At 42.4% G+C, this 57,671-nt stretch carries 43 protein-coding genes, 2 tRNA genes, 1 pseudogene, 1 CRISPR repeat array and 1 riboswitch (1 of these 48 only partly in view); of the genes and pseudogenes, 15 read left to right on the top strand and 31 right to left on the bottom strand.

Annotated features, from left to right (window positions below):
* From B7P33_RS06875 to B7P33_RS06860, 4 genes are all read right to left on the bottom strand, one after another.
* On the bottom strand, positions 1 to 985 hold the 5' portion of the coding sequence (locus B7P33_RS06875; RefSeq protein WP_097441224.1) for a hypothetical protein. 347 nt of this gene lie to the left of the window's left edge; only the first 985 of its 1,332 coding nucleotides appear in the window; its start codon is at positions 983 to 985; its stop codon lies beyond the left edge, outside the window.
* 196 nt (positions 986 to 1,181) lie between these two features.
* A riboswitch (cobalamin riboswitch) is annotated at positions 1,182 to 1,377 on the bottom strand.
* Positions 1,378 to 1,996: 619 nt separating this feature from the next.
* Entirely contained in the window at positions 1,997 to 3,172 is a 1,176-nt protein-coding gene (locus B7P33_RS06870; protein ID WP_097441223.1) for a serine hydrolase domain-containing protein, read from the bottom strand.
* A 90-nt stretch (positions 3,173 to 3,262) separates the two neighbouring features.
* Positions 3,263 to 4,393, bottom strand: coding sequence for a helix-turn-helix domain-containing protein (locus tag B7P33_RS06865; protein WP_097441222.1), 1,131 nt, complete (start codon positions 4,391 to 4,393; stop codon positions 3,263 to 3,265).
* 345 nt (positions 4,394 to 4,738) lie between these two features.
* On the bottom strand, positions 4,739 to 5,962 hold the full coding sequence (locus B7P33_RS06860; RefSeq protein WP_097441221.1) for a site-specific integrase: 1,224 nt from the start codon (positions 5,960 to 5,962) through the stop codon (positions 4,739 to 4,741).
* A gap of 413 nt (positions 5,963 to 6,375) precedes the next feature.
* On the opposite strand from B7P33_RS06860, the gene B7P33_RS06855 reads away from it, so the two are divergent.
* Positions 6,376 to 7,599 carry a site-specific integrase gene (locus tag B7P33_RS06855; RefSeq protein WP_097441220.1) on the top strand — a complete coding sequence of 408 codons (1,224 nt, stop codon included), beginning with the start codon at positions 6,376 to 6,378 and terminating at the stop codon, positions 7,597 to 7,599.
* 610 nt (positions 7,600 to 8,209) lie between these two features.
* Positions 8,210 to 9,389: a CRISPR direct-repeat array (repeat unit 46 nt; unit sequence GTTGTGAATTGCTTTCAGTTCTATAATTTTATGGATGATTCACAGG).
* Positions 9,390 to 9,498: 109 nt separating this feature from the next.
* Here the strand turns inward: B7P33_RS06855 and cas2 are convergent.
* The 5 genes from cas2 to B7P33_RS06830 all read right to left on the bottom strand — a co-directional run bounded on the left by cas2 (position 9,499) and on the right by B7P33_RS06830 (position 18,000).
* A complete protein-coding gene (gene cas2 / locus B7P33_RS06850; RefSeq protein ID WP_097441256.1) occupies positions 9,499 to 9,804 on the bottom strand; it encodes a CRISPR-associated endonuclease Cas2 in 306 nt (101 codons plus the stop codon).
* A gap of 53 nt (positions 9,805 to 9,857) precedes the next feature.
* Positions 9,858 to 10,757 carry a type II CRISPR-associated endonuclease Cas1 gene (gene cas1 / locus B7P33_RS06845; RefSeq protein WP_097441219.1) on the bottom strand — a complete coding sequence of 300 codons (900 nt, stop codon included), beginning with the start codon at positions 10,755 to 10,757 and terminating at the stop codon, positions 9,858 to 9,860.
* The gene (gene cas9, locus B7P33_RS06840) at positions 10,754 to 15,376 is read right to left on the bottom strand and encodes a type II CRISPR RNA-guided endonuclease Cas9 (protein ID WP_097441218.1); all 4,623 of its coding nucleotides are present in this window, start codon (positions 15,374 to 15,376) and stop codon (positions 10,754 to 10,756) included. Before cas9 ends, cas1 begins: the two co-directional genes overlap by 4 nt.
* Positions 15,377 to 16,375: 999 nt before the next feature.
* Entirely contained in the window at positions 16,376 to 16,723 is a 348-nt protein-coding gene (locus tag B7P33_RS06835; RefSeq protein WP_097441217.1) for a hypothetical protein, read from the bottom strand.
* 44 nt (positions 16,724 to 16,767) lie between these two features.
* Positions 16,768 to 18,000 (bottom strand): hypothetical protein, encoded by a 1,233-nt coding sequence (locus B7P33_RS06830; RefSeq protein ID WP_097441216.1) that lies wholly within the window; start codon positions 17,998 to 18,000, stop codon positions 16,768 to 16,770.
* Between the two features lie 121 nt (positions 18,001 to 18,121).
* On the opposite strand from B7P33_RS06830, the gene B7P33_RS06825 reads away from it, so the two are divergent.
* Positions 18,122 to 18,334 (top strand): helix-turn-helix domain-containing protein, encoded by a 213-nt coding sequence (locus B7P33_RS06825; protein ID WP_097441255.1) that lies wholly within the window; start codon positions 18,122 to 18,124, stop codon positions 18,332 to 18,334.
* A gap of 470 nt (positions 18,335 to 18,804) precedes the next feature.
* Here the strand turns inward: B7P33_RS06825 and B7P33_RS06820 are convergent, their stop codons facing one another.
* The 8 genes and pseudogenes from B7P33_RS06820 to B7P33_RS06795 form a co-directional block, all read right to left on the bottom strand.
* Entirely contained in the window at positions 18,805 to 19,905 is a 1,101-nt protein-coding gene (locus B7P33_RS06820) for a slipin family protein (protein ID WP_097441215.1), read from the bottom strand.
* Between the two features lie 706 nt (positions 19,906 to 20,611).
* Positions 20,612 to 20,698 (bottom strand) — tRNA-Ser (locus tag B7P33_RS19345).
* 14 nt (positions 20,699 to 20,712) lie between these two features.
* A tRNA-Tyr gene (locus B7P33_RS06815) sits at positions 20,713 to 20,798 on the bottom strand.
* A gap of 15 nt (positions 20,799 to 20,813) precedes the next feature.
* A complete protein-coding gene (locus B7P33_RS19340; protein WP_172435874.1) occupies positions 20,814 to 20,963 on the bottom strand; it encodes a hypothetical protein in 150 nt (49 codons plus the stop codon).
* A gap of 170 nt (positions 20,964 to 21,133) precedes the next feature.
* A pseudogene (locus B7P33_RS19820) lies at positions 21,134 to 21,253 on the bottom strand (hypothetical protein); the annotation flags it as partial.
* 992 nt (positions 21,254 to 22,245) lie between these two features.
* Positions 22,246 to 22,950, bottom strand: coding sequence for a peptide chain release factor H (gene prfH / locus B7P33_RS06805; RefSeq protein ID WP_097441214.1), 705 nt, complete (start codon positions 22,948 to 22,950; stop codon positions 22,246 to 22,248).
* Between the two features lie 55 nt (positions 22,951 to 23,005).
* Entirely contained in the window at positions 23,006 to 24,397 is a 1,392-nt protein-coding gene (locus B7P33_RS06800; RefSeq protein WP_097441213.1) for an RtcB family protein, read from the bottom strand.
* Between the two features lie 49 nt (positions 24,398 to 24,446).
* A complete protein-coding gene (locus B7P33_RS06795; RefSeq protein WP_097441212.1) occupies positions 24,447 to 25,787 on the bottom strand; it encodes a PcfJ domain-containing protein in 1,341 nt (446 codons plus the stop codon).
* 814 nt (positions 25,788 to 26,601) lie between these two features.
* On the opposite strand from B7P33_RS06795, the gene B7P33_RS06790 reads away from it, so the two are divergent.
* Positions 26,602 to 30,048, top strand: coding sequence for a VIT domain-containing protein (locus B7P33_RS06790; protein ID WP_097441211.1), 3,447 nt, complete (start codon positions 26,602 to 26,604; stop codon positions 30,046 to 30,048).
* Positions 30,049 to 30,087: 39 nt separating this feature from the next.
* Here B7P33_RS06790 and B7P33_RS06785 read toward each other — a convergent pair whose 3' ends face one another.
* Both B7P33_RS06785 and B7P33_RS06780 read right to left on the bottom strand, forming a co-directional pair.
* Entirely contained in the window at positions 30,088 to 31,320 is a 1,233-nt protein-coding gene (locus tag B7P33_RS06785) for a metallophosphoesterase (protein WP_097441210.1), read from the bottom strand.
* A 10-nt stretch (positions 31,321 to 31,330) separates the two neighbouring features.
* On the bottom strand, positions 31,331 to 32,449 hold the full coding sequence (locus tag B7P33_RS06780; protein WP_097441209.1) for an NAD(P)/FAD-dependent oxidoreductase: 1,119 nt from the start codon (positions 32,447 to 32,449) through the stop codon (positions 31,331 to 31,333).
* A gap of 289 nt (positions 32,450 to 32,738) precedes the next feature.
* On the opposite strand from B7P33_RS06780, the gene B7P33_RS06775 reads away from it, so the two are divergent.
* From B7P33_RS06775 to B7P33_RS06740, 8 genes are all read left to right on the top strand, one after another.
* The gene (locus tag B7P33_RS06775) at positions 32,739 to 34,487 is read left to right on the top strand and encodes a YVTN family beta-propeller repeat-containing protein (RefSeq protein ID WP_141402406.1); all 1,749 of its coding nucleotides are present in this window, start codon (positions 32,739 to 32,741) and stop codon (positions 34,485 to 34,487) included.
* A 1-nt stretch (position 34,488) separates the two neighbouring features.
* A complete protein-coding gene (locus tag B7P33_RS06770; protein ID WP_097441207.1) occupies positions 34,489 to 35,673 on the top strand; it encodes a chorismate transformation FkbO/Hyg5 family protein in 1,185 nt (394 codons plus the stop codon).
* Positions 35,612 to 36,283, top strand: coding sequence for a cupin domain-containing protein (locus tag B7P33_RS06765; RefSeq protein WP_216359362.1), 672 nt, complete (start codon positions 35,612 to 35,614; stop codon positions 36,281 to 36,283). Before B7P33_RS06770 ends, B7P33_RS06765 begins: the two co-directional genes overlap by 62 nt.
* Positions 36,284 to 36,293: 10 nt before the next feature.
* On the top strand, positions 36,294 to 36,614 hold the full coding sequence (locus tag B7P33_RS06760) for a VOC family protein (RefSeq protein ID WP_097441206.1): 321 nt from the start codon (positions 36,294 to 36,296) through the stop codon (positions 36,612 to 36,614).
* A gap of 3 nt (positions 36,615 to 36,617) precedes the next feature.
* Positions 36,618 to 37,631 carry a dihydroxyacetone kinase subunit DhaK gene (locus B7P33_RS06755; RefSeq protein ID WP_097441205.1) on the top strand — a complete coding sequence of 338 codons (1,014 nt, stop codon included), beginning with the start codon at positions 36,618 to 36,620 and terminating at the stop codon, positions 37,629 to 37,631.
* A 3-nt stretch (positions 37,632 to 37,634) separates the two neighbouring features.
* Positions 37,635 to 38,249 (top strand): DAK2 domain-containing protein, encoded by a 615-nt coding sequence (locus B7P33_RS06750; RefSeq protein ID WP_097441204.1) that lies wholly within the window; start codon positions 37,635 to 37,637, stop codon positions 38,247 to 38,249.
* A gap of 14 nt (positions 38,250 to 38,263) precedes the next feature.
* A complete protein-coding gene (lsrF, locus tag B7P33_RS06745) occupies positions 38,264 to 39,151 on the top strand; it encodes a 3-hydroxy-5-phosphonooxypentane-2,4-dione thiolase (RefSeq protein WP_097441203.1) in 888 nt (295 codons plus the stop codon).
* Between the two features lie 79 nt (positions 39,152 to 39,230).
* Positions 39,231 to 43,295, top strand: coding sequence for an HzsA-related protein (locus B7P33_RS06740; RefSeq protein WP_097441202.1), 4,065 nt, complete (start codon positions 39,231 to 39,233; stop codon positions 43,293 to 43,295).
* A gap of 60 nt (positions 43,296 to 43,355) precedes the next feature.
* On the opposite strand, the gene accC is transcribed toward B7P33_RS06740, so the two are convergent.
* The 7 genes from accC to pdxA form a co-directional block, all read right to left on the bottom strand.
* Positions 43,356 to 44,705 (bottom strand): acetyl-CoA carboxylase biotin carboxylase subunit, encoded by a 1,350-nt coding sequence (accC, locus tag B7P33_RS06735; RefSeq protein ID WP_097441201.1) that lies wholly within the window; start codon positions 44,703 to 44,705, stop codon positions 43,356 to 43,358.
* A 69-nt stretch (positions 44,706 to 44,774) separates the two neighbouring features.
* On the bottom strand, positions 44,775 to 45,266 hold the full coding sequence (accB, locus tag B7P33_RS06730) for an acetyl-CoA carboxylase biotin carboxyl carrier protein (protein WP_097441200.1): 492 nt from the start codon (positions 45,264 to 45,266) through the stop codon (positions 44,775 to 44,777).
* 48 nt (positions 45,267 to 45,314) lie between these two features.
* Positions 45,315 to 46,313 (bottom strand): beta-ketoacyl-ACP synthase III, encoded by a 999-nt coding sequence (locus B7P33_RS06725; protein ID WP_097441199.1) that lies wholly within the window; start codon positions 46,311 to 46,313, stop codon positions 45,315 to 45,317.
* 177 nt (positions 46,314 to 46,490) lie between these two features.
* Positions 46,491 to 46,688 (bottom strand): 50S ribosomal protein L32, encoded by a 198-nt coding sequence (gene rpmF, locus B7P33_RS06720; RefSeq protein WP_097441198.1) that lies wholly within the window; start codon positions 46,686 to 46,688, stop codon positions 46,491 to 46,493.
* Between the two features lie 6 nt (positions 46,689 to 46,694).
* The gene (locus tag B7P33_RS06715; RefSeq protein ID WP_097441197.1) at positions 46,695 to 47,225 is read right to left on the bottom strand and encodes a YceD family protein; all 531 of its coding nucleotides are present in this window, start codon (positions 47,223 to 47,225) and stop codon (positions 46,695 to 46,697) included.
* Between the two features lie 125 nt (positions 47,226 to 47,350).
* Positions 47,351 to 48,490: a hypothetical protein gene (locus B7P33_RS06710; protein ID WP_097441196.1), complete on the bottom strand. Its 1,140-nt coding sequence runs from the start codon at positions 48,488 to 48,490 to the stop codon at positions 47,351 to 47,353.
* A gap of 44 nt (positions 48,491 to 48,534) precedes the next feature.
* Positions 48,535 to 49,581 carry a 4-hydroxythreonine-4-phosphate dehydrogenase PdxA gene (pdxA, locus tag B7P33_RS06705; protein ID WP_097441195.1) on the bottom strand — a complete coding sequence of 349 codons (1,047 nt, stop codon included), beginning with the start codon at positions 49,579 to 49,581 and terminating at the stop codon, positions 48,535 to 48,537.
* A gap of 49 nt (positions 49,582 to 49,630) precedes the next feature.
* Here pdxA and B7P33_RS06700 point away from each other — a divergent pair, with 49 nt between their 5' ends.
* The 4 genes from B7P33_RS06700 to B7P33_RS06685 all read left to right on the top strand — a co-directional run bounded on the left by B7P33_RS06700 (position 49,631) and on the right by B7P33_RS06685 (position 52,315).
* Positions 49,631 to 50,221 (top strand): riboflavin synthase, encoded by a 591-nt coding sequence (locus tag B7P33_RS06700; RefSeq protein ID WP_097441194.1) that lies wholly within the window; start codon positions 49,631 to 49,633, stop codon positions 50,219 to 50,221.
* A gap of 210 nt (positions 50,222 to 50,431) precedes the next feature.
* Positions 50,432 to 51,073: a hypothetical protein gene (locus B7P33_RS06695; RefSeq protein WP_141402405.1), complete on the top strand. Its 642-nt coding sequence runs from the start codon at positions 50,432 to 50,434 to the stop codon at positions 51,071 to 51,073.
* Between the two features lie 60 nt (positions 51,074 to 51,133).
* Positions 51,134 to 51,583 carry a GreA/GreB family elongation factor gene (locus tag B7P33_RS06690; RefSeq protein WP_097441192.1) on the top strand — a complete coding sequence of 150 codons (450 nt, stop codon included), beginning with the start codon at positions 51,134 to 51,136 and terminating at the stop codon, positions 51,581 to 51,583.
* A gap of 3 nt (positions 51,584 to 51,586) precedes the next feature.
* Entirely contained in the window at positions 51,587 to 52,315 is a 729-nt protein-coding gene (locus B7P33_RS06685; protein WP_097441191.1) for an SGNH/GDSL hydrolase family protein, read from the top strand.
* Here B7P33_RS06685 and B7P33_RS06680 read toward each other — a convergent pair whose 3' ends face one another.
* The 5 genes from B7P33_RS06680 to B7P33_RS06660 form a co-directional block, all read right to left on the bottom strand.
* Positions 52,316 to 52,903 (bottom strand): DinB family protein, encoded by a 588-nt coding sequence (locus tag B7P33_RS06680; protein WP_097441190.1) that lies wholly within the window; start codon positions 52,901 to 52,903, stop codon positions 52,316 to 52,318. It lies immediately after the preceding gene.
* Between the two features lie 28 nt (positions 52,904 to 52,931).
* Positions 52,932 to 53,339, bottom strand: a complete 408-nt coding sequence (gene arfB / locus B7P33_RS06675) for an alternative ribosome rescue aminoacyl-tRNA hydrolase ArfB (RefSeq protein WP_097441189.1) — start codon at positions 53,337 to 53,339, stop codon at positions 52,932 to 52,934.
* 3 nt (positions 53,340 to 53,342) lie between these two features.
* Positions 53,343 to 54,332, bottom strand: a complete 990-nt coding sequence (locus tag B7P33_RS06670; RefSeq protein ID WP_097441188.1) for an ABC transporter ATP-binding protein — start codon at positions 54,330 to 54,332, stop codon at positions 53,343 to 53,345.
* A 31-nt stretch (positions 54,333 to 54,363) separates the two neighbouring features.
* On the bottom strand, positions 54,364 to 56,520 hold the full coding sequence (locus B7P33_RS06665) for a prolyl oligopeptidase family serine peptidase (RefSeq protein ID WP_097441187.1): 2,157 nt from the start codon (positions 56,518 to 56,520) through the stop codon (positions 54,364 to 54,366).
* 136 nt (positions 56,521 to 56,656) lie between these two features.
* Positions 56,657 to 57,652, bottom strand: a complete 996-nt coding sequence (locus tag B7P33_RS06660; protein WP_097441186.1) for an aspartate-semialdehyde dehydrogenase — start codon at positions 57,650 to 57,652, stop codon at positions 56,657 to 56,659.
* Positions 57,653 to 57,671 lie beyond the last annotated feature (19 nt).

Here is a 57,671-nt window from a genome sequence, read left to right as displayed (position 1 = left end):
GGAACTCTATGACCAAAAAAGCATGGACAGATTCATGTAAGATCGTCCGTGCCACCGACAGGTCCGTAGCGTTGGCGAATTTTTTCGAATCGAAAGTGGTCGTTGCATACCCTCCCGATAGGACAGAAGAGGTCCGGCCATTTACATTTGCCGGTAGGCCGCCATCCTTTACCTTCCATTTGAACAATGAGTTTACGTCTTTGTCGAACCTTGACAAAATGATGCCCGGGCCGGCCTTTAAATCTTTCAGTTTATCCAATACGTTTTTCATACACGGTTTTAGGCCCCCGTCCTTTATGTCGTCGTCGAATTTTTGTGCATACTGCAACCTGGCCCTTAATTGATAGAACAGACTGATGTTTTGGGCGTGGATCATCCAGGGTTGGAATGTATTTGGCTGTATGCATACATAACATTGACCTGGTACTGAAGGTGCCGTGACCACAACTTCTTCAAGATTGATCCCGCATATGCTTGGGGGGCATGGATCTGAAAAGGTGTTTGTCCTGGATGTTTGACCGGAATCCGTATCGACCCATGTTCTTAAAGGGTTTCCTTTTAAATCGGTTACTAAGACCCTTTCTTGGGACATTTGGTCCTTCGAACCGATTTTGGAAACGATCTGGTTTACCACAAGTTTATGTTCCCCGTTGATTACGATCTGATGTACTATGACCTCATTGTCGGTCTTATTATCATATCCGTCCATTTCGACTAATTCTACATCCAAAAAGTCAAGCTCCCTATAGCGAATCGTAGATGTATCAACATCAAACCTCGGGGCATCTTTGGAATCGGTTCGGTTCTTGAACGAAACGATGGACCCAATGGCTTCCTCCCTGTCCACCGTTTCGAAACTAATCTGATTACCTAAATCTTTTTCGGCAGGTACGGATTCCGGACCTTTCAATTCCATTGGATCTTCACAACTTAAAAAGTTCAAGGCAAGTAAAAGGGCCGTCACCCCCGTTTTAAATCTTCTCATTTGACAATTGTTTATTGGTTAAGAATTAAATGCATCTCCATATACCGTAATAAGGTCAATGAACATGAGGGATATCTTGAAGAACAATTGGGGAATCGAAAGCGAGGGGATAACATATACATATGAAAACGACCACTTGGTTTTCCAAATGGGTTTTTCCATATGCATACTAAACCATTGCTTTATTCCGCGAAAGCTCGGTCAGACAAAAAAGGCAGGTCTCCTGACTTGTAATATGGGATACGTCTTCCTTCCCATTCGATATTGGAACGAACAGTGGAAAACAGTGACGTATTCCTTGACATTACTTACAGTTGCGCGACAGTTCCGGACTTACACCAGATTCCCTATTAAAGTGCTTTTAAGGCACTACCTTTCCCGCATGTATTTATAACTATAAAGGTAGGACATCGGGCCTTAATTACCATGCTCTAAAACCAAAATCCGTAATAAAAAATGGTCATTATAGAGCTAAGTTTTTGTAAATGAAACACTACGACGGCACCTTAAGATCTTATGACCGTTCCAACATTTTTTTTGGATGACTTTGCCAGGGGTTTTGGGGGCAATTCCACAGTAAAGTTGATATTGGAATAATCACTTTTGGCGCAAGAGTTGTTTATGCGTTTTGGTTGAATCGTCTGTAAGTGGTTTTACAATAGTGGGTCGTATGGGACTTTGAACATGTGTGGAAAAAAAGGAATAGCAAGAGGGTAACGTGCTGGCGCACCGTTACGTTTCCATTTTTCTCACCCAAGCCCCTGAATATGGGGGATTCCAGAGGTTGAAGGCTTTGGGCCCAAAACCAGAAATTGTAACAATACCCCTGAAACACCCCTTAAACACTCAAAAATATTGTTACAATGTGGAAAAATCAACCAAAAAAGAAAGACAAATTTATACGGTATGGATAAGTAATCTTGTCTAGGCTTAGTTGGTTTTCGAAAAGGACATGCAAAAGTCTATTCCTCTTCAAGGTTTTCTATTCTAAAAATGAAGTCTAAAAACTATTTAATTGGTTTTAAGTTCATTATAAATATTATATGTCAATTGGCTAAGTTTTTCATTTATTGTTTTAGAAGATTGATTGGTGATAATTGAAATTCCTATCTTCTTTTCAGGGAAGATCGCAAGTACGCTTTTTGCTCTGGAAATTCCACCATCATGTCTATAGTGCAAATCATGATTTTGGTTGCTTATTATCCACCAGTAGTATCCTATCCAATAATCAGTGTCAATTTCAAATATTTTTTTGTGCGATTCCTTGATTATTTTACTGTTTTTGAACTGATAATGGATATATTTCAGCATATCGGCTGTTGTGGTTTTTAAAGCACCCTCGGCACCCCAAAGGGTAATTGCAAGGTTTGATTTTGGCATAGGTTTGTTTAGCAGGTATCCATTTGCAAGGTTATTTTCTTTTTCGATGGGTACATGAAAATAGGTCTCATTCATTTTTGCTTTTGAAACAATTTCATCTAGTATTAATTCTTGAAAGGGTTTCATATAAACCAATTCCAAAATATAACCCATCAAATTTGTACCCGAGTTTGAATAATTAAAATTTGCACCCGGCTTATCGGTGATTTTAAGTTTTGACAATTCATATAGAAACTTAGTTTTGGTTTGCTTGTTTTCAAGACTTGTATATGCTTCGTTAAACTTAATCTCGTCGAGATTTATTAAAGTTTCATTCGCTCCCAAAATTCCACTTGGCATCCCACTAGTGTGCGTTAACAAGTGCTTTATTCTTATCGGGTTTCCGTTGTGTTCTAAATTTGGATATAGTCCAGGCAGGTATTTTCTTATGTCATCCTCTAAATTTAGTTTTCCTTCTAAAACGGCTTTTGCTGCTAAGGTGCCTACGAAGGTTTTTGTTATCGAGGCGATTTCATATATGGTGTTAGGTGTTGGTGTATCTCCTTTTCCTTTTGTTAATTCCCCATAATTAAAATTATATGATACATTATTTACATATAGTCCAATGGATAACGAATTAATTAAAGGATCTTTTAATGCTTTTTCGGCGTTTTTATCTATGATTTGTTTAATCTCTGCGCTTAAAACATTACTATAAATTTCGACAGAATTGCGACTGTTAACTATTACTTTATTTTCGTTTTTCTTTTGAGAATAACAAATTGAACTGATTAAAAATAGGGAGAGTAGTGTTGATAAAGCTTTCATATTGAAATAGATTTAATTCCATGACAAATGAAAACATGTAATTGAAAAGAAAGGTTTGAATACACAAAGTCGAACCTTTTTTTGAACTGTCTATAAACTTTGACGTTTTCTTTTTCTGTATTCAGAAGGTGTCATACCCGTTTTCTTTTTAAAGGTTGTGTAGAAGGAAGATTTAGAATTGAATCCTACGTCATACATAATTTGTTGAATCGTCAAATTATCTTCTTTTGAATTGGCCAATATCTTCTGTGCTTTGTGAATTCTATATTGATTGACAAAATCGAAAAAGTGTTGATTCATATTAAGGTTAATCAATTCTGAAATATCACGCTTAGGCATTTCTAATTTTTTAGCCAATTTCTGTAGTGTTAATGAGGAGTCCAGAAAAGGTTCTTCATCTTGCATGAATGCCAGTAATTTTTGCAGATTTTCTTGTATGTATACATCCACTATTTTTTTGGAAGAAGAATTGCTTATTATCAAATGATTTGAATTGATATTTCTAAACAATTGTGGATTATACATTCCTTTCAAAACTATCCAAGTCAGAAAACCGATTAAAACCAGACTAAGTATTAATCTTGAAGCATTTAGAATTTCAACATCCGTTCCGAATAATTTGTAAACCTGTTTAAAAAATGAAAAACTAAATATAGTGCTCAGTAAGATAAATAGTTGAAAAAGCCATTTATAGTTAAAATTGGATTTGTTTGAAAAATTTTCCAGCAATACCTTTCGGTACTTTCGTAATTCCAATAATGTACCTGCCAAATAAAAAAGAGAAATAGACAAACCAAACACTATTGATAATTGTCCTTCGGGGGTATCATTTAAATTTTTCAGCAAATAGTTTTTAGTACTGGAATCTGAAAAATAAAACCTTGGAGAAAAGATTAATACTTGTATTAGAAATGGTGCAAAGTGTAGAAGATGTATAGGTTTTAGTTTGAAATCTGAGTATATCGAGGAAACAACATATAAAAACAATAGTGGGCTCGTAAAGAACGCTATATGGTCACGGAGCATTTCTAAGACTGGGGGTAAGGTTACAAATTTTGAATAAAAGAAAACACTAATGTGAATTGCAAAAACTATAAAATAGACACCTAAAAGTGTATTCGCTTTTTTGTTAGAAGTTTTGACAGTAAGCAAAAACGTGGCCAACAAAAGAGATATAAATAGTATAAATATCGCTGCTATCTCTAAAATTGTGAAGTCCATGTTCCTATTCTTTATCCTGATTCGAATTTAATCACTGATACGTTATTGAAACAGACTTTTCGGAATTTTACGCAAAGAAGTTAGTTGTTTTATTGATGGTACGGTAATAAACTGGCTCTTGAGGGGTCATACATGCCATTTTAAAGAGAATTTCGAATTCCATCTCCATATCTAGTAAAAGAACATTGCTCTGAAATTTATGAGATTAAGAGGGCTTAATTCATATCTTCATTTTTTTAATTGTTTTAGTGTGCAAATGGGTGTGCGTTGTTTTAAATATTAGGACAGGTAAATAATTAACTGTGAGAAATAACAAAGGTGGTTGAGTCTGCCAAGTTTAAAGTATTACAAGGAAAGGCTTAACCTTTCATTGTATTTATCCAAAATCTCATTTGGTAGGGTTTTTAAGTAGATTTGTGTGGTATTGAGTTTTGAATGCCCTAGCATGGCAGAAATGGCTTGTATGGGTATGTCGTTTAACATGGCATTGGTTGCAAAACTATGTCGTGATACATATGATGTTAAAGATTGGTCTATGCCGCATAAAACAGCCAAATCTTTAAGCTCATAGTTATATTTCTTCCTTAACCTAATGACATCCTCATACTTTTGGACTGGGGTTTCCCTTAGAATGATAGGGAAGATGTAATCTCGTTTGGACTTCCCTTTAAGATAGAACAATAGGATTTGATACAACTGTTCAGAGATTTTTATATCATAACTTTTTGAGGTTTTCTTTCTCTGATATACAATGCGGCCATTTTTTATGTTTTCTAGTTTTAAATATGCCATATCCATAAATGGAATACCATAGAGCATATAAGAAATCAAAAAGTAGTTTCGAGTATGGAACAACTTATGTTCTGCAGTGATATCCAATTCCATAATCCGCTTAAGAAAAGTAATATCTAAAGCTCTCTTTTTAGTAGGGGTGGTTTTGATTTTGTAGTTATAAAATGGATAGGCCTCTTTTTCAATAAATCCCTCTTTGATGCCCTTGTTGAATATGGCTCTAATGGTACGCATGTATGCAGCCAAACCATTGAGGTTATTTCCTTCTTTTCTTAAATGGAACTTCTCAAACTTTAGTAGAAAATCATAGTTAACCTCATTAAATTTCAGGTCTTTACCTTTTACAAAGGTTTTAAGAATTTTTACCGTACCATCATAAGAACGAGCTGTGCCAAATCGATTTACTGCTTTTAACTCACCCACCAGATATTTACCGTATTCTAAAAACGAGTCGTAATTTTTCCTTCGGGTAATAAACTGTTTGACTTGTTGAAGGGATAGGTATTGCAGCTCCCCTTTTTCATAGAGTTTGTTTATGATATTACTCACCCTTGCTTTTTCTTTCAGCAGTAAATGATTAAGTAACCTTACGGATTCTACTTCTTTATAACTGGATTTTACTTCACTTCTTCGCTCCTCCCAGTATATTTCAAGAATAGAAAATCCGGTGGACATAGAGGTGGTTTTTCTATTATGGGTAAGTCGAAAAATAATGGGATATTTCCCATCTTTTTTCATCCTTCTTTTGTCTAACATTAGGGTTATCAGTGTGTTCATATTCCCTAAGTTAGAGAAAAAATTTGCAAACAATTTGCAAACATTTCTTTGATTTCATATCAATTCATTTAAAATCAAAATTCACTAAACAATTGATATTCAATTTATTGTGTCTTGTTTTGTTTTGTTTTTTTGATTATTGAATCTGCTCATAATCAGGGGGTCCTTGGTTCGAGCCCAAGTGGGACCACTGAGAAATTTCAACATTCCTTTAAAAGCCTGAAAATGAATTGTTTTCAGGCTTTTTTGTTTTATGTGATTTCATATAATACCATTTAAAATCAACCACTTTGGTGAGTAAATCGGTGAGTGATTTCATGTCCACAAAAGTGTTTGCCTGGCAATGTTAAATAGCTGTAATACAGCTGTTAAAATGAGGCGTTTAAATAAATTATAACCCTTAAAAAGCCATAATGAAAGCAAACAATTCATTTTCTTTACTGTTCTACCCAAGGATTAGCGATTTGGATAAAAATGGAAAAGCTACTCTTTTTCTAAGAATTACCGTAGATGGAAAAAGAGCTGAACTAAGTCTGAAAAGAAAAGTAAATCCAAAAACTTGGTGTCCAATTTCTGGAAAAATAAAAGAAAAAGGACTAGTATCTAAAGAAATCAATGATTATATAGACGAACTAAAGGTCAGAGTACGTCAATTTCAGGGTGATTTCGTGATCAAAGGACAACCCTACACAGCTTCTACTATAAAAAGCTGTCTTGTCAATAAAGGTGCTGATTCAAAAACGGTATTGAATATTTATGATGAGCACAATTCTAATGTTCGGGAGTTGTTAGGAAAAGATTTTACCTATGGTACATATAGGCGTCATATTCGAACTCGAAACCATTTATCAAGATTCATTCAAAAAGAGTTTGGTAAAATCGATTATTTTGTACAAGATGTGGATTTAGCATTCATTAACCGATTCGATATTTTTCTTAGAAAAAATGGCGCTGGAGGACATAATACCATTACAAAGTATGTTACCAATTTTAAAAAAATAGTTCGGGTTGCCTTTGCCAACAATTGGATAAGTACTGACCCTTTTTTTCATTGGAAAGCAAAATGGGTTAAAACGGAACGTGAAGTGCTTACCGAAAGAGAATTACAAGTACTAATTAAAACTGAGTTTAAGCTAGAACGTTTAAACCGGACAAGGGACATTTTTGTTTTTTGCTGTTTTACAGGTCTTTCCTATATAGATGTAAAAAAATTGACATTGTGTAATATTGTATTTGGTTTGAATGGTAAAAAATGGATAACGATTTTAAGAACTAAAACCAAAGTCAAAAGTACCATACCGCTCTTACCTCTAGCAGAACGGATATTGGAAAAATACAGTGGATACACATCTAAACATGAAAACGTCTGCTTACTTCCTGTATATAGTAATCAAAAGCTAAATAAATATTTAAAGGAAATTTCAACCCTCTGTCAGATAAACAAACGGGTTACTTTCCATTTATCTCGTCACACATTTGCTACAACAGTGACTTTAGCCAACGGAGTCCCCATAGAATCTGTGAGTAAGATGCTAGGACACCAATCTATTAGAACTACTCAAATATATGCTAAGGTACTCGACAAAAAGTTGTTTAAGGATATGGAACAGGTTATTTCTAGGTACGAGTCAATTTAGATATGGCATTAAGGGTTGGTTCATTCATAAAAAAGAGTCAAATGGAAAATGTAACTGTAATTGTATTCAATCATTTATTGATTATTTTTTGGACTATATTTTATCGCCAATGTTTGATGAAGAATTAAGGTAATGTTGAGCCTATGCCAATACTGTCATGCATGTCATTTTAAACTCTATGTTTTCTAGAATAGTATAGCTTGGACTTTGTTCATCTTCGCTGTTCATTGCATTAATATGTTATACAACCATTATGAGATACACGTAGGCAGCTATGCCCTTCCTAAAAATAGGAAAGTATGAAATTCAGATATTTATTTTAGAAAGGTTACCAACATAGTTAGACCATCGAAAGGTAATTTTGAAGTCTTTCTTCAATTGGCCTTATAGAAGTATTTCATTATCCAGTATGTAAGGCAATGTTTTACTAGATTTTAGGATACCAGTTTTTATTATACATTCTTTTCGGGTGTGTTAACGAATGTATGACATGTTTTGGAAGGGAAGGTCTATTTATTTGGCTTTCGAGGATGTACTTGCAGATAATCAATTAGTTGATTTTCTTTTCGATGAAAATTTATAGCGAGACGAATCGCTTAATTGAAAATAATTGATGAATTGCTTTCAGTTCTATAATTTTATGGATGATTCACAGGCAAGTGCCGCTAAAAAAAGAGCGTTTTACCGTTGTGAATTGCTTTCAGTTCTATAGTTTTATGGATGATTCACAGGTCCACCAGATGGCGGACAAAGAGTATTTGAGTTGTGAATTGCTTTCAGTTCTATAATTTTATGGATGATTCACAGGAGGTGGTGGGTTTTCTTCATAGTACCTTTCGTTGTGAATAGCTTTCAGTTCTATAATTTTATGGATGATTCACAGGTGACCCGACCTATGCCCGTTTCGGTTCGATGTTGTGAATTGCTTTCAGTTCTATAATTTTATGGATGATTCACAGGCCATTCTGCAGCAGGCAATTTTAAACAGTAGTTGTGAATTGCTTTCAGTTCTATAATTTTATGGATGATTCACAGGTCGTTAAATGTATTCCAAGCGGCTGAACCGTTGTGAATTGCTTTCAGTTCTATAATTTTATGGATGATTCACAGGTCAATTGTATCATTCGGCAACCTCCCTTGGTTGTGAATTGCTTTCAGTTCTATAATTTTATGGATGATTCACAGGTTGTGAACCAACCGTGTCTACCGCATACTGTTGTGAATTGCTTTCAGTTCTATAATTTTATGGATGATTCACAGGGCATTATTTTTTCAAGTGCCATCCCGGCAAGTTGTGAATTGCTTTCAGTTCTATAATTTTATGGATGATTCACAGGAGCGCGTAATTTCAGCAAAAAAGAGACTACGTTGTGAATTGCTTTCAGTTCTATAATTTTATGGATGATTCACAGGCATTAGTTTGTCCATGTGGGCCAAGGATAGTTGTGAATTGCTTTCAGTTCTATAATTTTATGGATGATTCACAGGTGTCGTTGTTTCTTAGTGAAGTCCATCTAGTTGTGAATTGCTTTCAGTTCTATAATTTTATGGATGATTCACAGGACTCGTACACTTTAGACTTTGAATTGGCTAGTTGTGAATTGCTTTCAGTTCTATAATTTTATGGATGATTCACAGGGGTACCATTTATGGTCGAGACCGAAAAACAGTTGTGAATTGCTTTCAGTTCTATAATTTTATGGATGATTCACAGGTCACGCAACGAACTACGACGGAAGCAGGAGTTGTGAATTGCTTTCAGTTCTATAATTTTATGGATGATTCACAGGATACCTGCCATAAAAACCTGGTATCCTGTTTTTTATGCGTCTCCGTAGGATTAAAAAATAAAGCGCGTCCGTAAAAGGTTTTCTGATGGCCACCAGTGTTTTTCCAATCCTAAAACAATTCCAATTGTTGGCTTGGGGTTTCGGGCAGGGTCTCCTTTTGACCTATGAACAGCTCGATCATACCAAATTGCTTGTCGGTGATCTGCATAATGCCAACCTTACCATGTTTGGGTAGCGCTCGTTTGGTCCGCTTTATGTGAACCAAGGCATTCTCCTTACTCGGGCAATGCCGCATATAGATGGAGAATTGGAACATGGCAAAGCCATCGTCCAAAAGGTCTTTTCTAAAACGGGCGGCCGCTTTACGGTGGGTTTTGGTGTCGGTCGGCAGGTCAAAAAATACAAGTACCCACATGGTCCGGTACTGGTTTAAACGGGAAAACATGGTTTTGGTTATTGCGCATTAATTTAACGTATTTCGGGATATAATATTTTGCGGGAACTTCCTAAAAAACAATCGAATACGCTATTGGTGGTACGGCTCATAGCCACCATAAGCGGGCTTTGTTTGCCATCTATGTACACATCTAGGGCCGGTAAGCGCAACAATTCCGATTTCAGTCGGGTATTCATGGGCTCTAGGGTACAACCACTGGCCGCGATATCGTATACCAAAAAATCTACAAAGGGACGGTAGGGTTCCATAATATCGTCGGCCAAACAAAAGGCATTGTATTTGTTACGATGGAAAATACCTACAGAAGGTAAAAGTCCACTACCACATAGGGCACGGGCACAGACCGCCCGTAAGATGGCATAACCATAATTGAGCAGTTGGTTGGGTGCCACCCCTTTTTGGTTTCGCGAAAAATCTTCGATACCGTTAAACAAATGCTGAAAATAATAAGCAGCCGCGATGGCCTCGTGGTTTTCGGCATCGCCACTCTTTACCACTTTGGCCCAACGTTTTAGTTTTAGGGCGTTTTTTTGCCTTAGGAGTAAATGTTGGGCCTGGTTTTCTATTTTGGCCATTACGGTTTGCTGCCACAGTTGTTTTTTAAGGGGCTGACTGGCATTGAGTTGGTAACGCATACGTTCGGTCTGTTCGCTATGGCCCACAAGAGGCTGTAAATAACCACAGGGCAAATGTTGCCGGTCACAGGTAATAACGGCCGTTTTATTCTGTACCAGCTTCATGAGCAAGCCATGGGTAAGGGTTATTTGGGGATTCTCGAGTACTACAAAACCCAAATCTTCTATAGGTATGGTTTTTTCGGGCATCTCGTCATTGGGGTAGCGTACCACCAATTGCTCGTTACGGGTGCTCAAGTAGGCGGGGTTGCCGAAAAACAGGGTGCGTTTAATCATTTTACCATGCTTTCAATATGCCCCAACCGATCCACTTTTAGTTTCCAGCAAATGGATTTTATCATAATATTTTTTATTGATTTTTCCATTTTATTAAGCGCAGAAAACTCTTTTTTACTTTCTATCATTCCCGAAACTTGATGTTGTATAAAGAAACACTGATTTCCGCTTGAACTGACCATCTTATAGACCCTGCCCATCTGCTCTTTATTTGGGTTGGTAAAATCGACCGAATTAGGATTTTCCTGTTCCGCCTCGGTGGGTACGTACACCAAATCGTTAGGGGATAGCGAGAATAAAAACCGGCCTTTTTCTGCGTTTATTGGAATCATAGGCTCATCAAAGGTTTTGTTTTTGGCACGTGCTTTTTGCCATTCTATTACATCATTTAAAGGTATGGTTTCATACACACGCTCTTGTTTTTCTTCATTCCAATAAATGGCAAAGAATAGGTTGGTGCTTTTGGCTGCTTCTACATATTTCTTGGTTTTGTTTTTATTTCTTTCATCTTTTGAAACCCCAAATCGGCTACCCTCTTCATAAACCCTAACCGAATAAATGGGGTGGTGTTTTTTGCCATTATTGAGTTGAACAATATTTTTGTTTAGTTGTTCAACTCCTTCGGGATTAAAAGCCAGATCAAATCGCTCTTTATCTTTTTCGTCAAGGTAGTTTTTTATGTGGTTCTCTAAAATTATTTGAATGCCACTATCAGTAATCGATTCTAATTGTTTACGGGTAAACTTATCGGACAATTTCACTCTTGAGGCCGTAGCATTGCTTGTCCATTCCCAAACTTTAATCTTATCTACAATGCTACCCTTCTGTAGAATAGGGTTATCTTTTAAGTGCTTGAGGATTTTCTTTTTATCCTTATCAAACAACTTGTTTAGTGCTTTAACTTTTTCTCTGACCGATTTTTCGATAATCAATTCAGGTTGTTCGAGGTAATTTTTCAAACTGGCAAGTCCCTTTTTCCTTTGCTTTATTTTAACCAAGCCATAAACGGTCTCTTTGTGTAAAGGTTTTCTAATTGCCCTGCTATCACCTTTGGTCTGGGCAACTAGCTTCTTTTTTAATTTTCCATTTTCATCTTTTACCCATTGCCAGGTTTTATTGTTGGTTTTAGTAATTACCCGGGTATTTTTCTTAAAACTTATGGGAGTAGTTTCTAAAGCACTTCGTATATCTATGGTAAAGTTTTGCCAAGGTTTAATAAAGATTTTGGTAAAATCACCTTGTTCATTTTTTATCATTAACGATGGTTGGAGGTTGTACTTTTCTTTTTCGTTACTTAATGAGTTTAGGTATTGGATATGCTTTCTTGTACAACAAGCAATAACCATGGCATCTAAGGTATGGTGGCGGTGGTCTATACGTTTTTTACTAACACCTTGTGGAGCGACCAATCTGAAGAACTGTTTACCAACAGGTTTTCCGTCTTTATCTTTTTGATAGCCTAAATAGCCATATTCATTAGAGTTGGTTAACTCATTTAATCGCTCAAATCGAGGCTGGATAATTTTGTTCCATTGTTCGTGTAAGCCCCAATCTTGTTTTAGTTTAGAGGTAATGGCTCCGGAAACTGGGACTAAATGTTTGGAAGTCAATTCTTTTTCATCAATATCTCTCACAATATTACTCAGCAGCCCCTTTACCAATTTACTAATGTATCGGCTATCGTTTAATTGACGGTTGATAAAGCCTTCAGGTACTTCTTCGCTCAACAGGTTTCTCAGTTTAGTTCGGTTTTTCTTAAAATACTTATTGCAATGACTTTCGTATTCACTAAGACTTAAAAGCCTTGCCCCCTCAACAATACTCCCTCCTTTGGCTTTTAGGTATTCATAGGCCGTTTTATTGCTTTTATCTCTATTGATGTCTGCTTCACAAACAATCTTATTGCTCAAAGAATCATCAAAATAACGAGATTGTGGTATAATGTGTTCTATCTCATATTCATGGGTAAATAATCTGCTTAATGAAATAGGTTTGCCAGTGTAGGGAGAAATATAACCTTGTTCTAGCCACAGCTTATACTTTTTAATATCACTTGTAGATGGCTTTGCATTTTTACGAATTTTTTCTACTTCATCTTCTTTTACATCCTTGTAAGAAACTTCAGGGTTTTGAGCTATACCTTCTTCGTAAATCTTTAAAATTTCCTGATGACTGGGCGAAAAAGAACGAGCACCCTCGTTTTGCATTTCTTCCAACAAAAGTTTGATACGGTTATTGGTATTTTCATTTTGGTTTTGTTGGTCGGATATTCTTTTACGTTTATCTGCTGAGTTTTTCATATCCCGACCTAGTTCCAAATGAATCTCATCGAATTTAAAACTAGGGTCTTGCTTTAAATGATAATTCCAAATATCCCTTACCGTTCGTAAGGTTTCTAGCACAACCTGTTCTACTATTGGGTTTCTGAGACTATGCTGCTTAAAGCTGTCCAAATAAGCATTAATATCTTTGGGTGTTTTCCATTGGGTTATAACCGAGGGTTCTGAGTGGCGTTGATACACCGCATAACAAACTTGATAAGTATTCAGCCCTGTTAAAGGATTATCTAATTTATGTTTTAAGAAACTTTTGATGAACTGCTTGGGAATAGCATCATCAGCAACTAAGGCAATGGCTTGGTTTAACTTCCCATCATCAATAGTTTCGGCTTTTATATGTGCGATTCGCTCATAGATGTCGGCAACAAATTGTTTGGTTGTATCGGCAATGGCATTTTCCGACCAATATTTACCCCTCCGCATTAGTGGTAATAATTTCTTAATCGCTTTTTCGGAATATGCACCATAATCCGAAGCATAGGGCGGATGCTTCTTAAATGCTTCTTTAAAACTTGTTTGGTCTAATTGGTGCTTTTTAGCAAAGGTGCCCAATGCGGTTTCAAACTCATTTTTATCCTTTACAGAATAGATGATATGCCAAAGTTGTAGTTCAATATCTTTGTTCAAAAATTGAGAAAGGTCAAGGTTTTCAACTTTGTTTAGCCTATTCAGAAGCTGATTTCGGGTTAGGTTTATAGGATATTTTTTGTCCTCAACATAATTCCAGCGGTAAGCTTCTTTTTCTTTTTTGGTCAACTTTTTTAAAGCAGGAAAATAACTGATAACATGCTTTTGCTCTACTTCTTTTTTATCGTTCAAAAAGTCGAACAGATCGGTAATGTCATTTTCGTTTTCCAAAAGTTGTTGGGTAACATCGATATCTTTTTCATCTTCAATTTTATAGATTTTTAGGTTATGGATAAACTGCCAAAGCCTGAACTCGATGTAATACGGATTTGATTTGGATATGACTTTTAAACCTTGCTCTACCTTTTCGTTGTCTTTTATAAAGGTTCTCGTTTCAAAGGGACACGTAGAAAGAGTTGATTTTTTGCTTTTTAACGGACGCTGGTAAAAGATAATATCGTCCATAAACAAGTAGCGAAACATTTCATTTTCATCTTTGTTCAAGATGTTGTTTTGGTGTGCCTCATTTCTTGGGTAAAGCTCCTGAACACACTTTTCGTAGAGGTTTTTGTCTCTTAACTCAGGGTGGTGTTTTATTTGTGTTTCAAGAATTTGTTGCAATTCCTCTTTATAAAACTTCCGTTCAATGGTTTTTACTAACTTACCGTTTATTTTTTGAGTTGGGTTTTGTAATAAGGTATCGTAGATAAAGCTGCCAACAGTTTTGTTGGAGTTGTAGATGTCGTTTTCCGTTTTCTTTTTAATGGCAATCCAGTCTTTCTCTGAATCAACCGCTCTAAAACTTCTTTTAGGGTTTCCCTCTTTATCCAGTTTTACTTCTCCATTTTTTTCTAATAGGGTTGTTACAATAAACTCTTTGGTTTTTCCAACCCAGTTTTCAAGGGATTCTTTGCTTTGTCTTCTATAAATAAATCCGTTTTCTAAGTTCACATTGTACCAAGTTCCTTTGGAATTTTTATCTTCGGTCGCTTCAATATTAACTATTTTTAAGGCGTAAAATTCTTCTAATTTGCTTGTGTTTTCTTCCTCTTCGCCTCGCAGTTGATAGTACCCTCGTTTATGATTAAAATTAAGTAATAACCAAGCGAGTTCTTTTTTTTCTATTTCTTGCGTTAACGCCTTTTTACGTAGATAATAAATAGTCCAGTCGCAAGGAATTTTGGTTTCTTCTCCGTTTTCTTTTTGGTAAAATAGGGTAGGTTGTTCTTTCTTAAACTCGGTTACCATTTCTAAAAAGGAATCTTGAAAAACAAATTCGTCATTACCGACAGGATTAGGTTTGTAATTAAGTTTTATTTCTTGCCCTTTCTTAAACTGCCCTAAATACTTTTCAAAATCTATACTATCGGCATAATGTTCGGGTAAAAAGCCCAATATATTAAGTATCCGGTGCAGGCGTTCTCTTCTCAGGTTACTTCTTTGGTAGAGTCTCCTCGTTCCTCGGTAACCGGTTCTGTCGGCCGTTTGGGAAATGGATTGCCCAGAACCAAAACTGTCCATTGTGCCTTTGTCCATAGGGATAATCCGCACACCGCTATCAATAATTTTCCCTTCTTTTTTATCAAAGTTGTTTTTAACCAATGCCCACCCAATGGAGTTGGTGCCAAGGTCTAATCCCAATATTTTTTTCATGATCTAGTATTTGGTTCCCTACGGTAATGATACTTTGTTATATAAATGGGTATTGGTTTGTTCAATGAAATGTTTTTTACACCAATTGAATGGTTTGGCCCATAGGCTTATGACCTATAAAAATACGTAACTAAAACGTGTAAAAACTACGGAATTCTGTAAGATTGTCTTCTATTATTTTTTTATCTTTATCCCTTACTGAAAGCAATTCACAATAAGGATTATTCCGTTGTGAGAACATTTAAAGCGGCCCTTCTGGGTCGCTTTTCTTTTTCTAAACAAATCGTTTTTCTTCATGTTTTTTATTTATTACCTAACTGTTGTAAGCATATTTGCCTCAATATCTTTGCTAAAAAGATACTTACAAACATCATTTCAGGTTTTACCGTTGGGGAAGGGATATTTACCAAGATCCATTTTGGGTTTGGTATGGACTTTATTTTCCATTCGGTACGGCGTATTTAGATGTTAAGCATGAAATGGGGACGACTATATTTCAAAAAAACCAAACCTAGGGCTGTAATCGTTTTAAAGAAACCCAATACTGCCAATATGGTGAATGGGCCCAATAAACCGTTCAAATATTGGAATGATGGATATTTTAATCATCAGTATTATCTAGCCCCCACTATTGGTTTATGATATTAGCCTTTTGATAATCGCAAGATGAGTTTAATATTCTTTGTAGAAACACCAATGAAACTCAAACAATAAAAAGTCCAACTAGGATATTTCCTATGCTTTATTTCTCTCTTTTCGTCATTTGAACCAAAAGGGGTTTAATTTTCATGCAAGGAACCTTTTTATAGTGTCTTTTTTGTTTAGAATGTTGCGATAAATGGAATAGCAAGACGGTAATGCGCCAAGGCGGCAATATTGGTGTGATTTTGTCCAGTTTCCCTTGAAAACAGGAGGTCTAGGAAGGGTCGGGCGTATCCTTAAAATCCTATGGATTGTAACAATACGGTCGTTACGCCCTATTCCGCCTACTATGAATTGTTACAATTCAAGATCGAAAAGTAGTTTTTTGATTTGATCAAGGCTTTCCATTTGTTGATCGGGGAGTAATTGGATGGCCAATTCCAGAACGGTCGTAAGAGGGGCTTCCGTCCCGTGGCTTTCCAAAGAAGGGGAGTAAAGACCTTCGGTCGATCTACTGGCCACGACCACCGTTTTTAAAAGTGACGAAATAAGATACAACAGTTCGGAATTGTCCCTGACCGTTATCGGGATCTGGAGGTTGTGGTTTTCATGTCCAGTAGCCTGGGGAATTGGTGTGGATACCAGTTTTCCAATATCCTCTAAGGTACTTAGGGCTTTTTCGATATTGGTTTTGGGATGTCCCATAGGTCGTTTGGTTTAAATCGATACGGTACCGATTTGTTAACAAGCTATTCTTTTGTGTCCGGTAGGAGTTCCCGCATCTTGTCCAGATAGTCCCCCTCTTCCATTGGGATCAGGTTCTTGGCGAATTCAAGGACTTTCTGAACGTCGAATTCCTTTCTCTTTATGGCCAAGGTTAGATCTATCTGTTCGTCCAATGCCAGGATGCAGACGTTCAAAGTGGAACGAAGGATATCGAACAATTGCTTATAGCCATATACATAGGCCTCGTTCAGATAAGACCCCCGTACCTTACCTCCAATAGGTTTTAAAAGTACAAAGTCATCTTGGGTCATTTTTTGGATTTGTTCCAATAACCGATCTGTGTCCTCGTTTTTGTTTTTCGTCTCCATATCCATGTTGGTTTTTGTGTTACTTTTTCCCTGCCCCCTTTCATTGCCCATAAATGCCGTCAAGGCACTGTCGAAGTTTCCTTTGATCTCTTCTATGAACACCCTTAGTTTTTGGAGTATCGTATCCAGTTCCCCTAGGTTGGTCCTAAGGCCTTTGGAATACCGGGAGTCCGAGTATGAGCTGTCAAGTGTCCTTAAAAGGGCGTATTCCCATTTGTCCTTGATGTCGAAGGTCCCTTTTAGGTTAGGCATCTTCCGTTGGACGTAGGCTTGGTGTTTTTCGATGCTGTGGCAGACTTTGATCTTCCCAAAAACCAGATGTTCCAATAAGCGGTAGCCCTGTTCGAAGGATTGATGGGCCATAAAGACGGCTTGATCCAATAACTGGTTCCTCTGGAAAAAGACCGCGCCTTTTTTGTAAGCGGTTATTTTGTTCATTTCATGCTCGAACGTTTTGACGACCTCCTTTGAAAGGATGGCTTTCCCTATAGTGGGATATTCCCAACGGTGATCATTACTTTCATTACGATAGAATAGTTGTTCTGGTAGGCAATTATGTAAAAGGTATAGATTGCCCTCCCTTAGTTGTTCCTTTACATAGGAAGAGGAAAGGACATTAAAGGATACCTGACCATTATCATTGAGGATATCCCGTATTTGTGGTATTACCCGTTCGGCAATGTCCCTGATGTCCGTATCCATGATAAGGAGCAATTCGGTCGTTCGGGTACCTGTTTTCATTGTGACTGTCCTTGTGAATATCCTATCGAGTCTTCGTAGTCCCGTGAGTTGTTGTATTTCGGATGGTGTGGCCCAGTGGACGGCGTTACCATGGGCCCTATAATAACCCGGTAGTGGAAAGCCCATATGGTGATTGATCCTATTCATATGTGTAGATATTCTACACAAAAGTATAGAAAAAATATTCAAAATCAGCTGATTGGTGTAGATAATTAACATGAACGTGTTTAAAAACTATATTTATGTATACAAATATTATACTTTCAAAATGACCGAACTAGGATTGTATCTTGCCAAGAGATCCATAAACAAGGCCGAGGTGGCCAGAAGGACCAGGATCAGTAAATCCAGGATCAGTCAACTGAGTGCCAATCCAAGGACGCATTTGAGGGCGGAGGAGCTGTATTTGATTTCCTTGGCCATTGGTGTAGACCCATGTGAGGTCTTGAAGGAAATTTTCAAAGGTAGGGGGTTACCTTAGCCGAAGGTTCCAATAGTGTATTATGTATTGCCTCGCGCAGTAGTATTAGTCTTTGGTAAGATTTGGGACGCTTGCAGCACGAAACTATGTTTCGCTCGCTTACATTCAGTTGATTAATAGGTCGCAATTTGTAGTAGATTCTATAAGAAGGTTGACCCTTAATTATTAGGAAGAGAGGCGAGAAGCTGGGTTTATTTTTTTTTCACGATATTTGATATCTAATACGTTCATTTTCAACCCTGTATTGTTTTTGGTGTATTATTCGGTGAGTAGTTAAAATCTATCGCCTGTAACACGCACTAAATCAGGCAAATATATTTATGGTTCGAGCCCAAGTGGGACCACAAAAAGCCCCGGCAAACGCCGGGGCTTTTCTTTGCTTCAAAATCGATGTAACGCCAAAAAAAAAGGCCGAGACCCTCACTTCTTAAGAAGTAAGTGTCCCGACCCCCATCTAGCAGGATTATACCCTATTTGGATACAGCGAAAATTTCTTTTAGCTGTTTTACCAAACCCCCGTTGCCGGAGACGGAGATCTCACCGATCTTATCGGCGATCTTTTCTACGTATTCCATCTCCTTTAGGGTATAGAGCATGGCGTTCTCTTCCATCAGTTTGGCGGTGTTCAACAAACTTCGGGTAGAGGCGGTTTCTTCCCTACGGGTAATAATGTTGGCCTGGGCCCGTTTTTGGGCCACCAACACCTGGTTCATGATATCTTTCATTTCCCCAGTTAGGATCACATCTCGGATACCACAGTTCAATACCCTAACTCCCAATTGGGTTGCTGTGGTTTCGATATCTGAAAAAACGGCTTCCGCAATGCTTTCCTTTCGCTCTAAAAGCTCATCTAGGGTATAGGTGCCAATATAGGCCCTCAAAACCAATTGCATGGCGATGTACAACTGTTTTTCATAGTCTTTGTTGTCCAAAAGGGCCCGTTCTATATCAATTACTTTATACTGTGTATAGAAGTTGATACGGATAGCGGCCTTGTCTTTGGTCAACAATTCCTGACCCGAGATCTCCAATTGTAGTTGACGCATGTCTACCTTGAGCACTTTAATGGTGGTATTGTTTTTCCAAAAATGGTAGGTACCACTATCAAGTGTTTTTACATAAACATCATCTACCAAGAGTACCCCTTTTTCAAAGGCGGCAACCTCAAAAGTACGTATGTAAGGGCGCAAAGAAACGTGTGCCAATAGCGCCTTATCGATGGACTTTGGTACTTCGAGCTCATTTAGATTAAGCTTTACGAAATCGAAATCCAATAGACCTTTCCAGAAGGCATATCTAGAAGCGGTAAGTAAATGACGTAGTTTTCCGTTGGTGGAGACCAAACAGATTTCGCCATCTTTTACCTCAATAAGGTGCAACATATTAAACAATCGTTCATCCTCCAATAGTATATCCAAGGCGATTGGAGGGGTAAAGGATATGGTCATATCGTAGGTATGGACTATGGCGCCAAGACCTACCCAATGGTTCCCTTGGGTAAGTACCTTTCGGTAATCACCATTTTTAAAGACCAATCCTACTTTTCCGGCGTTGATCCGTACTCTTTTCATCACATAAAATTTGTGTCCGTCCTTTGTTTTACGGACGAACGGGTTACACTTTATTCATTAATCTAATTACTTTCCATACAAAAGAAACCGTGGTTGCATATCATCTATCCGATACGGAAATACAGGTTTTTGCGTCTAGTTGGCATCCGTGTTGAGCCATGCTTCCTCAAGGGTCGCTGATAACATATGGATCAGTTTTCCAAAAGGAGGGATGACGGGCCACGAAATGCTCCGTTACATCAAAAGTTCAATATTTCAAGGTAGTTTCAAGACTGTCGTTTTCTGCGATTGGAAGAAAACCACCGAAATGGAACTACGGTTTCTTATCATGTTTTGCCCCTGGGGGCGTTGGTGACCAGGTTTACAAGATGGTCGGCTTGGGAAAATGGATTTTAAGTCCATATCCTACCGTAAAAGGGTAGTGCTCTACCTATTGAGCTATCCCAGAACTGGGAACGGGACTCGAACCCGTAACAACTACATCTATTGCTCTAACCACTAAGCTACCTTGCCAAAGCAAGAGTGGGATTCCCCGCCTGCCGGACGGGCAGGAAACCCACGACCCATAGATCCTCGACCTTTTTTTGGAAAAAGACCTAAACCTTCAAGTCTAGTTGTATATAGAAATCCGATACCCTAGGGCAGGAAACCATACAATGGTGCCATACCGAAACACCCAACAAGACCAGCTTGATATTTTAATATGCGGAGGGTAAAGGAATCGAACCTTCACTACCTTTCGATAGACCCGCTTAGCAGGCGGGCGCAACCAACCACTATTTGCCTACCCTCCTGGGTAAAATGTTATGGTGGGAGTGGTAAGATTCGAACCTACTCGGTCTAAGACAACGGATTTACAGTCCGCCCCGACCCTCCAACTTCGGTGCACACCCATAATACCGCCCCAATTAGGGGCGGTTTTTCCCCTTCTTGCCCTTTTTGGGCAACTTCTTCTTAATACGGACAATTTCCCGCTCGGCATAGTCTTGGTAATCGGCATTGTAGCGTGCACTTTTACCTGCTCCATGGCCTTTATCGCCATTTTGTATTGGCGCCATTGCTCGAATAGCCAACTCTGCAAATTGTACAATACCGCCTTATTGCTACCTTTTACCTTTCGGGCGTATTCCAATACTTTTTGGGCCTCTATCAAATCTTCGTTCAATATCAGGGTAGCGATATAGTCCGGATAGATATAGGGCATCTCAAGTCCGTTTTCCAAAGCTTGTTCAAAATAGCTTTTGGCCATTTCGTAATCGCCTAACTGCTCTGCATAAACCTTGCCCATGAAACATAGCGCCTTTACGTTGTCGGTATCGTAAGAAAGGGCATAGTTCAAGGCTTCCATGGTTTCTGCCAATTCATACGGATAGGCTTCCAAAGCCTTGAATACATACCTATTATAATTTGTTCTTTCCATTACATTCTTCTTGTACATGCCAACAGGCAAATGGCCCAGCATGTGGTTTTGTTGGATTTTTTAAGGAGAACCCCTAGGGGAAACAAAAAAATCCGAAACACTTGGTTTTGGTGCTTCGGATCTTTAGTAAAGGTGTAGCCCTTTATGGAAAGAACCGAAGCATAGCTATTGACCCGCTTTCGATCAATTGGCTTTTAAAATAACTACTGAATAATAGCATCGCTTCGTTTTTAATTTTTCAATATTCCTAAGTGGCCGATAGGCAGGCCAGCATAGGGATTGGTTTTCGTTTTTGTCTTTACTTGAATGAAGTTATCATAGGGATAACTTCTGTTCGTTTTCGACGGTGCAAATATGAAACCTATTTTTAATTATACAAGAAAAAACGAATATAAAATACTGAAAATCAGATATTTAAGTTGAATTTAGACCATAGTGGGGCGGTCCGCTTTATGCAGATTCCCGACCCGTTTGCAATCGATTGATGTACAATGGTTTCCGGTATCAACTATCCTTAGTATGTATTTTTATATTTCACTCATATATTTAGAATTTTCAGTAAACTACCCCGGTACTATCCCGATAGTTCCATTAGCTATCGAAATCAGGACACGAGGTATGCCTTAAGGCAATAAACCCTTTTGGCGGAGCCAATAAAAAAAGCGCCCAATTCTCATTGGACGCTTTTATGTTGTGTCAAGATGGTTTTAAGTCAAGAGATAAACCCATTTACACTAGACACATTACGTCCCTTCCGCCATAATAATTCCTTTAAATGGCAATAGTCACACTGACTAAACAGTGCTCCAGGTTTGTTATGTACTCTAGTATTTTTCATTTCAGGTGCAAATATGGGTTGATTTTCAGGGTTTTTCCAAATTGTGGGTCATTTATTATGTTAGTGGCCCCTTTAATGCGTGTTATTCGGAATACCGATCATTTGATCTACGCAATTCATGTTTAAGTTGCCGTCGTTTTGCTTTATAGCTTTTTTTCTTTTTAATGGCCTTAAAATCGGTTCCGGTAAAAACCCGGATCGGATTCCCCCGCGCTAGATCGAGATGGTTCTCCCATTGATTTTGAGCCTGGCTTTTCAACATTTCGTTTTGGTACAGGTTGAGCTTGTTTTGTAATCGTTCCAGGGCTATTTTTTTGTTTTGATGTTGTGACCTGGTGTCCGATACCAAAACGCTTTGCCCGGTTTTGAGGTGGGTGGCACGCACCGCCGAACTTACCTTGTTGGCATGTTGCCCACCCGGACCGGAACTCCGTATGGCTTGATACCTTATTTGATCCAAGGTTAATCGGATTGGCGGATTACTTTCGATTTCGAAAATGCCAATAAACCAATTCTTTCGTTTGTGGAATTTTCTATAGTTCGATTTTCCTATCCATTGTATGGTACCTAACCATGTACTCAAAAAAGTATCTAATTCATTCCCCTGTAATTGAAGGGTAACCGATCGTAAGGCTCCATTTTCATTGCCGGAAACCCTATGTAAAAGATGTGCAGTGATACCGGCATCCTTTAGATTTTGATTAAAATGTTTTACGACTTGGGCCACTACCCAACAACATTCCTCAGGGCCTCGGCCTGCGGTAATTTGTATGATTTTTGTTTTCATTGTTCTTAAATAAAGATGCCGGATAAGCTGCTATCAACATCATCCGGCATCTGTTTTAATGGTCCATACGGACTAATTTGGGTGTAAAGCTGCCAATGACCTCCACTAGATTCTGTTGGTTGGCCATTACTTTGGTAATATCCTTATAGGCCATTGGTGCCTCGTCAATACCGCCACCGATTAAGCTTACCCCATGCACCTCGAGTTGTTTTTTAAAGGCACTATGGGTTAAGGTTTCCTTACACTTTCTACGCGACAATAGTCGGCCGGCCCCGTGTGAGGCCGAGTTTAGCGAGCGTTCATTACCCAATCCGTGAACGATATAACCCGGGGCCGTCATGGAACCCGGAATTATACCCAATTCTCCTTTGGCAGCAGGGGTAGCCCCTTTTCGGTGCACGATACATTCTTGCCCGTTCACTTCTTGTTTCCAAGCAAAATTGTGATGGTTTTCTATGGTAACCAGTGGCTTAGAACCGATTAGTTTTGACAAACGGGCATGTATATCGTCATGACAGGCTTTGGCATAATCGCCGGCTAAATTCATGGCTAACCAATATTCTTGGCCATCGTGGGTGTTTAGATCTAACCAAGCCAAATGCTGTACTTTTTGGGGTAGCGGACATTGCTTGCTTGCCAAATAGGTATAGTGTTTGGCAATTTGTGCCCCTAAGCCCCGAGATCCACTATGCGATAATATACCTACATAGTCTCCCGGGTCTAGGCCCCATTCGTTTTGGGTGTCGGTAATACTCACCTTACCGAATTCTACGAAATGGTTGCCACCACCCGAGGTGCCCAACTGTTTATAGGCTTTGTCTTTTAGCCGTTTTACCAAAGGAATGGTTTTGAATTCTTCCCTTTCGAAAATGGGGTGGTCATGTTTTATGGCATGGGTTTCCCGCATTCCGAATTTGGTATGTTCGGCCAAAAAGTTGGACCATTGCTGTTTTTTACCTTCCAGGTAGGAGATTGGGATAGGATATACCGTTAAACACATCCGACACCCAATGTCTACCCCAACCCCATAAGGTATTACGGCATTTTTGGTGGCCAAAACACCTCCAATGGGTAAGCCATAGCCACTATGTGCATCGGGCATTAAGGCCCCTGCAACCGAAACGGGTAGTTTCAGTGCATCGTACAATTGGTATATGGCTTGGGGCTCGATCTCGTTTTCACCAAAAATGTGAAAAGGTGCCCGAACCGGGTTTAGCTGTTGCTTTTTTACCACCACCGGATCAAGTAAACTTTCGGCAATTTTACCCCAAACACCATCTTCTTTGTATTGGGCTGGGTTCAGTAAAACTTCCTTGGCTTCCGCTAGTATTTGATTTTTCTTTTTTCTTTTATGATAGCGGTTGATCTGACCTAAGGTTATGTTGATACTATTGTTTTTAGGAAAGCCCAATTTTATCAGGTCTTTTCCACTTAATTTTTTTCCCATTTGATTTCATTTTTAGGAGATGGATCATTTTCATGACCCATCTCCGTTTTTATGTTTGTGACATCCTGAAAAGGAAGTAAAGGATCCAAAAAACTACCTTGATTATAGCGATCAAGGCTTCTCCGGTTCCGTTTGTGTCCATTGGCCTCTCTATGCCCCCTTCTTCCAAAGGGTGGGTTAAGGCCGCATCCATCGTCCTGTCTTCGGGCCATTGTAGCTGCGATTGAACCATCCATTGATCGATCATTGCTAGGGTCTCGGCCGTAGGGTCGGTGTTAAACCTACCCTGGATCTGAACCAGCTCCTTTTGGGGCAAGGCTACTTCAACCGTGGCCAATCGCTTGGTTTCTCCATTTTGGCCTTTCCTTTGCAAAGAGAAAATGGCGCTTTCACCGCTTTTGCATTCCGCTTCGTATTCGGCAACACAGTGCTGCATAATATCCCCTTCTTCATAAAGGGCCGCAACATGCTGTAGCTCTAGGGTCTGGTAGGTTACGGGACTACCATCAAGCTCCGTTTCGTGTTGCAGCGGTCTAATACCGGATCCCTGCCAGTCCGCACCACTTTGGGCCAAGAGATTGCGTTGCTTTTTCCAGGCCCTACTTTGCTTATGCAGCCTACGGTATGTAGTGCCTTTTAGCCGTGTTGTTGGGTGTTCGGCCAAATAGTCAAGCATAAGGCACATTTCGCGGGCGATTAGTTTGTCTTCTTTGGCAAAAAAAAGGATTACCTCGCTCCAAAAAGCTTCATTTTCATCCAAAAACTGTCCCAAAAAGGTATTGCAAAGGGCTAAGGCCGTGTCTTTAGAGGCGCCATACCCCATGGCTTGGGCAAACCGAATGGCTCGACCAACCCCCAAACCTTCGGGAGCGTTTCGAAAAATGTGGGCCATTTTATGGGTAAATTCCACCGGAAATTGGGAAAGACCTTTTACGCTATTTCCCCTACCCAATTGTACGTACCACAGCATATGGATCCTATTCTCCGAAAAAAAGGCGCGTTCCATAAACAAGGGCACCTCATAGGTGGCAAAACAGTGTCGGATCAGGGCACGTACCTGATGTTCGGCATCGATCTCGGTATTTTTCCATTCCACCACTTCGCGAACCAAATGGTTCCCCAAACAACTGATGTTATACAATACGTTTACATATAGGTATTGACGCAAAAGGGCATAACATTTTTGGTTGTAGGTATGCAGCAAAAGCTGTCTAAACACCTCCCTTTGGTAAGGGTTACTTGTTTTGCTGGTTTTTGAAAAGAACTCTTGGAGCATAGCGGTCATGGTACCCGAAGCCCTAACCGCGGCATGGTCTGCCGCATAGAGTTCTTCAACGAGTTGTACAAAGGCACTCTCCCTAGTCTTTATTTGGGTTCTTAAAGTTTTCATGATTTCGGCTCTTTACACGGTTGCTGATTTATGTAAAGCCATGGGATTGTATCCGCATAGATTTTGGCATATTCGATTAGGCCGACCCCTTGGATCAGGAACCGGAAATTCGGGTTTCGATAACTTGGAAATTGGGCTTCCCGCCTAGCATCATTTTAATAGTATGATGCTTGTCGGTGGGACTTTAGATAAAAAAAGCCCGAAACGTTTTGGCTTCGGACTCCCCTATACTTAAGAAATGGATTATAAAGTATGGAAGTAGTCGCGAAGCTTAGGTATAACAAGACCTAGTCTGGTATACTTCTTTGATTGTGATGGTAATACAAACATTCGCTTTAATACTTTTTTGTGGTGCTTAATTGCGGTGCAAACCTATGACCCTTTTTGGAAGTATGCAAATGAAAAACAAAAATAAAACGCTGTAAATCAATTCATTACGCTAAAAACAAGACAATAGAGTCCCTGTCCGTTAGCTTACGGAGAACCACCATTATTGCTAATGGACTGAGGTTTATTTGCTTAGACTTCAATAGGCATTTTTTGTAGGGTTTTGCGGTATGGCTTACTGGGCGAAAAAAAAGCGCCCAATTTCTTGGACGCTTTAGTTCGCTTTACGCTTTATCGTAATTACCCATCCAAATGAAACCTGCCTAAGGCTAAAATCTGTGATATGTGAATTGAACTATATAACATGGGTATTTCGTTTTTGGTTTTCTATGATAGGGGCAAAGATGCGATTATTTTTATTGGAAAAGAGAATTAATCAGTAATTTCAAGTTGTAGTTTATATTACTCAACCCAAACCAACCATTCTATGCCTAAGAAAAGTTTCATTTTCCTCTTTTTTATTGTTGTTAAAGTTTTAGCACAGGAGCCTATTCAACTTAAAACAAAGGATTCAATTTCCCTGAAACTAGCCAAATTGGAAATCGATGTCAGTATTGTAGGGAATTTTGCTCGAACTACTTATGATATGCAGTTTTACAATGGGCTGGATCGTACCCTTGAAGGGGAATTAGAATTTCCTCTTGGCGAAGGGCAAGCAGTATCTCATTTTGCAATGGAAGTAAATGGAACCCTAAGAAATGCGGTGGTGGTAGAAAAAGAGTTGGCACGTGTAGCTTTTGAAAGTACTGTGAGACAAAATATTGATCCTGCCTTTTTGGAAAAGACCGAAGGGAACAACTACAAAGCAAGAGTGTATCCTATACTACCCAAAAAGTATAAACGCATAGTTTTAAGCTTTGAGCAAGAGTTAGCGACTTTTGACCAAAATCATATTTATGAACTGCCTTTAGGACTAAAGGATTCATTGGATTTTTTTTCAATTAAAATAGAGGTTTACAAAAGTCAGGACATGCCCAAGGTAATAAACTCGATTTATAAAAACTTTTTTTTCAAAGAGAAAAACGGTTTTTTCCTGGCAGATACACAGTTGGTAAACCATAAACCAAAAAATCCAGTAGTTATTGAAATCCCCAGTTTCAACAATTCTTCCAGTTTGATGACCTATAGGGATTACTTCCATATTACAGACAAGATTAAAACCAAGTCAAGACTAAAACCAAAACCCAAAAGAATTACTTTATTATGGGATGCTTCTTACTCTCAGAAATCCAGAAAGTTAAAATCAGAGTTAGAAGTATTGGGGGCCTATTTGGAATATCTAAGAGATGTTGAGATTGAGTTCATTTCTTTCAGTAATTCGATACTCGAAAGAACCATTGTTCGAATAAAAAACGGTGATTGGGAACAACTTAAAAATACCATTGAAAAGATTACGTACGATGGCGGAACCTCCTTTAACGTATTGGGTAGGCATTCTAAATCAGATGAGATTTTATTGTTTTCCGATGGACTAAGTAATCTTGGAAATTTTCCCAAAATATACAAAAAGGCGGTTTATACAATAAATTCAAGTATTTCTGCAAATCACGAGTTGTTAGAAAGCATTGCAACAGCTTCGGGTGGTAGCTATGTGAATATGGTTAATATGCCTTATAAAGAAGCTGTAAAAGCACTTAAAAGTGAAACGTTTCAGTATTTAGGAGTTGTTTCTAACAAGGCAGTCTTTGAGTTATACCCCAAAACAAGGACTAACGTTCATGAAAATTTTTCTGTAAGCGGACGATTTAGAAAGAACACTGAGTTGGAGTTGTTATTCGGTTATCAAGGGAAAATTACGGAGCGCGTAAAGGTGCCTATTCAAAAAAGTCAGAATAATCAATTGGTTAGAAGATTATGGGCAAAACAAAAATTGAATTATTTAAATCTAGATAAAAAGGAGAACAAGGAACACATAATCTCTCATGGAAAAGAATATCATTTGATTACGGATTACACCTCTATGTTGATATTAGATAGGATAGAAGATTATGTCCGTTATCGTATTGAACCGCCAAATGAGTTAAAGGGGGAATACAAAGATTTAATTGGAAATTTAGAGGAAGAGGAGGCTGAAAAAAGTGAAGCCTTAAAATTTAGAAAGGAGAGTTTATTAGATGAATATAGGGTTGTTCAGGATTGGTATAACACTAATTATCCGATAAAGAAAACGAAATCTCCCAAAAAAGATAGTTCGGTACATAGCACTTTACCAAGATCCGTTAACAATCCAAATGATAGTAACCTTTCTGGGGAAACAAGACCGTTGACCAATAATACGATTTCGACTAGGAATACTGTTACGGTCGATTCTACACGGGGAATAGTTTCGGGAACTGTTTTAGATGCCGACAGTAGGCCGCTCCCTGGAGTAAATGTAATTGTAAAAGGTAGTGACAATGGTACAACAACCGATTTTGACGGTAATTTTTTGATAAATGCTGAAAGTGAAGATGAATTAACCTTTTCATACATTGGGTTTAAGCCAGCTAGTTTTGTTATCAGTGAAACAAATAGAATTTCCATCGTATTGGAAGAAAGTTCTCAAGCTTTAGAAGAGGTAGTGGTCACTTCAATGGGTATCCAAAGAGAAAGAAAAGCTGTTGGGTATTCTATTAGCACAGTTGTTTCAGAATCATTGCAGGGAAATGTGGCAGGTATTCAGATAACCCAGAATTCTGGGGATATTAGTTCTAAGAATGCGGTTAAACAAAGTGGGAATAGTTCAATTACAGGGGAAAATGGTCCACTTTATGTAGTTGATGGAGTTCCAGTTATGGGTAATCCTATTCAGGAGTTAAAACCAGAGGACATTAATGGTATACAAGTATTAAAAGCTATGCACGCAATTGTGCTTTATGGTAATAGAGCATCAAATGGGGTTGTAATCATTACGACAAAAAATGGTTCGGAAGTTAAACAAGAAAAAATTGAAGAATTAAACAGAAGGATTTCTGATAAGATTGAATTAAAATCTTGGAATCCAGAAACACCGTACATCCAAATTCTGGAACAGCAAGAAAGTATTGAATTGGCCTATAAAAAATACTTAGATATAAGAAACGATTATTCCAATAGCCCTTCTTTTTATTTGGATGTATCTGATTTCTTTGATCAAAGGGGCAGTACTGACTATGCTATTACTATTCTAACCAATTTAATGGAAGTTGAATTGAATAACCATGAACTTTTGAAGGCCTTAGCTTATAAACTAGAATACTTTGAAGAGTATGAATTGGCATCGATTGTTTATGAAAAAGTATTGGAACTGCGACCTGAGGAACCACAATCGTATAGGGATTTGGCATTAGTTTATGAACAACTGGGCAAAATTAAAGAGAGTTTCGATCTTTTGTATCTTTTATATGAAGGCCAATTATTGGTTAAAGACGAAGATGAGCGGTTTAATGGAATTGAGCAAATCGCCTATATTGAATTATCAAGATTAGTTAACAAATATTCTAAAAGGCTAAAGCTTAGAAAGGAGATAAAAAATAAGTTTAAAGAAATTCCTGTTGATATAAGAATTGTAATTGACTGGAACCATAACGATACCGATATTGATCTTTGGGTTATTGACCCTACAAAAGAAAAAGCATATTATAAAAACAACTTAACAAAGATTGGTGGTCGAATTTCGGAGGATATGACCGAAGGATATGGGCCAGAAGAGTTTATGCTGAAAAATGCTAATAAGGGAGAGTATAGAATTCTTGCAGATTACTATTCCGATAATATCCAAAAGATATCTGGACCTACAATTTTAAAGGTTTCCATTTTTACAGATTATGGAAAATCTAATGAAAAGAAAAAAATTAAAATATTAAGATTGGATAAAGAGGAAGATGAACTTGAAGTTGGTAGTATTAAATATTAAAGGTCCTTTTAAAATTAGTAAAGAAGTAATTCATATCTGTTAATCTTTTACTACCGTAAACCAATCCACTTCCGTATTCCCATGGGTAGTAAAGGCCTTGCCTTCTAGGGTGTTGCCGTTGATCGATATTTGTAGGTATACCCAATCGTGTATGGCCTTGGCGGTGAGGCCGGGGTAGCGACAGTTTTCCGGGTCGGGACTATAGGGTTTGGGGTCGCTGCCAACACCGCGTAATTTACCACCACTGCCGGCCGTAATGGCTACAAAACCTTTGGGGTTTTGGTAGCTGTCGGTGGGGCCGTTATAACCCGCTATCAATTGCCCCTTGCCATCCATGGGGTTTAAACGTTCGTAGGTATGGGCATGCCCGTTCAAGACCAGGTCTACCCCATATTCGGCAAAAATGGGATATAGTTTTACCACCCCCTCATAGTCTTTTTTATAGGTACACGAATGACCGTTATGGTGCAGGTACACGATCAACCAAGGGGCATTTTTATGCTTCTCTAGGTCTTCTTTTAACCAAGCCAATTGGTTTTCGATATCGTACATACCACCCATTTCGGTATCTAGGGCCACAAAATGGGTATTGCCATAATCGAAACTGTAGTAATGTTCGTTATGGGGCAATTTCCATTCTTGCATATAGTTTTTTTCGGGCTCGTGCCAATCGTGGTTGCCTAAAACCGGAAAAATGGGAACATAGGGAAAAACACCCGTAAAATAATCGAACAATTGGCTGTCATATACTTCGCTTTTACCATCGGGATAAATGATATCGCCCAATAAAAGGCCAAAATCAAAATCCGAAATTCTTTGGGCCAAGGTTTTCCCCATCTGATCGGGGGTGCCCCCATTGGCCACGGGTTCGCCAATGTCTCCTGCCGCAAAGAAGGTAAAGCGGTCTTCGCCTTGGTATTTGGCTGCCGGAAAACTATAGGTTTTTTTATCCCAAGCAGGTCGATCGCCTTGCATTAATCGATATTCATAAACACCTCCTGAGGCCAGATTATGGATTACCGCCTCGTGTTCAATGAGGCCTGTGTTGGTTTTTTTGTTCGAACCATGTACATAAAACCAGTCCGTTTCCCCTTTTTTCCGGATTTCTAAGCCCGTTGGCATTGGCCTATCGGTACGCCAAAGTACGGTAGCGCTATCGGCTATGACCGATTGTAGATAAGGGGCCCTTTTGAGCGTTACCTGGTTTCTTTTGGGGGCACAGGCTGAGTTTAACAGCACAAGGAAAATTAGTGCAATAGGGGTGTATTTCATGTTTGGTATATTATTTTTTGGCGATTTTGGCCAGCATCTGTCCGGTATAACTTCCAATGGCGACGCCCATGCCACCCAATCGTATACCACAGCTCACATGTTCCGATAGTTTTTTGATCAAAGGGGCTTTTTGTGGGCCTACCCCCATAATGCCACTCCAGCGTTGGTCTATACTAAAAGAGGTGTGTGGTAAAATTACTTCGCGCAGCAAGGTTTGCAAGCGATCTTGTACCAATGGGGTGAGTCCGAATTCGGTGGTTTCTTCTGCTTTAAAATCGAGATTGCGGCCACCACCTAATAAAATACGATTGCCAATATTACGGAAATAGTAGTAGCCCGATTCCAAATGAAAGGTTCCTTTAATTTTAAGGTCTGGAATCGGATGGGTGACCAACACTTGGGCGCGGGCAGGAGCAACTGGCTCCCCGATCAAAGCCTTGCTAAAGCCATTGGTAGCCCATAGCAATTTACTGCAGCGGCATTCGAATCCATCGGCAAAAACCCGTACCCCATCCGCATCTTCTTCATAACCGTTGACCCTTACTTGGTTCAAGATTTTGATATCGGCGGCATGGGCGCGTTTTAACAAGGCAGCCATCATATTTCCGGTGTGGATCTGCCCCTCGAAGGTCTGGGTAAAATATTGATTGCAAATCCCTTCAAATCCGAAACGGTTGGGGTTTACTTTAAAGGGATCGCTCTTAAAAATAGGCCGCAGTAGGTTGTTGAGGTAGGGCAATCGTTCCAAACAGTTCCGATAACTATCTTGCTGGTGGCTAAGAAACACCTCATGGCCCCCATGGTTTTGAAAATTGAGATTTTCATCGCCCAGTAGCTTTCGTAAAGCTAATATCCCCTTATAACGCTGCTCAACCAATTCGGCCACTTCACTTTCGGTATGTGAGTTTAGATCCGATAAGAGCTCCGAGACACTGCCAAAACAGGCGAATCCGGCATTTTTGGTACTGGCACCTTGGGGCAATTGGCCTTTTTCCAAGATTAAAATTCGGGCTTCAGGTTCCGATTTTCGCAGCGCCAAGGCCGCATTCAAACCCACGATGCCACTGCCAATGATCACATAATCCAAACGGGCCAACCAGGTTTCCCTTTCCCAAAAACTCCATTCCATAGCTAGGGGTGTGTTTTACGCATTAAAGATAAACCTTATCTCAAATCAAGCCTTGTTTTCATATACCAAAAACAATCCACGAAAATTTTACGAAAGCTGATAAATGTTATGTTTTCGGATGTAACCGGCATGTACCTTTAGTCTATATTTTATACGTTTTGGTGGGCGTGTAAAACCGATTTGAACCGAAGTCCTAGGCTTTGGTCTTAGGAACGTACACCAATGGATACCTTCTTTACTGGCCGGGCCTACGGTCATCGGACGCTGGATAACCCAAAAATCTACGGCGATGAAAACGTACGGAACCCTACTGGCTTTTTTTCTTGGCCTCTTGCTTATGGCCCAGGAACCGCATTTTCTGAATACCACCGCTATTGGCCTTAGTGACCAAGGGGAAATGGTTTTGGCCCATGCCCAAACCAAAACAGTAGATATCCGTACTCCTGAGGGCGCCTTGTTGCATCAGTTTTCGTTGGAAGACCCCCCAACCGGAATCACCCTAAGGGGTCAAAAGCTATATGTAACCACGAGCCATACCCAAGGATCCCTACATATTTTCGATTTGGAACAACGTAGCTTGGAAAGTAAAATTCCACTGCCCATGGGGGCCCGATCGCCCAAATTGGCCCCCGATGGAAAAACACTTTACGTCTGTAACCAATGGGTAGATGCAATTAGTGCCATTGATTTAAGCACTAAACAGATACGTAGCTTAAAGGTACTTCGCGAACCTCGGGACTTGGTAGTTTCCTTAGACGGAAAAACCCTCTACGTCAGTAATTTTTTACCCGATGGCCCAGCCGATGGGGAGGAAATGAGCAGTAAAATCAGTGTTATCGATCTGGAGACTTTTACTGTAAAGTCGCATATCGCCCTGACCAATGGGAGCAATGCGATTCGTGGATTGGAGCTTTCCCCCGACGGTAAGTACGTTTTTGCCACCCATAATTTGGGGCGTTTTCAGGTACCCACCACCCAATTGCAACAGGGCTGGATGAATACCAGCGCTGTGTCGGTAATCGATACCGAAAACCAAAAATTGTTGGGCAGTTTTTTAACGGATTTACCCGAAAGGGGCATGGCCGGAATTTGGGATGTATTGGTGACTACCGACCGTTTGTTCCTTTCCCATTCGGGTACCCATGAGTTGAGTAGTATCGAATATACCCAGTTAGTTTCGCGCCTCAAGGGATATGGCGCTGCTGAAGCGTTATCCTACGACCTAAATTTTTTAAAGGGCATCCGAAAGGTAATTCCCATTCCTGGCAATGGCCCTAGAAGTATGGCCACCCAAGACGGAAAGGTATATGTGGTCTCCTATTTTTCGGATCAACTTCATAGTTATGATATAGGTAATGGGCTGTTGTCTACGATAGCCTTAAATCCTGATTTTTCAGAAGATCTGGCCCGTAAAGGGGAACGCATTTTTAACGATGCCACGAATTGTTTCCAAACCTGGCAATCTTGTAATGGCTGCCACCCGGGTCAAGGTCGGGTCGATGGTCTGAATTGGGATCTGTTGAACGATGGTATCGGAAACCCGAAGAACTGTAAGAGCCTTTTGTTCAGTCATGCCACGGCACCGGCCATGATCACGGGCATACGTCCCGATGCCGAGACCGCCGTAAGGGCCGGATTCACCCATATCCAGTTTGCCGAGATCCCGGAAGCCGATGCCCAAGCTGTAGACGCTTACTTGAAGTCGCTACAACCTCTTCCCAGCCCAGTGGCTGAAGATGAAAGCATGGCAAAAACCATTGAACAGGGTAAAAAGATATTCGAGTCCAAGGGCTGTACCCAATGCCATTACGGCCCCTATTTTACCGATGGTAATAGACATCAGATAGGGGAGATAGAATTCGAGGCCGGATGGGATACACCTACCCTTAGGGAGGTATGGCGTACCGCACCGTATTTGCACGATGGCCGGGCGGCCACCTTAACCGATTTGTTTCAAGTCCATGGTCATGGCCTAGGGAACAAACCCATTAAGAAAAAAGATTTGAAAGCCTTGGTAACCTACATAAAAAGTCTCTAAGATGTTACAGGAAAAGATACATACCTATATAGCAAGCCCAAGGAAAAGTGACCTTCATAGTTGGGTGGCCGAAACCTTGGATTTGATTAAACCATGGGGAACGGTTGTAAAGGTCAACCTCTTTTTTGGGGCCATAGATTCTTTTGACTTTTTCCGTTTCCGCCAGGCTGTTCTTCAAGAGGGTGAAAAACGATGGCCAAAGGCACGGCCGGTACTGAATTGTATTGGGCAATCGCCTGTAGCTGCCGATTTGATGCTGGAAGTGATTACCCTAAAACTCCAAGGATGCCAAGTGCGTTACCATACCGAAACGCCTTTGTACGCAATAACCATAAAACAAGAGGGTCAAACCCATTTGTATACTTCCTATGCATCCGAAACGGCCGGATTTGATTCCAAGGAAACCTCGGAAAATGCCATGCAAGATTTGGGGCAGACTCTAGATCGGTTAGGTTTTGGTCGGCAACATATAAAACGCCAATGGAACTATATCGAACGGATCACCCATTGTACCACCAATGGGCAACACTATCAAAATTTCAACAATAGTCGAGCCGCATTTTTTGATCAAATCCCATGGCCCTATGGGTATCCGGCGGCTACGGGCATCGGTACTTCCTATGGCGGATTGGTCATAGATACCCTGGCCGTTAAAGGCGTGCCCCTAGAAATAGCCTTGGACAATCCGTTACAGCAGGCGGCACATGGCTATAGTGAGCAGGTTTTGGTGGGCCATAGCCAAAAGCAAACCCCAAAATTCGAACGGGCCAAATGTATTTGCGATGCCACTTCCGGTATGTTGTATATCAGCGGTACCGCCGCTATTCGGGGTGAGGCCAGTTTGGCCCAGGCCGATGTGATCGAACAGACCCAAATTACCCTAGAGAATATTAAAGCGGTATTGGAACATGCCGATTTACCCATTGATTTGGATGGCCATCCTCCAAAAATGAGGGGTGAAGTGGCCCGGGTGTACCTAAAAAACCCATCGGATTGGTCTGTGGTAAAACCATTATGCCATGCCTTTTTTGGAGACCGGATTATTCCACTCCATGCCGATGTATGCCGCCCTTCCCTGTTAATAGAAATCGAAGCTACCTATTCATTCATAAAAAACTTGAAACATGAAAAAAATCCTGTATCCCTTACTGGTGCTGGCCTTGATCTTCGGTCCGCTGACCGTTGAGGCCCAAGACACCACAAAAGAAAAAACCATGAAAAAATACACCAATGCCGATTTTTATGAAAACGGGAAACTGAGTCCCGAAAAAACCTTGAACGCTTATAAAGAACTGATGGCCTTCTACGATTATCCAGTCGATGACTGGTTGCTCGACCATATGTTCATTACCGATTTCGGTCTGGGCGATTTTGTCAATGCCGGTATGGCCGGGGTTTTCTGGGTAAACAGTGTCGATGGCCAATACCTGGGCCACGAAATTTTCTTGCTACCCGGGCAAATGATCGTAGAGCATAGCCACATGAAAACGGAGTTTCCCGCCAAAATGGAGAGTTGGCATGTACGCCACGGTATGACCTATAATTTTGGGGTGGCCGGGGAAACCCAAGGCATGCCCGACTTGCCCGAAAGCCAAAAGGGACATATAAAATCCGATAAGTTCGTAATTACCGAAAGAGGACATATTTCGAGTTTGGCCGAAGAAGAATCGCCCCATTTTATGATGGCCGGGCCCCAAGGCTGTATCGTAACCGAATATGCCAATTACCACGACGGTAACGGACTCCGATTTACCCACCCCAAGGTCGTCTTTGCAGATATTTTAGGAAACAATTAAAAGTTGCGCCATGAGAACATTTAACCATGTGGGTATCCCCACCACCATTCAACAAGAGCAAGAAATACATATGGAAGCGTCCGGACTCTACGTCACCGACTTCAATGAAAGCCCGAATAAGATCGAGTGGCTTCGCTTTGAGGCCGATTCGCCCTTACCAGAACTGTTAAAGACCACGGCCCATATTGCCTATGAAGTGCCCGATCTTGAAGCCGCTTTGGAAGGTAACGAGATCTTAATGGAACCTTTTGACCCGGCGCCCGGTCTTACCGTAGCCTTCATCATAGAAGAAGGTGCACCTATCGAACTTATGCAATTCCAAAACCAATAAACCATGGAAAACCAGATTTATAAATGGATCAATGATCCCAAACATATCACCGAAGAATTATTAGAGGGCTATGTAATGGCCTATGCCGATAAGGTACAGCTGTTCGGCACCCACACCATTGTAAGGGCCCAACCTAAACCCGAAGATCAGGTGGCCGTGGTCACCTTAGGCGGTGCCGGACACGAACCGGCCTTGTCGGGATTTGTGGGTAAGGGTATGCTCGATTGTTCGGTAGTGGGCGATATTTTTGCGGCCCCAGGGGCCCCGCGATTGCTGGAAGCCTTGAAAAAATTCAACAGGCCTGCCGGAATCTTATTGGTTGTGCTTAACCATGCGGGTGACGTAATGAGTGCCAATATGGCCAAACAAATGGCCGATGCCATGAACATTAAGGTCAAGATAATGTTGACCCACGAAGATATTTCGGCCGGATTGGATACCCCTGATCAAGACCGAAGGGGTTTGGCGGGCTGTGTACCCTTGTATAAAATCGTTGGTGCCGCGGCCGATGCCGGTAAGTCTTTGGAGGAGGTTTACGAAATAGGTGAACGCTTTAACAGTCAAATGGCCACCTTGGCCGTGGCCATGAAAGCCTGTACCCATCCGCAATCGGGTGTTACCATTGCCGAGTTGCCCTTGGGTGAGATGGAAATCGGTATGGGACAACATGGTGAGGGCGGCGGCGGACGTTCCCCCTTGCTATCCGCCGATGAGACGGCCTCCAAAATGATAGGACCCCTTATGCAGAAATTGCAGATCCAAAAAGGCGATAAGGTGTTGCTCTATATCAATGGGGTGGGGGCCACTACCCATATGGAGATGAGTATAATCTTCCGCAAGGCCGGACAAGTACTGCAAGAATCCGGGGCCGAACTGGTCGACGGGAAGATTACCGAACTGTTGACCGTACAAGAACAATCCGGATTCCAAATGATCTTGGGCAAATTGGACGATGACCATGTCGATTATTTAAAAAACCATGGCTCCGATGCACCCTATTGGACTGTAAACCCCTAGGCTATGGATGTATTGACCTTAGAAGTTTTTAAGCAAATGATCAATCGGGCCTATACCGAGGTACAGGCCCAAGAAACCCATTTTTCCGCTTTGGATGCCATAGCTGGAGATGGGGATCATGGTACGGCCATTACCGAGGCCTTGGCCGCTGTAAACGATTCGGCCCGTGAGGGTACCGAATTTAACCAAATGCTCACCCAAATGGCCATGAACGCCATGACACGCTCTTGTGGGTCAACCAGTACGTTGATCGGTGGGTTCTTTCTGGGCATGGGAACCGCCGCCAAAGGGGTCCAATTGAATGTACCCCAGGTAAAAGCCATGTTCCGGGCCGGCTTGGCCAGTATGCAGCAAAATACCCAGGCGAAACCGGGCGATAAAACCCTAATGGATGCCCTAGTGCCCGCCGTAACGGCCATGGAGGCTGCCGAGGGAGATATAAAAGCCCTGTTCAAGGCGGGTGCTGAAGCCGCTGCCAATGGGGCCGCCGCCACGGTTGAAATGCAAGCTGCCTTTGGTAGGGCCCGTAACCTGGGCGAACGAAGTATAGGGCATGCCGATCCCGGGGCGAGTTCCTGGGCCTGTATGTTCGGGGCGTTTTACAACGCAATTAATTAACGAATAACTAGAATATGGCAGATTTAGATGATATAAGGGAAGGCCGCGATTTTGGGCTAGACCAAGCGATTGCAGGACAACAGTTTTACCTTAAAGGTTGCGATAACCTCGATTGGGGTATGAAAGACCGCCTGTCGCGGATCTTTAATAAAAAATCGGGCCGTACGGTTATGTTGGCCTTTGATCACGGATTTTTAATGGGGCCCACTTCGGGCTTGGAGCGTATCGATTTGAATATACTGCCCCTAGTGCCTTATGCCGACTGTATCATGGCCACACGCGGCATTTTGCGGTCTACCGTGCCCCCGACTTCCAACAAACCCATTTGCCTCAGGGCCGATGCCGGTACCACCATCCTTACCGATATGAACGACAATGTGTTTATGGATGTTCAGGATGCGGTAAAAATGAATGCTAGTGCCATGGCCGTAATGCTGGCCATCGGCGACCCCAAAATGGAGGCCAAAACCGTGGCCAATCTCATGGAAGCGGTGAATGCCGGACAAAAGTATGGTATTCCCGTAATGGGCGTTACCGCGGTGGGTAAGGATATGGTACGCGATACCCGCTACTTTTCGCTGGCCTCTAGGGTATGTGCCGAAAATGGGGCCAATATCGTAAAAACCTATTATTGCGATGGTTTTGAAAAAGTGGTGGCCTCCTGCCCTGTACCGGTGGTAATCGCCGGAGGTAAAAAACTTCCGGAAATGGAGGCGCTGGAACTATGTTACAAAGCCATTAACGATGGTGCCGCTGGGTTAGATATGGGCCGTAATGTGTTCCAATCCGATGCTCCCATCGCCATGATACAGGCCGTACATGCCTTGGTACACGATGCTATGAGCCCGAAACAGGCCTATGCCCTGTATGAAGAAATAAAGGCCGCTGTAAAAGCCGAATAATGCAAGTATGGGGAGATGAGTCTTCCCGCTAATCCCGCCTGGCCTACCCCTGGTAGGACCTTGGCCAAAAAGATGTCCTATGAAACCCAAACAGTATCTCATACTATTGTTGTTGTTGAGTTGTTCTACGGGTATTTATCTGCAGATCCAACGGCATTCCTACGTTTCCGAATCGGACTATATCGCCCTTTCGGAATGGGAACCTATGGAAAAGGAACACCTACCCATTACGGAAGCCGTAGCGGAAATCCGGAAGAAGAAAAAAGAAGATCTGGCCCCCATGCTATCGCGATTGCGCAAGGCCTATCAAGAGGCCAAGACCAAGACCAAACCGGCCTTTACCACCCAAACCCTACGCAAGGCCGATGCCCCTGTTGCGGTACAATACGATGTAAGCGGACTCGAATACCTGGTCTTGGAAACCCGTGCTACTCCCGATGGGAACAGTTACGATCATGGGGCCTGGGCCAATGCCCAATTCACCGATGCCAAAGGGCGTAAAACCTGGGCTACGGAGTTGGAATGGATACATACCCATAGCGATTGGAAATTTCCGGTAAAGAATAGCAATTTTGCCGAAAAACCCATTGCCATCGATGGGGAAACCTATGCGAACGGATTTACCTGCCATGCCAATGGGGTGGTTATCGTAAAGCTCGATAAAAAATACCGCCAGTTTACGGCCCTTTGTGGGGTTGAAAGTGGGGGGCATTTTGACTGGTCCAGTATCCAATTTGCCATAAAAACGCTTTCGGCCGCTGTATATTTAAAGGAACTGCAAAAGGCCTATCCGGACTTTGTTCAGCAGTTATATGCGTATTATCCGGGTAAACCTGAGGATGTTATTACCCAATTAGATCAGTCGGTAGAGAAGAAAATGATAGACAAGATCATTGCCAAACTCGACCATCAGGAAGCTTACCAAAAACAGGCCCAAGCGGTGAACACACCCGAGGCTTACTATCCTTTGATAGATACCTTGGCCCAAAGGGTGGACCTTCAGGAACAGCTACGTTGGATTAAACCCGAAAGTATTGCCTTGGCCGTAGCTGATTTAAAAAAACAACCCGATTTCGATGGTGCCTTAGCCACAAGCAAGCTAGATACACTTAAAACCAAATTCATCACAGCGCAAGCGACATTGGTATCAGGTGAAGTTGGTCTAGCCCCTTTGGTTAAGGACGTGGTGCGTATTAAACGGGAGTTGTTGTTGCATAGGTCGGTATTGGATTTTGACGAGTTGTTGGTGGTAAACCAAAAACTAAGGCAGGCCCGAAAAGATATGGCACCAAAACTAGGGACCGAGGGTGCGAATTGGAAAAGTATGCTCAGTTCGCCCCGACGCGGTTTCGATGCCGAGATCCAATTGCTATCGGATCTTGGGGGTACGCCCAAAGCCAAAACCGTATATGCCTCCGAAAACCGGGCGGGAATCAATTCGGTAAGCCTACACTGGGATGCCAATAGGGTTATGTTTACGACGGCCGATGCCAAAAACCGCTGGCAGATCTATGAGTTGGGTCTCGATGGGAGTATTGCACCCGGACCCATTACCCAAGTAAACGAACCCGATCTCGAATTTTTCGATGGGGCCTATTTGCCCAATGGTAAAATCGTGGCCTCTTCCAATATCGGATACAATGGCGTGCCCTGTGTGGCCGGTAGCGATGTGGTGGGTAGTATGGTACTATACAATCCCGAAGACAAACATTTACGTCGCCTTAATTTTGGGCAGGATAATGATTGGCATCCGGTGGTAATGAACAACGGCCGTATCCAATACCTACGTTGGGAGTATACCGACAATACCCATTATTTCAGTAGGATCATGATGCATATGAACCCCGATGGTACCAATAAAAAGGAACTTTATGGTTCGGGTTCCTATTGGCCCAATAGTATGTTCGACCCCGAGCCGCTTCCGGGTAAGGGCAACAATGCTTTTGTAGCCATAGTGTCTGGCCATCATGGGGTTTCACGCTCGGGCCGTATGGTTATTTTCGACCCCCAATTGGGCCGTCACGAGGCCAGTGGGGTAGTACAGGAAATTCCATATAGGAACAAAAAAGTAGAACCCGAGATCAAAGACAAGCTGGTCGATGGGGTTTGGCCACAGTTCTTGACCCCCATGCCCATTAACGAGAAATACTATTTGGTAGCAGCCAAATTGAATCCGGACAGTCTGTGGGGCATTTATCTGGTCGATGTCTTCGACAATATGACCCTGATTGTTGAAACGGAAGGGGAAGGCTATCTACATCCGATTCCGATCCGTAAAAAGGAGGTGCCGCCCATTATCCCGGAGCGTATAAAACCCCAAGACACCACTGCGACGATCTATATCCAAGATATTTATCAAGGTGCCGGTACGCGGGGAGTGCCCAAAGGGACCATAAAGGAATTGCGGGTGTTCGGCTATGAATACCACTATATCAATTCGCCCGGAAACCATATGGCCCAAGGTATTGAAGCCGGGTGGGATATTAAACGGGAGTTGGGTACCGTACCTGTAAACGAAGACGGTTCGGTTATTTTTAAAGTTCCGGCCAACCTACCTTTTTCGATGCAACCAGTAGATAAAGATGGGGCCGCCGTGCAGTGGATGCGTTCTTGGATAACCGCCATGCCCGGAGAGGTAGTGAGTTGTGTGGGCTGTCACGAAGATCAAAATACCATAGCCCGGCCCAAATATGCCATGGCCTCTTCCCAAACTCCACGCGAATTGATTCCGCCCAAGGGGGGTATTCGGCCTTTTACCTTCGAAGCCGAGATACAACCTATATTGGATAAGCGCTGTGTGGGTTGCCACAATGGTGCCGAACCCTCACGGCCTAACTTTAAGGATACTTCCTTGGATCCGGTGGTACAGATGTCGCAAAGCTACTTAAACCTGCACCCCTTTGTACGCCGTCAGGGCCCGGAGGCGGATCTTCATACCATGCAACCCATGGAGTACCATGTAAGTACCTCCGAATTAATCCGAAACCTACGAAACGGACACCATAATGTACAGCTAGATGAGGCCGAATGGCAAACTTTGTATAAATGGATCGATTTTAATACGCCTTATAATGGTACTTTCCAGGCTACGGCTACCTATCAGGGCTGCGACCAAGAAGAACGGCGTATGGAACTGGCCCAGAAGTACAGTAATATCAAAGTAGATTGGCGACAGGAATTAGGGATACGTATAAAACAGCTCAAACAAGAGGGCCGTATAGACCCTGTGATTCCCAAATCCTTACCACCATTGGCCGGGCCGCATAAAAAGGCTACCCAATGGGGCTTTGATGCCGCGGAGGCCCAAACCATGCAGGCCAAAAATGGCAGCTATCGTAAAGAGGTTTCTTTGAAAAACGGGCAAAGCATATCCTTGGTACGCATTCCGGCCGGGACCTACTTTAAAACGGATCCCGTGTCCGGTAAGGCAATCAAAACCAAAATCGATAAAGCTTTTTGGATGGGGACCACCGAAGTCACCAATGCCCAATTCCAAACCCTTTTTCCGAAACACGATAGCCGCTTTATCAATCAGTTTTGGAAAGACCACGTCAATGAAGGTTATCCGGCCAATAAACCTGGCCAGCCCGTTATTCGGGTGAGCTATGAAGTAGCGATGGATTTTTGCGAGCAGCTTGGCACCCAATTGGGCAAAAAGGTACGTTTACCCCATGCATCGGAATGGGAATGGGCCGCCCGTGCGGGTAATGTGACCGATATGCCCTTTGATGCCACAGCCGATTTTAGCGCCTATGCCAACCTAGCCGATGTATCGTTGCGCGATATGGCTGTGACGGGGGTAGATCCCAAACCCATGGCCGAAAACAATAGATTACGCCCGTATTACGATTTTGTGCCGCGTTCCCAAACAGTAAACGACGGGCAAATGATCGTGGCCGAAGTAGGCCAATACCAACCCAATGCCTTTGGGTTATACGATATGATCGGTAATGTAGCCGAATGGACCCAGACTGAGTATAACAAACCGCTTTGGGCGCCTTTCACCTATGACCAAAACTATAAGACCGCTAAGGGATATAGTTGGCGCGACCGGGCATCGGTAGTTAGTTTCGACGGGGCCGAAGCCTATTTGCCCTGGCAAAAGGTCTATAATGTAGGGTTTAGGGTGGTTATTGAGGAATAAGAAGATTTTAAGTTTAAATAAAAAACCCGGCTCTTGGCCGGGTTTTTCTAGATGTTATAATCAATCCTCCATGGGTTTCATCTCAAAATCCTCCATAAACTTGGTGGTATAGTTACCGGCCAAATAATCGGGATGGTCCATCAGTTGCCTGTGGAACGGAATGGTGGTTTTGATACCTTCGATTACGAACTCGTCCAAGGCACGTTTCATTTTATTGATGGCCTCTTCACGGGTTTGGGCCGTGGTGATCAATTTGGCGATCATAGAGTCGTAGTTGGGCGGAATCACATAACCACTGTACACATGGGTGTCCAATCGGATACCGTGTCCACCTGGGGTGTGTAGGGTAGTGATCTTACCGGGCGAAGGTCTAAAATCGTTATACGGATCTTCGGCATTGATCCTACATTCTATAGAGTGTAGTTTGGGCTCGTAGTTCTTTCCGGAAATCGGAACACCTCCGGCTACCAAGATCTGCTCCCGAATTAAATCGTAATCGATTACCTGTTCGGTGATCGGGTGCTCTACCTGGATCCGGGTATTCATTTCCATAAAGTAGAAATTCCGGTGTTTGTCTACCAAGAATTCTACGGTACCCGCACCTTCGTATTTGATATATTCGGCAGCTTTTACGGCGGCATCACCCATTTCCTGACGCAGTTTATCGGTCATAAAGGGAGATGGGGTCTCTTCCGTCAGTTTTTGGTGCCTACGCTGTACCGAACAGTCGCGTTCCGATAAGTGACAAGCTTTTCCAAATTGATCACCGATGACCTGAATCTCGATATGGCGGGGCTCTTCGATAAGCTTTTCCATATACATACCTCCGTTACCAAAGGCGGCGGATGCCTCTTGTACGGCCGATTCGAAATGTTTTTGCATCTCGTCTGCAGACCATACGGCACGCATACCTTTACCACCACCACCGGCAGTGGCCTTGATCATAACCGGATATCCGATTTCCTCGGCGGTTTCCAAGGCGTGGTCAAGATCTTTTAACAAACCTTCGGATCCAGGAACCGTAGGTACCCCAGCCTCGATCATGGTAGATTTGGCCGAGGCCTTGTCTCCCATGCGATCGATCTGGTCGCCACTGGCACCAATGAATTTGATATCGTGCTCGGCACAAATCTTGGAAAACTTAGAATTCTCTGAAAGGAATCCGTAGCCTGGGTGAATGGCATCGGCATTGGTAATCTCGGCCGCGGCGATAATGTTCGGAATCTTTAGATATGATTCGTTACTGGGTGCCGGACCAATACAAACGGCCTCGTCTGCAAAGCGTACGTGCAAACTTTCTTCATCAGCCTTGGAATAGACCGCAACGGTCTTAATTCCCATTTCTTTACAGGTACGGATGATACGTAATGCAATCTCCCCCCTATTGGCTATAAGTATTTTTTTGAACATAGGTTCGGTTTTTTAGGTTCCCTTCCGTCTTACTTAGGAAAAGAAGGTCGGTGAACATTAAAAATTACCTTAGGAAGGATCGACCAAGAACAAAGGTTGATCAAATTCTACCGGAGACGAATCGTCTACCAAAATCTTTACGATCTTACCAGATACTTCAGACTCAATGTCGTTAAAGAGTTTCATGGCCTCGATTACACAAAGTACATCGCCTTTACTAATGTTGGAACCTACCTCTACAAAAGGATCTTTGTCTGGAGAAGGCTTGCGGTAGAAGGTACCAATGATCGGAGATTTAACCGTAATGTATTTGTCATTTTCCTCGGCTGCCGGGGCGGCTGGGGTCGCTGGTATTGCCGGAGCGGCCTCTGGAGCAGGGGCAACGGGTATAGCGGGGGCCTGGGCCATAGGAATTTGCTGGATAACGGTAGTTTCTGGGGCACTACCACCGGCAGCTCCCGTACGAATGGTGATCTTAAAGTCTTCCATCTCCAGTTTCACCTCACTCGCACCGGATTTGGACACGAATTTGATGAGGCTTTGAATTTCTTTAATATCCATTTTATTAGGTTTTGTTAGTTGAACGTTTTTTATGTAAAGGGCGATAAGTTACGAATTATAGGCCCATTTTAAGAATATGGAGCCCCAAGTGAATCCACCACCAAAGGCAGCGAATACCAAATTGTCGCCTTTTTTGAGTTTTGACTCATAATCCCAAAGGAGTAGGGGTAGTGTAGCCGAGGTGGTATTACCATAGCGTTCTATGTTCATCAACACCTTCTCTTCAGAGACTCCCATGCGCCTTGCCGTAGCATCAATAATACGTTTGTTGGCCTGGTGGGGTACCAAATAAGCCACATCTTCATGAGACAATTGATTGCGCTCCATAATATTGGCAGCGGCATCGGCCATATTGCTTACAGCGAACTTGAATACGGTTTTTCCGTCTTGGTAAACATAGTGCTGGTTGTTCTTTACGGTCTCTTCAGAGGCCGGAAGCAAGGAACCACCCGCAGCAATGTTCAATGATTCGCGCCCATAGCCATCAGACCGTAGGTATTCGTCTTGTAGACCCAAACCTTCGTCATTAGGCTCTAACAATACGGCCCCACCACCATCACCGAAAATGATACAGGTGGTACGGTCGGTATAGTCGATTATTGACGACATTTTGTCGGCACCGATCAACAATACTTTTTTATAACGCCCCGATTCTATATAGGCCGCAGCGGTCGAGAGTCCGTATAGGAAACTGGAACAAGCGGCTTGTAGATCGTAGCCAAAGGCATTGTCGGCACCGATAACACTTCCTACATAAGCAGCAGTAGAGGCTACTAATATATCTGGGGTGGCCGTGGCACAAATGATACAATCTATTTCCTTGGGGTCGAGGTTTTTCTTCGCAATAAGATCTTCGGCCGCTTTGATGGCCAAATATGAGGTGCCTTTACCTTCTTCCTCCTTCAAGATCCTGCGCTCTTTGATACCGGTACGGGTGGTAATCCACTCATCATTGGTATCTACCATGGTTTCTAGTACTTTGTTACTAAGTACGAATTGAGGTACAAAGCCTCCCACAGCGGTAATGGCTGCTGTTTTTCTGCTCATAGTTCTAGGTAGGTTTTTATGAAAAACTCTAAAAAAGCATCCGAAAATTGGCGAAAATTAATCAATTTTTCGGACTTGGGGATGGATTGAGTGGGCATTTTGAATTTTAACACAATCCATAAAAAAACTCCCGCTTTTTTCTTAAAACGGGAGTTATATGGTAAGGTCAGTGCCTGCTTAGGCTACTTCTTCCTCTGCTTTGTCGATCAAAACCTGGCCACGGTAATATAGTTTTCCTTCGTGCCAGTGGGCCCTGTGGTACAAGTGCATCTCACCAGTAGTTGGGTCTTGTGCAATAGTAGGGGCAACCGCTTTATAATGCGTCCTTCTCTTATCTCTTCTAGTTTTGGATATCTTCCTCTTAGGATGTGCCATGGTAACTTATTTATCCGTTAACAATTTCTTTAATGCGTCCCAACGGGGATCGTTTTCGTCTTTATCTTCTTTTTGTTCTTTGGGGGCCAGGGCCTCCAAACGCTCCATTATCTCAGAATCTAAGGTGCCGTCCAATACCTTGGGGTGCACCCGTTTCGCCGGAACCGCCAACACCAACATTTCGTATACATATTGCGCGATGTTTATTTGGAATTCCCCTCGGGGTATGATCAATATCTCGTCGTCCTCATCATTATACTCCTCCCCAAACTTTACAACCAATTTCATTTGGCCGTTAAGGGGTTGGTCGAAAGGTTCGTCGGAGACATCGCAAGAGAGGTTTACACTTCCCTTGGCCTCTAATTCCAATTCCAGCATGGTATTCATTTTGTTCAACTGCACCGCTACAAATAGATCAGCACTGTGAAACTCATGATACCCAAATTCTTCAAAGAACGCGTTGGTTACCTGATAGTCAAACTTGTGTTTTCCAAGTTTTAAGCCCGAAAAAGCAATCGAAAAATCTTTCTTTTTCATGGGTGACATCATTTAACTCCTTGCCAAAAGGCGGGTGCAAAGATATTATTATTTTGTGAAAACCCAACTAATTCCCTGAAAATTAATCGGATCAGGGAAAGGGGGTGTACTACTTGGTTTCAAACTTAGTCCACTAATTGGTGAATATCTACTTTCAAGGTGGCTTTTTGGGCCGTGGCCATCCAAAAGTTATAGGTATTTCCCCAACTTGCATCTACCTGTGCCGGCCTGGCGAAATTTTCTAGATCGGTATTGACTTGGTCCAGTTTTTCTGTAGATAGGGCCTCTGGCGAGACGATTATGGCCAAGGCCGTAAATTCTTTTTGTGCTTGGGTGTGGTCGGGTATTCGGGGACCATGTTCGGCAATAAGATCTTGGGCCGTGAGCGTAGTAAAGCCGTCGGCGGTAAATTGCCCGAATTGATTCCCAGGTTTAGGGTTTTGGGCCACCTGTATGGATTCCAACTCATCGGGGCCGATCAATCCCATCATATAAAGCTCCACATTGCTGTAGGGTACCGAGTTGCCCCCGTTGGCAAAGGTGCCAAAGCCGTTCTGACCTTCCATTTTTCCTTGATAGCTACCGTTTTCCAGAGTAACGAATTCGTCGAAACCACCGAGTTGACCGCCTGTGGAAGCGTAGCCCCAATGGCCCCACACCGTAGTTTCAATAAAACCGTGATTGGCCCAATAATGTGCAATCTCATGTAAGAACGGACCGCTTTTTACATATTCGGTACGAGGCATGAACAGTACACTCTTTAAACGGCCTTTAGATCCGTAGGCGGCGGTATTGTCATATACATTTCCGCCCAACCCTTGGGTTGGGTTCTGCACCGTATGGTTAATGCCATAATAGCCGAGATTTTCGGGTTGGTCTTCGGCCACGGCCAATATGAAGACAAAATCGTAAACATCGTCCAAATGGGTATAGATCGTTTTGGTGACGGCTTTAAAATCGGCCTGGTCTTCTAAAAATTTTTGATATTCTGATTGCGGAAGGATGTAGTTGACAAAACGGTGGTCTTTATCTAAAATTAGATTATCGGCCAAGGTAACACTACCCGCAGGTAGCTCGTTTCCGTTATCATTTTCTGTAGCATCATCATCCGGGTTTTCCGGATTCGGATTTTCTAAGGGTTCCTCGGTTTCCGAACCGTTTTCCAATAGGCCTTCCAACTCATCTTGGGAACAGGCACTAACGACAAGTAGCGTAAGGATCCAAAAAGTGGTACGGATCCAGCTAGGGTAAGCAGGGTTTTTCATTTCAAGGTGATATAGGTGTTACCTAAACGCCGAAACCCCACGGCTTATTTCCCTCTTTTCTGTTTTTTCAGCGGATTGGCCGAAAGCTGTTTGAATTCTTCACGGTTTTTGAAGATACGCAGGGCACTAAATAGGGCTTCTTCAAAGGAGCCCGGGTCGGCCTTACCTTTACCGGCAATTTCGTAGGCGGTACCATGATCGGGCGAGGTACGCACCTTTTCCAATCCGGCGGTAAAATTCACCCCTTTTCCAAAGGCCAAGGTCTTAAACGGAATCAGTCCTTGATCGTGATAGGCGGCCAAAATACCATCGAAGGCTTTGTATCCGTCCGAGCCAAAAAAGCTATCGGCCGAGTAGGGCCCGAAAACCATACTCCCTTTTTCGGATAACTCCTTTATGGTAGGTTTTAATACCTCTTCATCCTCTTTGCCAATAACCCCATTATCGCCACTATGCGGATTAATGCCCAACAAGGCGATCTTGGGTTTTCTGATGGCGAAATCCATGCGGAGTGAACGCTCCATAGCGGCCACTTTTTCCTTGATTACCTCAGGGGTAATGGCCTGGGCCACCTCGCTAACCGCAATATGATCAGTAAGCAATCCTACACGTAAGCCATCGGAAATCATGAACATGAGGCTGTTTCCTTCAAGCTCTTGGGCCAAATAATCGGTATGGCCCGGAAAACTGAAGCGTTCCGATTGTATGTTGTTCTTATTGATCGGTGCGGTCACCAATACATCTATGGCATCTTCCTTCAATGCTTTAACAGCAGCCTCCAAAGAGCGGATGGAATACTCACCAGCTTCTTCCGTAGCTTCACCAAACTGGGTGCGGGGCGATTCCTTCCACACATTTACCACATTGATCTTGCCATCAATGGCTTGGCTGGCTTCATTCACACCTTGGTATTTGATCTCTATGCCTAAGGCCTTTTTTTGAAAGGCTACGGTTTTACTTGAGGCGAAAATTACGGGGGTACAAAAATCGAGCATGCGGTTATCGGCAAAGGTTTTGAGTACGACCTCACAACCAATTCCGTTTAAATCCCCAATACTTATCCCTACTTTCACTTTTGCGGTTTCCTGCATGCTTTTATTGGCTACTTTTACAGCTACAAAATTACTTAATTAAAACGATATGTTTACCGGGATCATTGAATCGTTGGGCAAGGTGCAACAACTCGAAAAAGAAGGCAGCAATCTGCATATTACCATTACTAGTAGTTTGGCGCCTGAACTTAAAATAGATCAAAGTGTGGCGCATAACGGGGTCTGCTTGACCGTGGTTTCGCTTACCGATACCTCTTATACCGTTACCGCTATTGAAGAGACCCTTGAAAAAACCAGTTTGAACGATTTGGTCGTTGGCGATGTGGTAAACTTGGAAAGGGCTATGAAAATGGGTGCCCGCTTAGACGGACATATCGTTCAGGGGCATGTAGACCAAACCGGACAATGTACCGCCGTCGAAGAAAAGGACGGCAGCTGGTTCTTTAGTTTTGAATACGATTCCCAATTGAACAACCTAACCATAGAAAAAGGTTCCATTACTATAGATGGCACCTCTTTGACGGTGGTTAACTCTGGTTTGAATACCTTTCAAGTAGCCATTATTCCTTATACTTACGAACATACCCGTTTTCACACCTATGCTTCGGGAACTGTGGTGAACCTAGAGTTCGATGTTATAGGCAAGTATGTGGCCAAAATGATGGAAGCTAGGGGGTAAGTGGCTAAAATCGATAAGACTGTTGCGAACTGGTATTCGCTCTAATGCCATGAGTATGGCTTAGTATCCGATTAAAACCTTAAACAACTCCACAACCAAACCCCTAATCAAGGCGTTCTTTCAAAGGTGTTTTTGGTCGTTTATCCGTGCTTTTTGGCCAATTGCCTTAAAGTGGGCATTTTGGCGTGTTTTGCCGAAAGTCCCAATAAAATGAGAATAAAAACCATAGTTGTCATACTGATTGTCCTTGCGGGATGTGCCAGTACCCAAACCCAATACGAAAGGGAGTATAGACGTATATGGCGCGAAATGATAAAATCGGAAGCTTGGGCCAATTCCTTGGCCATGAATACCGTATCGTCCCAGGCAGAAAAACTACCTGAAAATGAAGCGGAAGCTATAAAAATGGCCTTTGATGCCCACGAAGATGCCAAGGATGCGGTTGACCCGGTATCCCAAAACCCGAGCCCGTATACCTTATTCTTTAAAGATTACGATACTATGGTATCCCAGGCTTATTTCAGCATTTTGGCCCAGGCCGAAGAAGCCGATGAACGTTTGGAATTGGAATATCGTAATACCGAGATACAGGCTAAAGATCCACATTATCCAAAAGATGAGGCCTTTGATGAGAAACGGAAAACCATTATGCAGCGGTATCAGGCGCATCGTAAAATGCTTGAGGGTTTAAAGGCTTGGGATATTTTCTCGGAACGTCGCTCTGGCGATCTGCGTTATTTTAAGGCCGAAAACCTACAGGAGGTCTATGCCATGAAACTGCAAAACCAGCCTTCGGATAAAATCGTTGATTTTTTGGTATATAAACTGGCCGATCTCTATCATTTCGAGTAAGCTTGGTATTATTTTGCCTTTACCGTCTAGCAATAACTATCTTGTGGTCAAATTGATGTTATGTCGGTAAAAGATGCCTTGTTCGCGTTTTGTGAGGGTTTTGTACAGGAACGGTTAGATCGAATCCGGACTAGGATTACGGCCGTGGAAGCTTCTTTGGGCAGTGAGACCAAAAGTTCTGCCGGGGACAAACATGAGACCGGTAGGGCCATGGTGCAATTGGAACGCGAAAAATTGGGCATGCAGTTGGCCGAGGCCGAAAAAATGCAGCAATTAATGGCCAAGGTGCCTAAGAACAGCTCCAGTTCTACTGTGAGCTTGGGCAGTTTGGTCAAGACTAATGCCCAAAGGTACTTTTTGAGCATCTCGGCAGGGGCATATACCCAAGATATGGTTACCGTATATTGTGTTTCGCCGGCCACACCCATAGGTCGGGGGTTATTGGGTAAAGCTGTTGGTGACAGTTTTGTTTTTAATGGGAAGACTATCGAAATCTTTGAAATAAGCTGATCTATGCGGGTATTGACGATCATTTTTCTGGCATTCATGGCAGGGGCTTGTTCCCAAAACAAGACCCGGATCAAGGTGCTTTTTGTGGGTAACAGCTATACCTATTATGAAAACCTGCCCCAAATCGTTTCCATTATTTCCGACAGTAGCCATACCAAGCTGGTCACCAAAAAAAGTGTAGCTGGTGGGGCTTTTTTAAGCGATCATTGGCATAGACGACATGGTTTGGATACCCGAACCAAAATAGCCGAGGGCAATTACGATGTCGTGGTATTGCAAGAACAAAGTCTGGCTGCCATACGAAGGCCCGATAGCCTAAAAAAATATGTGCGTTTGTTTTCAGATTTAATAAGGGAGTCTGGTGCCCAAACTTATTTGTACGAAACCTGGGCACGTAAATCGGCCCCTGAACAACAGACTGTAATTTCTGGGGTCTATACTAGTATCGGACAAGAAGTAGGGGCCAATGTAGTTCCTGTGGGCCGAACTTGGGCCAAAATACAGCAGCAGTACCCACAATGGGATCTGTACGATACCGATGGTAGCCATCCCAGTCGTTGGGGTACCTTTGTAACGGCCTGTGTTTTTGCCCATACCCTTTTAGGGGAATTACCCGAGCATATGGAAGACGAGTATGTGGTTTTAGACCATGAAGGTGAACAGGTACGTTTACTTTATATTCCGCCCGAACAGATCCAGATCGCCAAAAGTATTATCGTAACGGGGCAATAATCATTCCCTAAGCTTCCCCGTAAGTACGCTTACCTTGTTGGTAAAAGGATTTCCGGAAGCCCGTCGCATGGATACGACTTGCCCGCAATGCCAAAGTGCGTCGGATATGGGGCCGTTAATTAGGTTCCAAAAGGGGAATTCCGTCGACTTTTCGCCGCGTTTAAAAACAATTTTATAAGGTTCCAGGTTGTTACTTTTACGAACTAACTCGGCACAATGGGCCAAGGTGTTCAGGGTGTTCGCCCGTAATTCGTCAAAGGTCATTTCGGGTACTTTTTGCCCGGTGTTGGGTTTTTCTTCGATTGCATTGCGTATTACGGTACAGAGGTCGTAAATATGTTCTATAGTCTGCCTGCTTGTTCGGGCCCCATCGCTAGGCTGGTAGGCCAAATCTTTTTCGGTAAGTCCTTCCGAAGCCCAATAATACCGAAAGCCCAAACCATCTATCATACGGGCGGCCACTTCGGGCCCGGAATAGGCTGCGGTTGGGGTGGTCAATTCCCTATAAGGTAAATCGGAAGTTGGGTTTTGAGCCATAATCAGTACAGAAAATAATAAGGTGATTCCAACGAAAAATGAACGTAGCATATCAATACTTTTTTCTAAATATAAGGACTTAACCGTCTAGATTGGGTTTCTTTCGGTACAGTTTCTTTTGGGAAGCTTTTTGTTTGTCGCGTTTCCTTTTTTCTTTAGAAGCTCTACTGGGTTTGGTCTTTTTCCGCTTTTTCGGTACGCTCAAACCTTGTTCCAATACTTTGAAAAATCGTGTTATGACCAGGTCTTTATTCTTGTGTTGGGAGCGGGTTTCATCGCAATGCAAATGGAATATCCCATTTTTATCGATACGGTTTTTCCACCGAAGCAGCAGTCGTTCTTTTTCCAAATCGGAGAGCCCTTGTGATGAGGTTGGTTCAAATTCTAGACTTACCCGGGTAGACACCTTATTAACATGTTGGCCACCGGGGCCACTGCTTTTGCTGGTCTTAAACCGTAGTTCGGAATGTATACGACTTTTATCCATGGTTTAAGGAGCCGGTCTATTGCCTATGCGTTCGGTGAGTATTTCCAAAGGGATATTCAAGAAAACCTCCTGACCTTCCTCTAATGGAAGCGGGGCATTGAAAAACAGGGTGAGCATAGCTTCCATGGTTTGGGCCTCATATAAGAAATACGACCCCATATAATAACGTGCTTTAATGCGTACGGCCAAACCCGAAGTTTCGGAGACATAGAATTCGTGCGGATACACCAAAAGATCCATGTCCATTTTGGCATAGGGCTTTAACAGCTTTATGGGTATTTCGTTTACATCGCCAAAGAGCTCGGCCACGGCCTTAATTTTCGGGTTACGATACAGGTCTACAGGGTCGCCTTGGGCAAAAATTCCCTGGTCTTTCAGCAAAACCAAAGTATCGGAAAAGGGTAGCACGTCTTCGGGGTCATGGGTAGCCACCAAAACGGTTATGCCCTGATTGCGGGCATGGCCAAAAATATTACGGCGTAAACGGTTTTTCTTAAAAGTGTCTATTTGTCCGAAGGGTTCGTCCAATAACAGTACTTCGGGCTCTTGGGCCAAGGCGCGGGCCAAGGCTACTAATTGTTGTTGACCACCACTTAGGCTTTTTACCTTCCGTTGGGCCAAAGCTTGCATCTCGATCATGTCCAAAAGCTCGTTGGTACGCCGTTGCAAAAGCGCTGGGGTATGGGCCGAGAGGTAGTACGCAATATTTTCGACTACGGTCAAATAGGGCATAAGGCCTAGATCTTGGGCCAAATATTTCATTTGGGCGTGGCCGGGCAAAAGATTGCGCGAAGGGCCATAAAGGGGCACTCCCTGCCAGCTGATCTGGCCTTCGAACTCATGCAGCCCATAAATAAGCTGTAACAAGGTACTCTTTCCACAGCCGCTTTGTCCCATAAAGGAAACATGGGAACCGGCCTTAATATTTATCGAGACCGAATCTAAGATAACCGCATTGGGCCTGGAAAAGGATAGCTTCGCTATACTAAGCATTTTACTCAAGGTTGATTTGGGGTGACCTTTCTTATTCTTTAAACGATTTTAGAACCGATTTGTTGGGCAGCTCCCCATAGCCCATATTAAATAGGGTAAACCCAAAAATATCGGCATATTGTTCTATGGTCTTGCTCACCGGGGTACCTGCACCGTGCCCGGCATTGGTTTCAATACGGATTAAAGTAGGGTTGCTTCCGGTTTGATGTTCTTGCAAACTGGCGGCAAACTTAAAACTATGGGCGGGCACCACTCGATCGTCGTGATCGCCCGTGGTAACCAAAGTCGCAGGATAGGCCACATTGGGCTTTACATTATGTACCGGGGAATAGCCTTTTAGGTATTGGAACATTTCGGCATTGTCTTCGGCCGTGCCATAATCATAGGCCCAGCCTGCCCCAGCCGTAAAGGTGTGGTAGCGTAGCATATCCAAAACCCCAACAGCGGGTAGAGCCACCTTCATAAGATCGGGGCGTTGGGTCATAGTGGCGCCGACCAAAAGTCCGCCATTAGACCCGCCACGAATGGCCAAATGTTCCGAAGAGGTATAATTGTTTTCGATAAGGTATTCCGCGGCGGCTATAAAATCGTCGAACACGTTCTGTTTTTGCATTTTGGTTCCGGCATCGTGCCATTTTTTTCCGTATTCGCCACCACCCCTTAGGTTAGGTACGGCGTAAATGCCCCCTTGCTCCATCCAAACGGCATTACCGATACTGAAAGAGGGGGTCAGACTTACGTTAAACCCACCATATCCGTACAAAATCGTTGGGTTTTTACCATTGCGCTCCACGCCTTTCTTATAGGTGATGATCATAGGCACCTTGGTACCATCTTTAGAGGTGTAGAAAACTTGTTCTGAAGTATAATCGTTCGGATTAAAGTCGATATCGGGTTGCCAATAGACCTCATAGTTTCCGCTTTCTACATCGTATTTATAGGAGGAAGAAGGCGTATTGTAATTGGTAAAATAGAAATAGAATTCTTTATCTTCTTTTTTTCCTCCGAAGCCGGAAGCCGATCCTACACCGGGCAACTGTACTTCACGCACTTTATTGCCATCATAATCGTATTGATACACTTTGGATATGGCGTCTACCATATATTCGGTAAAGAAATAACCACCTCCGGTACTGGGCGAGAGCACATGTTCAGTCTCCGGTATAAAATCGACCCAATTTTCTGGGGCTGGGTTAGCGGCATCTACGGTTACTATTTTTTGGTTGGGGGCATCCATATTGGTTACCAACCAAAGTTTACTACCTTCGTTTTCGAGTACATAGGTATCGGTATCGCTATGGTCTAGTATAGTGACAAAATCGCTGTTGGGGTCGTTTAGGTCTTTCATCAACAGTTTATTACCCGAGGTTGAGGTACGCGGATACACAAACAAATAGCGGTTGTCGTCAGTAACGCCACCATTAATGTATCGATGTTTTTCGGCCTCCGTACCCCCATAGATCAATTCGTCTTCACTCTGGGGAGTACCCAGTTTATGGAAATAGAGTTTGTGTTGATCGGTCTTGGCCGACAGTTCACTACCATCGGGTTTGTCGTAACTTGAGTAATAGAAACCTTCGTTACCACGCCACGACATCGCACTAAACTTTACATCTATAATGGTGTCGCCAACTTGCTCTAGGGTTTCGGTGTCTTTTACGATAACCTTACGCCAATCAGATCCGCCTTCGGATATAGAGTAGGCCACTAGCGACCCATCTTTGGTAAAATTGACCCCGCCCAAAGAGGTGGTGCCATCTTCCGAAAAACCGTTGGGGTCTAAAAATACTTCAGCTTCACTAGCCCCTTCCTTTTTACGATAGAGTACGTATTGGTTCTGTAAACCGTCGTTTTTATAAAAATAGGTATAGTCCCCTTCCTTAAAAGGACGGCCCACTTTTTCGTAGTTCCAAAGACTTTCGAGACGTTGTTTTAGTTGCTCACGAAAAGGAATGTTCTCCAAATAACCAAAGGTCACTTCGTTTTGTTGTTTTACCCAAGCTTCGGTTTCGTCACTGCGGTCGTCTTCCAACCAACGATAGGGGTCAGGTACTTGGGTGCCAAAGTAGGTGTTTACGGTATCTACTTTAGTGGTGTTCGGATAGGTCACTGTTATTTCTTTTTTGGTCGTGTTTTCTTGGCAGGCAAGTATACTAAGTAAGCTTAGTGTTAAGAGGTATCTTTTCATGATGCCGGATTTTGATATGCCCCTAAAATACGGCAAAACCTTGGTACAGTTGAAAAACCATACCAAGGTTTAAATAGTTTTAACGTATGTGCTTTAGGGTATTTTTCGAGGGTTAAACCCTAAAATACCGATAATTTTAGGCGTTTACCAATTGGTTTTCGACCAAATACTCGGCAATTTGAACCGCATTGGTGGCGGCACCTTTTCTTAGATTATCGGCCACGATCCACATATTCAAACTATGGCGTTGGGTTTCATCCCTACGGATGCGTCCTACGAAAACCTCGTCTTTATCATGGGCATGTATGGGCATGGGGTAGGTGTTGGTGGCCGGGTCGTCTTGTACCACGACACCTGGTGTTTCTGATAACAACCTACGCACTTCCGAAAGTTCGAAGTCTTTTTCGAACTCAACGTTCACCGACTCGGAATGTCCACCAGCTGTGGGTATACGAACCGCGGTAGCCGATACTGAAAAAGTACGGTCGTCCAATATTTTTTGAGGCTCCCGTGCCAGTTTCATCTCTTCTTTGGTATAGCCATTTTCCAAAAACACATCGCAATGGGGCAAGGCATTTTTACCAATAGGGTACGGATAGGCCATTTCGCCCTCGACCCCGGCTAATTCGTTTTCCATTTGGCGTACGGCTTTTACCCCTGTACCGGATACGGACTGGTAGGTAGAAACCACTACTCTTTTCATTCCAAAGGCTTTGTGCAAAGGCGCTAGGGCCATTACCAACTGAATCGTAGAACAATTGGGATTGGCAATGATCTTATCTTCTGGGGTCAGTACATTGGCATTGATCTCGGGTACTACCAATTTTTTGGTTGGATCCATGCGCCAGGCACTGGAATTATCGACCACAACGGTACCGACTTCGGCAAATTTTGGGGCCCATTCCAAAGAGGTGTCGCCTCCGGCCGAAAAAATGGCGATATCTGGTTTGGCGGCAACGGCGGTCTGCATACCGATTAAGGTATATTCGGCATCATTATAGGTCATTTTCTTTCCTACGGAGCGTTCCGAGGCTACCAATAACAATTCGCTTATTGGAAAATTACGTTCGGCCAAAACCTTTAGCATCACATTGCCCACCATTCCGGTGGCACCGACCACAGCTACTTTCATCTTATATCAATTTAAACCC

It is taken from the genome of Sediminicola luteus (genome assembly GCF_002514735.1).
Lineage (GTDB): Bacteria > Bacteroidota > Bacteroidia > Flavobacteriales > Flavobacteriaceae > HQA918.
The sequence above is the reverse complement of the archived record's forward strand: the minus strand, read 5'-3'. Positions and strand labels throughout refer to the sequence as shown.

Bases quoted from the DNA above. Each gene is read 5' to 3' on its own strand.
- B7P33_RS06795 (WP_097441212.1), bottom strand. From the start codon at position 25,787: ATGAAAACTTTAAGAACCCAAATAAAGACTAGGGAGAGTGCCTTTGTA.
- B7P33_RS06825 (WP_097441255.1), top strand. From the start codon at position 18,122: ATGACCGAACTAGGATTGTATCTTGCCAAGAGATCCATAAACAAGGCC.
- B7P33_RS06780 (WP_097441209.1), bottom strand. From the start codon at position 32,449: ATGGAATGGAGTTTTTGGGAAAGGGAAACCTGGTTGGCCCGTTTGGAT.
- lsrF (WP_097441203.1), top strand. From the start codon at position 38,264: ATGGCAGATTTAGATGATATAAGGGAAGGCCGCGATTTTGGGCTAGAC.
- B7P33_RS06680 (WP_097441190.1), bottom strand. From the start codon at position 52,903: ATGCTACGTTCATTTTTCGTTGGAATCACCTTATTATTTTCTGTACTG.
- B7P33_RS06765 (WP_216359362.1), top strand. From the start codon at position 35,612: ATGAAAAAAATCCTGTATCCCTTACTGGTGCTGGCCTTGATCTTCGGT.
- B7P33_RS06665 (WP_097441187.1), bottom strand. From the start codon at position 56,520: ATGAAAAGATACCTCTTAACACTAAGCTTACTTAGTATACTTGCCTGC.
- accC (WP_097441201.1), bottom strand. From the start codon at position 44,705: ATGTTCAAAAAAATACTTATAGCCAATAGGGGGGAGATTGCATTACGT.
- B7P33_RS06800 (WP_097441213.1), bottom strand. From the start codon at position 24,397: ATGGGAAAAAAATTAAGTGGAAAAGACCTGATAAAATTGGGCTTTCCT.
- B7P33_RS06725 (WP_097441199.1), bottom strand. From the start codon at position 46,313: ATGAGCAGAAAAACAGCAGCCATTACCGCTGTGGGAGGCTTTGTACCT.
- B7P33_RS06820 (WP_097441215.1), bottom strand. From the start codon at position 19,905: ATGAAAAGAGTACGGATCAACGCCGGAAAAGTAGGATTGGTCTTTAAA.
- B7P33_RS06750 (WP_097441204.1), top strand. From the start codon at position 37,635: ATGGATGTATTGACCTTAGAAGTTTTTAAGCAAATGATCAATCGGGCC.
- B7P33_RS06790 (WP_097441211.1), top strand. From the start codon at position 26,602: ATGCCTAAGAAAAGTTTCATTTTCCTCTTTTTTATTGTTGTTAAAGTT.
- B7P33_RS06670 (WP_097441188.1), bottom strand. From the start codon at position 54,332: ATGCTTAGTATAGCGAAGCTATCCTTTTCCAGGCCCAATGCGGTTATC.
- B7P33_RS06835 (WP_097441217.1), bottom strand. From the start codon at position 16,723: ATGGGACATCCCAAAACCAATATCGAAAAAGCCCTAAGTACCTTAGAG.
- B7P33_RS06695 (WP_141402405.1), top strand. From the start codon at position 50,432: ATGAGAATAAAAACCATAGTTGTCATACTGATTGTCCTTGCGGGATGT.
- B7P33_RS06740 (WP_097441202.1), top strand. From the start codon at position 39,231: ATGAAACCCAAACAGTATCTCATACTATTGTTGTTGTTGAGTTGTTCT.
- B7P33_RS06760 (WP_097441206.1), top strand. From the start codon at position 36,294: ATGAGAACATTTAACCATGTGGGTATCCCCACCACCATTCAACAAGAG.
- prfH (WP_097441214.1), bottom strand. From the start codon at position 22,950: ATGAAAACAAAAATCATACAAATTACCGCAGGCCGAGGCCCTGAGGAA.
- pdxA (WP_097441195.1), bottom strand. From the start codon at position 49,581: ATGCAGGAAACCGCAAAAGTGAAAGTAGGGATAAGTATTGGGGATTTA.
- B7P33_RS06785 (WP_097441210.1), bottom strand. From the start codon at position 31,320: ATGAAATACACCCCTATTGCACTAATTTTCCTTGTGCTGTTAAACTCA.
- B7P33_RS06830 (WP_097441216.1), bottom strand. From the start codon at position 18,000: ATGAATAGGATCAATCACCATATGGGCTTTCCACTACCGGGTTATTAT.
- B7P33_RS06855 (WP_097441220.1), top strand. From the start codon at position 6,376: ATGAAAGCAAACAATTCATTTTCTTTACTGTTCTACCCAAGGATTAGC.
- B7P33_RS19340 (WP_172435874.1), bottom strand. From the start codon at position 20,963: ATGGCGCCAATACAAAATGGCGATAAAGGCCATGGAGCAGGTAAAAGT.
- B7P33_RS06690 (WP_097441192.1), top strand. From the start codon at position 51,134: ATGTCGGTAAAAGATGCCTTGTTCGCGTTTTGTGAGGGTTTTGTACAG.
- arfB (WP_097441189.1), bottom strand. From the start codon at position 53,339: ATGGATAAAAGTCGTATACATTCCGAACTACGGTTTAAGACCAGCAAA.
- B7P33_RS06660 (WP_097441186.1), bottom strand. From the start codon at position 57,652: ATGAAAGTAGCTGTGGTCGGTGCCACCGGAATGGTGGGCAATGTGATG.
- B7P33_RS06860 (WP_097441221.1), bottom strand. From the start codon at position 5,962: ATGAACACACTGATAACCCTAATGTTAGACAAAAGAAGGATGAAAAAA.
- B7P33_RS06865 (WP_097441222.1), bottom strand. From the start codon at position 4,393: ATGGACTTCACAATTTTAGAGATAGCAGCGATATTTATACTATTTATA.
- B7P33_RS06770 (WP_097441207.1), top strand. From the start codon at position 34,489: ATGTTACAGGAAAAGATACATACCTATATAGCAAGCCCAAGGAAAAGT.
- B7P33_RS06715 (WP_097441197.1), bottom strand. From the start codon at position 47,225: ATGAAAAAGAAAGATTTTTCGATTGCTTTTTCGGGCTTAAAACTTGGA.
- B7P33_RS06755 (WP_097441205.1), top strand. From the start codon at position 36,618: ATGGAAAACCAGATTTATAAATGGATCAATGATCCCAAACATATCACC.
- accB (WP_097441200.1), bottom strand. From the start codon at position 45,266: ATGGATATTAAAGAAATTCAAAGCCTCATCAAATTCGTGTCCAAATCC.
- rpmF (WP_097441198.1), bottom strand. From the start codon at position 46,688: ATGGCACATCCTAAGAGGAAGATATCCAAAACTAGAAGAGATAAGAGA.
- cas2 (WP_097441256.1), bottom strand. From the start codon at position 9,804: ATGTGGGTACTTGTATTTTTTGACCTGCCGACCGACACCAAAACCCAC.
- B7P33_RS06870 (WP_097441223.1), bottom strand. From the start codon at position 3,172: ATGAAAGCTTTATCAACACTACTCTCCCTATTTTTAATCAGTTCAATT.
- B7P33_RS06775 (WP_141402406.1), top strand. From the start codon at position 32,739: ATGAAAACGTACGGAACCCTACTGGCTTTTTTTCTTGGCCTCTTGCTT.
- B7P33_RS06710 (WP_097441196.1), bottom strand. From the start codon at position 48,490: ATGAAAAACCCTGCTTACCCTAGCTGGATCCGTACCACTTTTTGGATC.
- cas1 (WP_097441219.1), bottom strand. From the start codon at position 10,757: ATGATTAAACGCACCCTGTTTTTCGGCAACCCCGCCTACTTGAGCACC.
- B7P33_RS06700 (WP_097441194.1), top strand. From the start codon at position 49,631: ATGTTTACCGGGATCATTGAATCGTTGGGCAAGGTGCAACAACTCGAA.
- cas9 (WP_097441218.1), bottom strand. From the start codon at position 15,376: ATGAAAAAAATATTGGGATTAGACCTTGGCACCAACTCCATTGGGTGG.
- B7P33_RS06685 (WP_097441191.1), top strand. From the start codon at position 51,587: ATGCGGGTATTGACGATCATTTTTCTGGCATTCATGGCAGGGGCTTGT.